The 57,671-nt window shown below is 29.0% G+C and carries 52 protein-coding genes, 1 riboswitch and 2 other annotated features (2 of these 55 cut by a window edge); of the genes, 37 read left to right on the top strand and 15 right to left on the bottom strand.

Going from position 1 to position 57,671, the window contains the following annotated elements:
* Positions 1-326: the 3' end of a SanA/YdcF family protein gene (locus tag NSA50_RS07870; RefSeq protein ID WP_257444285.1), read on the top strand. The gene continues 328 nt to the left of window position 1, outside the view; only the last 326 of its 654 coding nucleotides appear in the window; its start codon lies off the left edge, out of view; it ends in the stop codon at positions 324-326.
* A 45-nt stretch (positions 327-371) separates the two neighbouring features.
* Here the strand turns inward: NSA50_RS07870 and NSA50_RS07875 are convergent, their stop codons facing one another.
* Together NSA50_RS07875 and NSA50_RS07880 are read right to left on the bottom strand one after the other, a co-directional pair.
* Positions 372-773, bottom strand: a complete 402-nt coding sequence (locus tag NSA50_RS07875) for a hypothetical protein (protein ID WP_257444287.1) — start codon at positions 771-773, stop codon at positions 372-374.
* 19 nt (positions 774-792) lie between these two features.
* Positions 793-1,128, bottom strand: coding sequence for a hypothetical protein (locus NSA50_RS07880; RefSeq protein WP_257444296.1), 336 nt, complete (start codon positions 1,126-1,128; stop codon positions 793-795).
* 358 nt (positions 1,129-1,486) lie between these two features.
* On the opposite strand from NSA50_RS07880, the gene NSA50_RS07885 reads away from it, so the two are divergent.
* The 3 genes from NSA50_RS07885 (at position 1,487) to NSA50_RS07895 (ending at position 4,195) form a co-directional block, all read left to right on the top strand.
* Positions 1,487-2,881 (top strand): NCS2 family permease, encoded by a 1,395-nt coding sequence (locus NSA50_RS07885; protein WP_195263899.1) that lies wholly within the window; start codon positions 1,487-1,489, stop codon positions 2,879-2,881.
* Between the two features lie 236 nt (positions 2,882-3,117).
* A complete protein-coding gene (locus tag NSA50_RS07890) occupies positions 3,118-3,906 on the top strand; it encodes an SDR family NAD(P)-dependent oxidoreductase (protein ID WP_257444298.1) in 789 nt (262 codons plus the stop codon).
* A 13-nt stretch (positions 3,907-3,919) separates the two neighbouring features.
* A complete protein-coding gene (locus NSA50_RS07895; protein WP_195263897.1) occupies positions 3,920-4,195 on the top strand; it encodes a hypothetical protein in 276 nt (91 codons plus the stop codon).
* A gap of 132 nt (positions 4,196-4,327) precedes the next feature.
* Here NSA50_RS07895 and NSA50_RS07900 read toward each other — a convergent pair whose 3' ends face one another.
* Together NSA50_RS07900 and NSA50_RS07905 are read right to left on the bottom strand one after the other, a co-directional pair.
* On the bottom strand, positions 4,328-5,515 hold the full coding sequence (locus NSA50_RS07900; RefSeq protein WP_195263896.1) for an ABC transporter permease: 1,188 nt from the start codon (positions 5,513-5,515) through the stop codon (positions 4,328-4,330).
* Positions 5,508-6,239 (bottom strand): ABC transporter ATP-binding protein, encoded by a 732-nt coding sequence (locus NSA50_RS07905; RefSeq protein ID WP_257444302.1) that lies wholly within the window; start codon positions 6,237-6,239, stop codon positions 5,508-5,510. Before NSA50_RS07905 ends, NSA50_RS07900 begins: the two co-directional genes overlap by 8 nt.
* 712 nt (positions 6,240-6,951) lie before the next feature.
* Here NSA50_RS07905 and NSA50_RS07910 point away from each other — a divergent pair.
* The 3 genes from NSA50_RS07910 (at position 6,952) to NSA50_RS07920 (ending at position 11,882) form a co-directional block, all read left to right on the top strand.
* Positions 6,952-8,001 carry a carbamoyl phosphate synthase small subunit gene (locus tag NSA50_RS07910; RefSeq protein ID WP_257444304.1) on the top strand — a complete coding sequence of 350 codons (1,050 nt, stop codon included), beginning with the start codon at positions 6,952-6,954 and terminating at the stop codon, positions 7,999-8,001.
* Between the two features lie 13 nt (positions 8,002-8,014).
* Entirely contained in the window at positions 8,015-11,221 is a 3,207-nt protein-coding gene (gene carB, locus NSA50_RS07915) for a carbamoyl-phosphate synthase (glutamine-hydrolyzing) large subunit (protein ID WP_257444306.1), read from the top strand.
* Between the two features lie 370 nt (positions 11,222-11,591).
* Entirely contained in the window at positions 11,592-11,882 is a 291-nt protein-coding gene (locus NSA50_RS07920; protein ID WP_195263892.1) for a hypothetical protein, read from the top strand.
* Positions 11,883-12,043: 161 nt separating this feature from the next.
* Here NSA50_RS07920 and NSA50_RS07925 read toward each other — a convergent pair whose 3' ends face one another.
* The 3 genes from NSA50_RS07925 to NSA50_RS07935 form a co-directional block, all read right to left on the bottom strand.
* Positions 12,044-13,939 (bottom strand): type I glutamate--ammonia ligase, encoded by a 1,896-nt coding sequence (locus NSA50_RS07925; RefSeq protein ID WP_257444309.1) that lies wholly within the window; start codon positions 13,937-13,939, stop codon positions 12,044-12,046.
* A 272-nt stretch (positions 13,940-14,211) separates the two neighbouring features.
* The gene (locus tag NSA50_RS07930; RefSeq protein ID WP_257444311.1) at positions 14,212-15,264 is read right to left on the bottom strand and encodes a MutS-related protein; all 1,053 of its coding nucleotides are present in this window, start codon (positions 15,262-15,264) and stop codon (positions 14,212-14,214) included.
* A 231-nt stretch (positions 15,265-15,495) separates the two neighbouring features.
* Positions 15,496-15,963 (bottom strand): hypothetical protein, encoded by a 468-nt coding sequence (locus NSA50_RS07935; protein ID WP_257444313.1) that lies wholly within the window; start codon positions 15,961-15,963, stop codon positions 15,496-15,498.
* Positions 15,964-16,142: 179 nt separating this feature from the next.
* On the opposite strand from NSA50_RS07935, the gene murI reads away from it, so the two are divergent.
* The 8 genes from murI to NSA50_RS07975 all read left to right on the top strand — a co-directional run bounded on the left by murI (position 16,143) and on the right by NSA50_RS07975 (position 26,443).
* Complete coding sequence (gene murI / locus NSA50_RS07940) at positions 16,143-16,916, top strand: glutamate racemase (RefSeq protein WP_195263889.1); 774 nt, start codon at positions 16,143-16,145, stop codon at positions 16,914-16,916.
* A gap of 202 nt (positions 16,917-17,118) precedes the next feature.
* On the top strand, positions 17,119-17,388 hold the full coding sequence (locus tag NSA50_RS07945) for an STAS-like domain-containing protein (RefSeq protein WP_195263888.1): 270 nt from the start codon (positions 17,119-17,121) through the stop codon (positions 17,386-17,388).
* 170 nt (positions 17,389-17,558) lie between these two features.
* The gene (locus NSA50_RS07950; protein WP_195263887.1) at positions 17,559-18,083 is read left to right on the top strand and encodes a peptidylprolyl isomerase; all 525 of its coding nucleotides are present in this window, start codon (positions 17,559-17,561) and stop codon (positions 18,081-18,083) included.
* A gap of 22 nt (positions 18,084-18,105) precedes the next feature.
* Entirely contained in the window at positions 18,106-18,483 is a 378-nt protein-coding gene (locus tag NSA50_RS07955; protein ID WP_257444316.1) for a DUF3783 domain-containing protein, read from the top strand.
* Positions 18,476-19,156, top strand: a complete 681-nt coding sequence (locus tag NSA50_RS07960; protein WP_257444318.1) for a helix-turn-helix domain-containing protein — start codon at positions 18,476-18,478, stop codon at positions 19,154-19,156. Before NSA50_RS07955 ends, NSA50_RS07960 begins: the two co-directional genes overlap by 8 nt.
* A 137-nt stretch (positions 19,157-19,293) precedes the next feature.
* Positions 19,294-23,058, top strand: coding sequence for a S8 family serine peptidase (locus NSA50_RS07965; RefSeq protein ID WP_257444320.1), 3,765 nt, complete (start codon positions 19,294-19,296; stop codon positions 23,056-23,058).
* A 62-nt stretch (positions 23,059-23,120) separates the two neighbouring features.
* Complete coding sequence (locus NSA50_RS07970; RefSeq protein ID WP_195263883.1) at positions 23,121-24,542, top strand: peptidoglycan-binding domain-containing protein; 1,422 nt, start codon at positions 23,121-23,123, stop codon at positions 24,540-24,542.
* Positions 24,543-24,676: 134 nt separating this feature from the next.
* Complete coding sequence (locus NSA50_RS07975; protein WP_257444323.1) at positions 24,677-26,443, top strand: heme NO-binding domain-containing protein; 1,767 nt, start codon at positions 24,677-24,679, stop codon at positions 26,441-26,443.
* A gap of 58 nt (positions 26,444-26,501) precedes the next feature.
* Here NSA50_RS07975 and NSA50_RS07980 read toward each other — a convergent pair whose 3' ends face one another.
* Positions 26,502-27,560 (bottom strand): YkvI family membrane protein, encoded by a 1,059-nt coding sequence (locus tag NSA50_RS07980; protein WP_195263881.1) that lies wholly within the window; start codon positions 27,558-27,560, stop codon positions 26,502-26,504.
* Between the two features lie 131 nt (positions 27,561-27,691).
* On the opposite strand from NSA50_RS07980, the gene NSA50_RS07985 reads away from it, so the two are divergent.
* The 4 genes from NSA50_RS07985 to NSA50_RS08000 all read left to right on the top strand — a co-directional run bounded on the left by NSA50_RS07985 (position 27,692) and on the right by NSA50_RS08000 (position 32,068).
* Positions 27,692-28,798, top strand: coding sequence for a hypothetical protein (locus NSA50_RS07985; protein WP_257444325.1), 1,107 nt, complete (start codon positions 27,692-27,694; stop codon positions 28,796-28,798).
* Positions 28,799-28,884: 86 nt separating this feature from the next.
* Positions 28,885-29,808, top strand: coding sequence for a TIGR01212 family radical SAM protein (locus NSA50_RS07990; RefSeq protein WP_207733781.1), 924 nt, complete (start codon positions 28,885-28,887; stop codon positions 29,806-29,808).
* Between the two features lie 82 nt (positions 29,809-29,890).
* Positions 29,891-30,622, top strand: a complete 732-nt coding sequence (locus tag NSA50_RS07995; protein ID WP_195263879.1) for a 2-phosphosulfolactate phosphatase family protein — start codon at positions 29,891-29,893, stop codon at positions 30,620-30,622.
* 576 nt (positions 30,623-31,198) lie between these two features.
* On the top strand, positions 31,199-32,068 hold the full coding sequence (locus NSA50_RS08000; RefSeq protein WP_257444328.1) for a CAP domain-containing protein: 870 nt from the start codon (positions 31,199-31,201) through the stop codon (positions 32,066-32,068).
* 183 nt (positions 32,069-32,251) lie between these two features.
* On the opposite strand, the gene NSA50_RS08005 is transcribed toward NSA50_RS08000, so the two are convergent.
* Entirely contained in the window at positions 32,252-32,548 is a 297-nt protein-coding gene (locus NSA50_RS08005) for a hypothetical protein (RefSeq protein WP_195429639.1), read from the bottom strand.
* 849 nt (positions 32,549-33,397) lie between these two features.
* Positions 33,398-34,573 carry a class I SAM-dependent rRNA methyltransferase gene (locus tag NSA50_RS08010; protein ID WP_257444331.1) on the bottom strand — a complete coding sequence of 392 codons (1,176 nt, stop codon included), beginning with the start codon at positions 34,571-34,573 and terminating at the stop codon, positions 33,398-33,400.
* Positions 34,574-34,929: 356 nt separating this feature from the next.
* Here NSA50_RS08010 and NSA50_RS08015 point away from each other — a divergent pair, with 356 nt between their 5' ends.
* The 7 genes from NSA50_RS08015 (at position 34,930) to NSA50_RS08045 (ending at position 41,333) form a co-directional block, all read left to right on the top strand.
* Entirely contained in the window at positions 34,930-36,642 is a 1,713-nt protein-coding gene (locus NSA50_RS08015) for a peptide ABC transporter substrate-binding protein (RefSeq protein ID WP_195429637.1), read from the top strand.
* Positions 36,643-36,723: 81 nt separating this feature from the next.
* Positions 36,724-37,677, top strand: coding sequence for an ABC transporter permease (locus NSA50_RS08020; RefSeq protein ID WP_195429636.1), 954 nt, complete (start codon positions 36,724-36,726; stop codon positions 37,675-37,677).
* Between the two features lie 16 nt (positions 37,678-37,693).
* Positions 37,694-38,617, top strand: a complete 924-nt coding sequence (locus tag NSA50_RS08025; protein ID WP_195429635.1) for an ABC transporter permease — start codon at positions 37,694-37,696, stop codon at positions 38,615-38,617.
* 14 nt (positions 38,618-38,631) lie between these two features.
* Positions 38,632-39,678, top strand: a complete 1,047-nt coding sequence (locus NSA50_RS08030; protein WP_195429634.1) for an ABC transporter ATP-binding protein — start codon at positions 38,632-38,634, stop codon at positions 39,676-39,678.
* The gene (locus tag NSA50_RS08035) at positions 39,671-40,636 is read left to right on the top strand and encodes an ABC transporter ATP-binding protein (protein ID WP_257444334.1); all 966 of its coding nucleotides are present in this window, start codon (positions 39,671-39,673) and stop codon (positions 40,634-40,636) included. The genes NSA50_RS08030 and NSA50_RS08035 overlap by 8 nt, the downstream gene beginning before the upstream one ends.
* Before the next feature lie 22 nt (positions 40,637-40,658).
* On the top strand, positions 40,659-41,021 hold the full coding sequence (locus NSA50_RS08040) for a hypothetical protein (protein WP_257444336.1): 363 nt from the start codon (positions 40,659-40,661) through the stop codon (positions 41,019-41,021).
* A 129-nt stretch (positions 41,022-41,150) separates the two neighbouring features.
* A complete protein-coding gene (locus tag NSA50_RS08045) occupies positions 41,151-41,333 on the top strand; it encodes a hypothetical protein (RefSeq protein WP_195263869.1) in 183 nt (60 codons plus the stop codon).
* 81 nt (positions 41,334-41,414) lie between these two features.
* Here the strand turns inward: NSA50_RS08045 and NSA50_RS08050 are convergent, their stop codons facing one another.
* Entirely contained in the window at positions 41,415-41,633 is a 219-nt protein-coding gene (locus NSA50_RS08050; RefSeq protein ID WP_008681498.1) for a (2Fe-2S)-binding protein, read from the bottom strand.
* Between the two features lie 291 nt (positions 41,634-41,924).
* Positions 41,925-42,181: a binding site (T-box leader), on the top strand.
* A gap of 183 nt (positions 42,182-42,364) precedes the next feature.
* On the opposite strand from NSA50_RS08050, the gene ileS reads away from it, so the two are divergent.
* Positions 42,365-45,475, top strand: a complete 3,111-nt coding sequence (ileS, locus tag NSA50_RS08055; protein ID WP_257444339.1) for an isoleucine--tRNA ligase — start codon at positions 42,365-42,367, stop codon at positions 45,473-45,475.
* Between the two features lie 361 nt (positions 45,476-45,836).
* Complete coding sequence (locus tag NSA50_RS08060) at positions 45,837-46,835, top strand: LacI family DNA-binding transcriptional regulator (protein ID WP_195429632.1); 999 nt, start codon at positions 45,837-45,839, stop codon at positions 46,833-46,835.
* 259 nt (positions 46,836-47,094) lie between these two features.
* Here NSA50_RS08060 and NSA50_RS08065 read toward each other — a convergent pair whose 3' ends face one another.
* A complete protein-coding gene (locus tag NSA50_RS08065; RefSeq protein WP_195263866.1) occupies positions 47,095-47,280 on the bottom strand; it encodes a hypothetical protein in 186 nt (61 codons plus the stop codon).
* Positions 47,281-47,395: 115 nt separating this feature from the next.
* On the opposite strand from NSA50_RS08065, the gene NSA50_RS08070 reads away from it, so the two are divergent.
* The 6 genes from NSA50_RS08070 (at position 47,396) to NSA50_RS08095 (ending at position 52,774) form a co-directional block, all read left to right on the top strand.
* Positions 47,396-47,971, top strand: a complete 576-nt coding sequence (locus tag NSA50_RS08070; protein WP_257444342.1) for a nucleoside recognition domain-containing protein — start codon at positions 47,396-47,398, stop codon at positions 47,969-47,971.
* 17 nt (positions 47,972-47,988) lie between these two features.
* Positions 47,989-48,513: a nucleoside recognition domain-containing protein gene (locus NSA50_RS08075; RefSeq protein ID WP_195263864.1), complete on the top strand. Its 525-nt coding sequence runs from the start codon at positions 47,989-47,991 to the stop codon at positions 48,511-48,513.
* 122 nt (positions 48,514-48,635) lie between these two features.
* Complete coding sequence (locus NSA50_RS08080) at positions 48,636-48,848, top strand: hypothetical protein (RefSeq protein WP_195263863.1); 213 nt, start codon at positions 48,636-48,638, stop codon at positions 48,846-48,848.
* A gap of 126 nt (positions 48,849-48,974) precedes the next feature.
* Positions 48,975-49,415: an ACT domain-containing protein gene (locus tag NSA50_RS08085; RefSeq protein ID WP_195263862.1), complete on the top strand. Its 441-nt coding sequence runs from the start codon at positions 48,975-48,977 to the stop codon at positions 49,413-49,415.
* Between the two features lie 18 nt (positions 49,416-49,433).
* Positions 49,434-50,666 carry an aminopeptidase P family protein gene (locus tag NSA50_RS08090; RefSeq protein WP_195429629.1) on the top strand — a complete coding sequence of 411 codons (1,233 nt, stop codon included), beginning with the start codon at positions 49,434-49,436 and terminating at the stop codon, positions 50,664-50,666.
* Between the two features lie 85 nt (positions 50,667-50,751).
* Positions 50,752-50,927, top strand: a riboswitch (Lysine riboswitch).
* Positions 50,928-51,046: 119 nt separating this feature from the next.
* Complete coding sequence (locus NSA50_RS08095; protein WP_195429627.1) at positions 51,047-52,774, top strand: Na+/H+ antiporter NhaC family protein; 1,728 nt, start codon at positions 51,047-51,049, stop codon at positions 52,772-52,774.
* Between the two features lie 136 nt (positions 52,775-52,910).
* Here the strand turns inward: NSA50_RS08095 and NSA50_RS08100 are convergent, their stop codons facing one another.
* Complete coding sequence (locus tag NSA50_RS08100; RefSeq protein ID WP_257444347.1) at positions 52,911-53,366, bottom strand: DUF5680 domain-containing protein; 456 nt, start codon at positions 53,364-53,366, stop codon at positions 52,911-52,913.
* Between the two features lie 174 nt (positions 53,367-53,540).
* On the opposite strand from NSA50_RS08100, the gene NSA50_RS08105 reads away from it, so the two are divergent.
* Positions 53,541-55,307 (top strand): aminopeptidase P family protein, encoded by a 1,767-nt coding sequence (locus tag NSA50_RS08105; protein WP_257444349.1) that lies wholly within the window; start codon positions 53,541-53,543, stop codon positions 55,305-55,307.
* A gap of 352 nt (positions 55,308-55,659) precedes the next feature.
* Here NSA50_RS08105 and NSA50_RS08110 read toward each other — a convergent pair whose 3' ends face one another.
* Positions 55,660-56,151, bottom strand: a complete 492-nt coding sequence (locus NSA50_RS08110) for an FUSC family protein (protein WP_195263857.1) — start codon at positions 56,149-56,151, stop codon at positions 55,660-55,662.
* Between the two features lie 37 nt (positions 56,152-56,188).
* Positions 56,189-56,701 carry an FUSC family protein gene (locus NSA50_RS08115; RefSeq protein WP_257444352.1) on the bottom strand — a complete coding sequence of 171 codons (513 nt, stop codon included), beginning with the start codon at positions 56,699-56,701 and terminating at the stop codon, positions 56,189-56,191.
* A 257-nt stretch (positions 56,702-56,958) separates the two neighbouring features.
* Between NSA50_RS08115 and NSA50_RS08120 the strand changes: the two genes are divergently transcribed.
* Positions 56,959-57,297: an SdpI family protein gene (locus NSA50_RS08120; RefSeq protein ID WP_257444354.1), complete on the top strand. Its 339-nt coding sequence runs from the start codon at positions 56,959-56,961 to the stop codon at positions 57,295-57,297.
* A 57-nt stretch (positions 57,298-57,354) separates the two neighbouring features.
* Positions 57,355-57,593, top strand: a binding site (T-box leader).
* Positions 57,594-57,665: 72 nt separating this feature from the next.
* Positions 57,666-57,671: the 5' end (the start) of a methionine--tRNA ligase gene (metG, locus tag NSA50_RS08125; protein ID WP_195429624.1), read on the top strand. Its footprint extends 1,938 nt past the window's final position; the window shows 6 of its 1,944 coding nt (coding positions 1-6); it begins with the start codon at positions 57,666-57,668; its stop codon lies beyond the right edge, outside the window.

Genomic DNA, 57,671 nt, shown 5'->3' on the forward strand with positions numbered 1-57,671 from the left:
TTATGGATCATGCAGGCTTTAGTACTTATGATACAATGTATAGAGCAAAAGAGATTTTTAAAGTTGATAAGGCAATAATAGTAACGAACGAATATCATTTGCCAAGAGCTTTATATATAGCTAAAAAATTGGGAATAGATGCTTATGGAATAAAGTCGGATAAAAGACAATATCAATTGATGGATAGTTATAAAAAGCGTGAAGTTTTAGCACAATTAAAAGATTTTATTTATGTAAATATATTAAAACCAGAACCTAAGTTTTTAGGTGAGGCAATTCCTGTAAGTAGTTCTGATGGAAGAGTGACTGAAGACGAAAAAAGATAATTTAGAGTAAATAAAAAGTGAGGACTTAGTGCCTCACTTATATTTTTAATTAATTATATCCTCAATTAAATATTTATTATATATTTTACCAGATATTCTTTCAGTATTAAAAATTAAATTATTATTTTCTTCAGTTATAGTAATTACTATTGGTCTTATATCCGTATTAATAACATCATCATAGACAACTAAGCTATATTTGATTTCACCTAGCACATAACTAAATATTAATTCAGATTTATTTACTATTGTTGTTGAACAAATTTCCTCTTGAGTATCATTACTATTAGGCTTAATAGTGCCTAATTTGATAGAATGTCCTCCTGGACCTGTATGTTGAATAGTTACGTCCTCTAGTGTTTTTGAAGTATTGTTCCTTACGTAAACAATTATATTCCTTAGATTAAATTGGTTTCCTGTAAAAAGAAAAGGCATGATTTTCTTCATCAATTACATCTCCTTAAAATTAGTCGTTTGATTTATGCTTAAGATTAAATATTAAAGTGTTATTTTCTTCAGTTATAGTGATAGTTATTGGTCTAACATCAGAAAAAATTATTTTATCGTATACTGTTGAGCTATATTTTTCTCCGTTTAGAGTATAACTAAAAATAAGTTCTGATTTTTCTCTTGAAGTTAAGATACACATTTCTTCACTAGTTTTTTCCATTGATTTAATATTTCCTAATTTAATGGGGTGACCACCGTTGCCTGTGTGCTCAATAGTACATTTTTCTAAATCCATAGATGTATTGTTAATTACATGAATTACTATATTCATGCTCGCTATAGTAAAAACCAAAATAAAATCTCCTTCCAACAATATATTCATTTAAAATATACATATAAATATTATCTACATTGTACCACTTTGAAACTTTATTGTAAATATATGGTGATATAGTGAAATTTTATATCAATAAATATAAAGTTCCCTTAATAATTAAACCATATAATCAAGCAAATATTTAAATATGGATGCTTAACATAATATTCGTATTTATTTAATAAATAGTTTAACTAATGGCAGTTGTTTAGCTTTAATATTAATATATTATGTAAAAATGGTATTATTTAAGAAAAAGTGTAAAAAATATGTTGATTAAATACGAATGAAATGATAATATATCTATATAATATTCGAAAATAAGGGGGCTATCATGAATAAATTTTTTAAACTTAAGGAAAATGGAACAGATGTTAAAACTGAATTAATGGCAGGATTAACTACATTTCTAACAATGGCATATATTTTATTTGTAAATCCATCTATCTTAGCAGCAGCAGGAATGGATAAGAATGCTGTTTTTGTTGCTACAATTATTGCAGCAGCTATAGGAACTCTAGTTATGGGATTAGTAGCTAATGTACCCTTTGCACAAGCACCAGGAATGGGACTAAATGCATTTTTTACATTTACAGTAGTATTGGGACTTGGATTCACATGGCAACAAGCTTTAGCTATGGTATTCATTTGTGGAATTATTAATATTATTATTACTACTACTAAAATAAGAAAAATGATAATACAAGCTATTCCTCATTCACTTCAATATGCAATTTCGGGAGGCATAGGTCTCTTCATCGCATTCTTAGGTATTAAGCAAGCACATTTTCTTACTTTCACAGGAGAAGCTGCTAATCAAATTACTTCATCAGGAGACTCGTCAATATTTAACAGTGTGAATTTAGCAATGACTGACTTTAAGGACCCAGTAGCTTTATTAGCATTAATAGGATTAGTAATTACTCTTATATTAATGCTTCTTAAATTCAAGGGTGCAATTTTATTAGGAATTCTTTTAACTACAGTTGTTGGCATCTTTATGGGAGTAACTCAAGTGCCAGACTTTTCACAAATTAGTTTTGGGATCCCAAGTATAGCACCAACATTTTTTAAGCTAGATTTTGTTGGATTATTTAGTGATCCATCTAAGATATCTTTAGTGTTGATTACGATATTTGCATTTTCTTTATCAGATACTTTTGATACAATTGGTACATTTTTAGGAACAGGAAGAAAAGCAGGAATATTTGATGATAATGATGAAAAGCTATTTGAAGGTGGAAATAATTTTTCATCAAAATTAGAAAGAGCTTTATTTGCAGATGCAACAGCTACTTCAATAGGAGCTTTATTAGGAACAAGTAATACAACAACATATGTTGAAAGTGCAGCAGGAATTGGACAAGGTGGAAGAACTGGATTAACTTCAGTTACAGTGGCTATTTTATTTATATTATCATTATTTATATCACCTATAATGGGGATGGTACCATCAGCAGCTACTGCTCCAGCGTTAATAGTAGTAGGTATCTTAATGATGGAATCCTTCAAAAATATTGATTGGAGTGATTTTGAAGTAGCTATGCCAGCATTTTTTGTAGTGACATTCATGCCTTTTACAGGAAGCATTTCAAATGGTGTAGCAGCTGGATTTGTAACATATTGTTTAGCTAAAATAGTTAAAAGAGAAGCTAAGGATGTACATCCAATAATGTATGTTGTAAGTGCTTTGTTCTTAATTAATTTCATTATTAATGGTATAAAGTAAAATTTAAATTACTGTAAATGCAATATGTAGTTTTTAAAATTACTATAGTAGTAAAGATTTTAATTATATATAAGATAAATTTAGCAAAATAGAGAAAGGACAACCTTTCTCTATTTTTTATACGAAAATAGGTGTTTTCATTATATATTCTCATCTTATTTAATATTTATATATATATGACTATATGATATATTTAAATATAAATTTTAATAAATAAATTTCGTGGAGGATTTTTTATGGGTAAACCTTATGGTAGGAGCTATGTACTTATAACTGGAGCTACTACTGGGATTGGATATGAATTAGCAAAGCTGTATGCTAATGATGGAAATAACTTAATTTTAGTTGCAAGAGATGAGGAAAAGCTAGAAAAGGTAAAGGAAGAGTTAGTGTTACTATATAATATTAACGTTTATAGCATATCTTTAGATTTATCTGAGGATAACTCCTGTGAAAAACTATTAAGTTTTGTTGATAAAAAAAATATAACTGTGGATATTTTAATAAATAATGCAGGATTGGGGTCCTTTGGTTACCTAAGTGAAATAGAAAGAGAAAAAGAATTAAATTTAATAGATGTAAATGTAAGAGCTCTAACAGAATTGACTAAGATGTTTTTACCAATAATGATAAGTCATGGTGAGGGGGCTATAATGAATGTTGCTTCGACAGCAGCTTTTTGTGCAGGTCCTAAGATGGCTACCTATTATGCATCAAAAGCCTATGTGTTAAATTTTACAGAAGCTATATATGAAGAATTAAAGGGAACAGGCATAAGGATAAGTTGCTTGTGTCCAGGACCTGTAAGTACTGGATTTCAAGATAAAGCAGGAATAAGAAAAAAAGAATCTGCTAAAAAAGCCTTAATGACACCAAAAAAAGTAGCAGAAGTAGCTTATAGGGATTTTAAAAAGGGAAAACTAATAATAATTCCTGGATTTAAAAATAAGGTCATTATTGCAGTGAATAAGATTATTCCTAGAAGCTTATCTAGAAAGATAATACTAATGATGAATAAGGGATAGGTGAATTATTACTATGATAGAAAACATTAAAGACGAAGTTTTAGAAATCTATGAGACACTTATAGAAAATGGAATTATATTTTATTATGGAAGCGAAGTTATACCTACAGGAGAAGTAACTAGTTTTAATATAAATGATAACAACTATATAGAGATAGAATTAGATGATTTTGAAACATATGAGATTAGTGTAGAGGACTTTGAGGAATATCATTCAAAAGAAGGCGCCAATTATCATACTTGGCCTGATATAAGAAAATTTGATAAAAAACTAGCAGAACTTAAATAATTTATAATGGAAAATGGACAATTGATAATTAAGGACGGAATTCAGCCTAAAGCTGAATTCCTTTATTTTTTATTTTTAATAATTCACCTTAGTGAATTATATCCATAATTATGCATTGTCCACTATCACTTGTTAATTCCTAAATATAACTTCTTCTTTAGAGAACATAAATTTAGCAAATATAATTGATGCAACTATATAAACTAAATGCCATCCAACTACTAAAGCTATATGTTTAATGTCAAATATTCCAACGGTAAATTCTTTCATTAAGCAAATTGCATTAGTTATAGGAATGTTAAAGAATGCTGGATTTATTCCTTTTGCATCCATCATGTAAGGCAAGAAAGCTAAAATCATAGTAGGCATTGTAATTGCAGCTAAATAAGAATTTGCTTCTTTAGTTGATCTTGCATAAATACTTACTGAAATTTGTAATGCTGATAATGTTACTAATACCAAGCAGCCTATTATTAACATACCTAATATAGTTGATGGTGCTAAATTAAATTGTATTTCACCTTCTCCAAAATTCATGAACTTTTGCATTGAAAATACCATAGCAGCTAAGTTAGCAATCAAAGCTATAAATGAAACTGTACATAAAGCTGTTATTTTACCCCAAAGTAATGAAGATCTCTTAGCTGAAGTTGATAAAAGTGGTTCAAATGTAAATCTTTCTTTTTCACCTGCACCAAGATCTGCTGCCATACCTACAGTAGAAGATACCATAAGAATTACAATTAATGTTGGAATCATAGTTAGAAGCATTGCAGCACCACCATTAATATCTTCATTATCAGTGTTTATTCCTGATTTAACACTAACTTCAAATGGAGTAAGTATAGTTGAGTCTATTCCTTTATCGGCTAGGCGTTGTTCAACTATAGATTTTTTATAGTTTTCATATATTTCACTAATCATGCTACTTGCAATCATAGATTTATTAGATTCCTCATCTATTAATAGTTCAATAGTATCATTTTTTCCTTGAGATATGTTTTCATCGAAATTCTCAGGAATTTTTACGATAAGCTGAATATCCCCATTTTTTAGGGAGTCTGTTGGAGATTCTGTTTCTGGCATTTTAATATTATCTAGAGATGTTATAGCTTTTGCCATAGAAGAATCCTTATCGCCATCAATATATATATTAATTTCTTTTTGTACGTCTGATTGAGTTTTCTCCATTGCAGATGACATGAATTTAAACATTATAGGATAAATAAGTATAGGGAGAATTAAAGTAAATACTAATGTTTTTTTATCCCTTACAATGTCTAATAGTTCTTTCTTTAAAACTGTTAAAAAGTTATTCATTAGACTTACCTCCTATAAGTTTTAAGAATGTTTCTTCTAAATCTTCATTATTATATTTATCTTTTAATGTACTTAATGTGCAATCTTCTATTAATTTACCCTTATTTATAATTACAACTCTATCACATAATTTTTCTACTTCCTTCATAGAATGACTAGAAAATAGTATTACTTTATTTTCGCTTTTACATTGTAGTATGAAGTCTTGTACTATTCTAGCAGCACTAACATCTAAGCCAGTAGTTGGTTCATCAAATAGCATAATAGATGGATTATGAACTATTGATCTAGCGATAGATATTTTTTGTTTCATACCTCTAGAATACTTTCCAACAGGCTTGTTTATATAATCCTCCATACCAAAGCTTTTTGCTAAATTATCTATTCTTTCATCAGCTTCTTTTTTATTCATTCCATAAAGATTTGCAAAGTATCTTATATTTTCTCTGCCGCTTAATCTGTCATATAAGCCTACGTCTCCACCAAATAGAATTCCTATTTCTTTTCTGACACTTTCAGGATTTGACTTTACATCAATTTCATTAACTTTAATTTTACCTTCTGTTATTTCTAGCATAGTAGAAATCATTCTTAAAGTTGTTGTTTTTCCTGCCCCATTTTCACCGAGTAAACCAACTATTTCACCTTTATTAACTGAAAAAGATAAATTATCAACTACTTTGGTGTCTTTAAACTTTTTACTAACATTATCTAGTTTAAGCAAATTATTAACCTCCTCATTTATTTAATGGTATTTTATATTTTATTAAGAGTTATAATATACAATATTATATCAGCAATAAAATTGATTTTCAATATAATTATAGAATATTTTTACAAATAAGTCATTGAATATAAATACGTAAATAAAAAATTCAACAGTCTAGAATTTTTATTCAAAGAAGTGTATATTTATGCAGATGTGTTGTATAATATAATAAGCAATAAATAAAACAAATACTATCTAAAAATATATATCAGCAAATATGCTATTAATATGTGAAGTAAGTAAATTATAACTTAATATTTTCAATCTATATAAACTTTATTGGGGTAAGATGGAAGGTTAAAGAATCTTAGAGAATATGTGCATAATTATTAATATTAAATTCCTTGACAGATATTTATATAAAATATAGAATATTATAAAAGGATAATTAATTATCAAAAAGATAATTAAAGAGTTAAAAAGTACACTTTAAATTGGTCCTGTGAGGCCAGAAAGGGAGTATATAAATATGTTATATTTTTATTCACAAAATAATTGCATAGCTATGTCAGTAAGGACGTTTTCTAATGCTGATATTAAATATATAAGGATAGTAGGAAGAGAACCATAATTTGTTCTCTTCTTATTGTCCTTTTATTTTTAGGTAAGTAGAGCTTTTATAAAGTGTATTTTTAGCTAAATATATTTAAATTAAGGAGGGCTAAATATGAAAGCAAAGCTAATATTAGAGAATGGTATGATTTTTGAAGGCAAGGCTTTTGGATATTTAAAAGACAGTATAGGAGAAGTAGTATTTACTACAGGAATGACAGGCTATCAAGAGGTTTTAACAGACCCATCATATTATGGACAAATAGTTACAATGACCTATCCTCTTATAGGTAACTATGGAATTAACTTAGAGGATATGGAATCAAAGTCACCAAAAGTTAAAGGATTTATAGTTAGAGAAAAATGTAATTTTCCAAATAACTTTAGGTGTGAAATGGATCTTGAAAATTACTTGAAGCAAAATAAAATAATCGGATTAGAAGGCATAGACACTAGAGCTTTAACAAAGGTTTTAAGAAATTATGGAACTATGAAAGGGATGATTTCCTTAGAAGAAGTTGCTTTAGAGGATGTTAAGGAAAGAATAAGCTCTTTTTCAAATAAAGAAGCAGTTAGTATAGTTAGCACTAAAGAAAAGTATTCTGTAGAAGGCAAAGGAAAGCACGTAGCAATAATTGACTTTGGAATAAAGGAAAATATCATAAGAAATTTTAAAAATAGAGGATGCAAGTTAACTGTATTTCCAATGAATGCAACTGCAGAAGAAGTTTTAGAAGTAAATCCAGATTTAGTGTTTTTATCAAATGGACCTGGAGACCCAGAAGATTTAGGAGATGTAATAGAAAATATAAAAAAATTAGTGGGAAAGAAACCTATAGTAGGTATATGTTTAGGACATCAGCTTTTAGCATTAACTTTAGGAGGAAAAACTACTAAATTAAAATTTGGACACAGAGGATGTAACCATCCAGTTAAAGATTTAGAAGAAAATAAAGTTCATATTACATCACAAAACCATGGATATGTGGTTGAAACTTTGCCAAATGATGTTGTAGCAACACATATCAATATAAATGATGGAACTATTGAAGGAATGAAGCATACAAGCCTTCCAATATTCTCAGTTCAATTTCATCCAGAAGCAGCAGCAGGCCCAAAAGATAGCGAATATATATTTGATAAGTTTATAAAATATGCACTATAGGAGGATTTAGGATATGCCATTAAATAAAGATATTAAAAAAGTTTTAGTAATAGGATCAGGTCCAATAGTTATAGGTCAAGCAGCTGAATTTGATTATTCAGGAACTCAGGCTTGCCAAGCATTAAAAGAAGAAGGAATAGAAGTAGTTTTAGTTAATTCAAATCCAGCAACTATTATGACTGATTCAGAAGTTGCTGATAAGATATATATAGAGCCACTAACAGTGGAGTTTTTAGAAAAAGTTATAGATAAGGAAAGGCCAGATAGCTTACTTACAGGAATGGGTGGTCAAACAGGACTTAACCTTGCTGTAGATTTATATGAAGCAGGAATTTTAGATAAATATAATGTAAAAGTAATTGGTACATCTATTCAATCTATTAAAGAAGGTGAAGATAGAGAGCTTTTTAGAAATATGATGAATAGAATTAATGAGCCAGTTATACAAAGTGAAATTATAACTGAAATAGAAGCAGGGGTTGCTTATGCTACAAATATTGGATACCCAGTAATAGTTAGACCTGCATATACATTAGGGGGAACCGGTGGCGGAATTGCCGAAAATGAAACAGAACTTAGAGAAATATTAGCTTCAGGATTACAATTAAGTACAATAGGTCAAGTTCTTTTAGAAAAGTCAGTTAAAGGATGGAAAGAAATAGAGTACGAAGTAATGAGAGACTCTTATGGAAACTGTATAACTGTATGTAACATGGAAAATATAGATCCAGTTGGGATTCATACTGGTGATAGTATAGTTGTTGCACCATCTCAAACTTTATCTGATAAAGAATATCAAATGCTTAGAACTTCAGCAATAAATATTATAAATGCAGTTGGAATAGAAGGAGGATGTAATGTACAATTTGCATTAAATCCAAATTCATTTGAGTATGCAGTAATAGAAATTAATCCTAGAGTTTCAAGATCATCTGCTTTAGCATCTAAGGCAACAGGATATCCAATAGCAAAGCTTGCAGCAAAGATAGCATTAGGCTATGGATTAGATGAAATAAAAAATGCAGTAACTCAAAAGACTTATGCTTGTTTTGAGCCAACATTAGATTATGTAGTAGTTAAGATTCCAAAGTGGCCTTTTGATAAGTTTTATGCAGCAGATAGAGCTTTAGGAACTAAGATGATGGCGACTGGAGAAATAATGGCAATAGGTGCTAATTTAGAAGCTGCACTTTTAAAAGGAATAAGAAGCTTAGAAATAGGAAAATATTCTCTAGATCATCCTAAATTTAAGGAATTAAGTATTCAAGAATTGAAATCAATCGTAGTTAAGCCTGATGATGAAAGACTATTTGCTCTTGCTGAAATGATAAGAAGAGACTATAGAATAGAAAGTATCGCAAAAATAACTGGAATAGATATATTCTTCTTAGAGAAATTCAAATGGATAGTTGAAGAAGAAACTAGATTAAAATTAAGCAAGATAGAAGATTTAGATAAAGAATGGTTATTAAACTTAAAGAAAAAGGGATTCTCAGACAAAGCTATAGCAGATATGCTTAAGGTTAGTCCTGAGGATGTTTATAAGTTAAGAATGATATGGAATATCAAGCCTGCATATAAGATGGTTGATACATGTGGAGGAGAATTTGAAGCTTTATCACCATATTACTATTCAACTTATGAACAATATGATGAAGTAGAGGTATCAGATAGAAAGAAAGTAATAGTTATAGGTTCAGGTCCAATAAGAATAGGACAAGGTATAGAATTTGACTATGCTTCAGTACACTGCGTAAAATCGTTAAAGAAAATGGGTATTGAAACCATAATAATAAATAACAATCCAGAAACAGTAAGTACAGATTTTAATATATCAGATAAACTTTATTTTGAGCCATTAACTGAAGAGGATGTATTAAATATAATTGATAAGGAAAATCCAGATGGAGTTATACTGCAATTTGGTGGTCAAACAGCTATAAAACTCGCTAACTTCTTAAAAGAAAAGGGAATTAAAACTTTAGGAACTACAGCAGATCAAATAGATATGGCTGAAGATAGAGAGAAGTTTGATGAGCTATTAGAAAGATTAGGAATAGATAGACCAAAAGGTAAAGGTATTTGGAATATGGAAGAAGGCTTAGAGGAAGCTAGGGAATTAGGTTTCCCAGTATTAGTAAGGCCTTCCTATGTTCTTGGTGGTCAAGGTATGGAAATTACTCATGATGAAGAAGAATTAAAGTATTACTTAAAGAATACATTTGCTAAAGATAAGAAAAACCCTATATTAGTAGATAAATATTTAATGGGTAGAGAAATAGAAGTAGATGCCATATCAGATGGAGAAGATATATTAATTCCAGGAGTAATGGAACATCTAGAAAGAGCTGGAGTTCACTCTGGAGATTCAGTAACTATGTATCCAAGTCAAAATATTACTTCTGAAACAAAAACTAAGGTTTTAGATTATACTAAAAAATTAGCAGTAGCAATTGGAATTAAGGGAATGATAAATATTCAGTTCATAGAATTTAAGGGAGAACTTTATATTATAGAGGTTAACCCTAGAGCATCAAGAACTGTACCATATATAAGTAAGGTAAGTAAGGTTCCAATAGTAGATTTAGCTACTAAAGTTATGCTTGGACATAAATTAAAAGATTTAGGATATGGAGTTGATATATACAAGGAGCCAGAATTAGTATCCGTAAAGGTACCTGTATTCTCAACACAAAAATTACCTAAGGTTGAAGTATCATTAGGACCAGAAATGAAATCAACTGGAGAAGTTTTAGGTGTAGGAAGAAATATAAAGGAAGCTTTATATAAAGGGTTTGTTGCAGGTGGAATGTATCCTTCAAATAAAAAAGGAAAGATATTAGCGACTATAAATAAGCATGATAAAAAGGAATTCTTACCTATAGCTAAAATGCTAGCTGAAGTTGGATATAAGTTTGTTGCAACAGAAGGAACGGCTAATCTTTTAAGAGAAGCTGATATTGAAGTTGAAGTAGTAAGAAAGTTACATGAAAATGCACCTAATATATTAGATGTAGTAAAAAATAAGGAAGTAGACTTAGTAGTTAATACTCCAACTAAGGGAAATGATTCCAAGAGAGATGGATTTATTATAAGAAGGGTTGCTGTAGAAAGAAATATAGGTGTTATAACAGCTTTAGATACATTAAGAGCAATAGCTGAAGTTAAAGTTTTTGGTGTAGAAAACAAAAACTTAGAGGTTTTTGATATAACAGAATAATAATGAAGAATTAAATGGAGATCTTATGGACGTATTGTTTAATAAGATCTCTATTTGTTTTTTATTTTTAATAGGCGAAATGAAGAAGGAAACTTATGTATTTATAATTATTTATATTAAGAATGAAAAAAATAATTGTATATGGGTATACTATAATATTGGTAAACATAGTATATAAAGAATGTACGTCAACATAATAAAAGTACTTTTTATTATATAAGTATTTATATAAATTTTGACAATAAAAAATAAATTTCTACAATAAAAGAGTATTTTTATAATTATTATGTAAAAATTATATACAAGTATTGACATGAAACGTATGTTCGTATAACATGAATGTAGAACTTATGTTTGGTTGGAGGGTAATATGAATAATGATATTTTTGTAAAATTAAATTATAAAACAATAGGTGAATTTAAGAGTTTAATAATAGATAGACAACATATAGATAATGAAAAAGAAAAGTATTTAATGTGTACAGGTAAATATGATAAAAATGGTTGGACTTTTATATTTAAAGCAAATAGTATGAAGGAAGCTGAAGATTTTATAAATAATAATTCATTAAATACAAAAAAGAACGTTATAAAAAATGTTCTAGATAATAATATATCATTTATGGAAAATGAAAAAATTCATATTCCTGCATGGATATAAAAGTATAAGTTAATATAAAAAAATAAGGCAGAGGGATACTCATCAAGAGTAAACTTTTCTCTACCTTTTATTGAATTTAAAATTATGAAGTTATTTCTCAATAAAATAAAAAAAGCTAAGCTTATCAGCTTAACTTTTCTTAAAAAATTTTTTATATAAATTTATATATCTAGTAAATTCTTTGTATAGTTAGTATAAAGATTTCTTAATTCACTCATTTTATCTTCTAATTCAAGCGATAAATCAGATGCTAGAGCATAATCTTCATTAGATAAAGCTAATTTTATACGAGTGAATAAGCTTTTTGTTGTATAAGTGTCTTTCATTATATAATGTCTTAAGTTATCTATAGTCATCCAATTTGATATATCTAAATCTAATGCATTCTCAGAGTGAAGCTTTTTAAATGATCTAACTTCAGCAGCGTGATTTAGTATAACTCTATGAACAATATCTGTAGTCCATCTTTGAATTGTAGCAAGTTTAAAGCTATTTATTAGTTTATCACTAAATACATTATTTCTTTTTAATATATTTAGTTTATTTGAATACGTATCTAATTGAATTAAGTTTTCATATACAGTAGCAGGTGCTTTACCAAAGTATTCATTTCTTTCTTTCTCTGTGTAGAATTCAAATACGTCTTCTTCACTTCTATAAGCTCTAGTTTTTTCTAAATAAGATGCATCATCACCAGGTTTTTTTGATAATTCTGCTAAAAGCTCTTCTTCAGTTTTATCATTTTCAAGAGCATATATTATTCCATCAAGCATTGACATATATGAAACAGAAAGAGCAAGATATATATTTGTATGAGGATTAGGTGATCTAAGCTCAAATCTTGTTGCTAATGGATTTGTTAAATCTCTAATTAAGCCTATTAATATGGTTCTATTTCTTGATGGATTATCAGGAGATACTCCAAGTGAAGTAACTATACATATAGGTGCTTCAAAGCCAGGCTTTAATCTTTTAAAAGCTCCACTAGTTGAAGAGATAAATGGATTCATAATTTCATAGTTTTTTAATACTCCCATTATAGCTCCATATCCTATGCAGCTTAAGAAATCTTCTTTAGTTGCATGGAATAGGTTTATTCTCTTTCCATCTTTCAATTTTAAACTAACGCCTAAGTGTATGTGCATCCCAGAACCAGCAACATCATCTATTGGTTTTGCTTTAAATGTAACATCTAGGCCATGTCTTCTGAATGTTTCTTGAGTTAATATTTTTATGAAGATTTCATTGTCAGCAGCTTGAATAGCATCTGAATATTTCCAGTCAATTTCAAGTTGTTCCATTATATGATTGAATTGTCCATTAGTATCAAGCTTTGATTTTACTCCACCAACTTCTTTATGTCCCATTTCAGGTTCGAATCCATATGATTCCATAAGAAGTAAGGTTTCCTCTAATGCAGTTCTAACAGCACCTTTAGTTCTTGTCCAATATTGTTCTTGTAATACTTGAGATGTAGATAATTCTTCTATGTGAGCTTGTTCATTTGGAGTTTTAACCCAAAATTCTAATTCAGAAGCTGAAGTTATTACAATTTCATCTATATCATCATATTCAATTCTAAATGGTTCTAAAGTTTTAGGTTTATTTTTAAAGATATCTAAAAGAGTTGATTTAAATGTATTTATTGCTGAATTAAGAATATTTCTTGAACATACTGATTTATTATTATGAATTAGGAATGAAGGGATTCTAAGAGTTCCAATAGGCTTGTTAGTTAATGGATCAATATGATCGAAATTATAGTCAACAAACCAATTAGCATTAATGTCTGCTACCATATCTACTTTTGCATCATTTAATGTTGCGATCCCAGGAAGTACAACTGAAGAACCATCTGTTTGAATAGCTACTCCATTTAAAAATGAGTCAATATCATCTAAAAATAATCTTGTTGGAATTTTTTCATCAGTATCATTGCCTGATAAATCTATTCCAACGATAGATACAAATTTTATTTCAGGATGGTCTTTAAAGATTCTAAATAAGTCTTCTTTATTATGCTTTGATTTTGGTATTGTAAAAATTAAATCTTTCATAAAATCTTCCTTGCCGAAACTTAACAAGGAAAAGTCACTTCCTTTCTGCTTTAAATCGAATATTAAACTGGTCTAGACGTCATAATATTCGTAAAATTCTTTAATTTATAAAGCAATTCTATTATATACATGATATGATGTCAATAATTAATTTAACAAAATAATGTAAGAATAATATTAGAGAGATATATAGGATTTTTAAATAAAAATATGCAGGCTTGTTATATCTTCAAGTGAAGATATAAAAAAACAAACCTACATACTTATATTTTTTATTTAGAAGAAATATCTTTAATTGAATCATTTATTATCTCATTAGGATAGCCTAAATAGGATAATAGTTTTATGGCATTTCCTGTATTACAAATGCCTTCTTTTAATTTAAAATCAAAAATTAAACCTTCATTTTCATCAACATCTTCACAAAAATAATATTTTAAATATTTATCATTACAAGTTTCGGCTAATTCTAAATCATGTGTTGCAACAATTGAAAGTGCATTTCTATTCATAATATATTTTAAAATCTGTTTAGATGTAGCTATTCTCTCAATTGGGTTTGTTCCTTTAAATATTTCATCAATTATGCAAAATGCAGGTACTTCTTCTTCTAATGAATTTAAAATTCTAAGAACAGCATTACATTCTTCTAAATAATAGCTAGTACCAGATAAAACATCATCTGAAATACTAAGTGATGACATAACCCTAAAGAAAGAAGCATTATAATCATCACATAAACATGTATAAATAGATTGAGCTAATAGGATATTTAAAGCTAGAGTTCTCATGAATGTAGATTTACCAGACATATTTGAACCTGTTAAAATAACTCCCTTGTTATTTAAATTTATACTGTTAGGAATACCATTCTCTAATAATGGATGACAAGCATTTTCTATTTTAAATAAATTATTTTTATTATCAGTAAAGTTAGGTAAACTATAATTTTTTAATTTAGTTCTATAAGAAGATACAGAGATATAAGCTTCTATTTTACCAACTAATGCATAGAGTTCTATTAATTCTTGTCTATTTTTCTTGATAACATTGATTATAGAGTAGTAAGATCGTATTCTAGTTAAAAATAAAGCATTTATTGTTTCTATAAATATATCTAAAGCTCCTTGAGAATAGATAAATAATGTTTTTTTATCTATTTTAGAAAATAGATCTACTCTTTCTTTTATTTTGTCTATTTCGTCTTTTAAAGTAGGATCGTCAATTTTAGATAGTTCCTTAGAAGCTCTAATAAAGTTACCTAAATATTGAAGTGAAGTAAGTTCATATTCTATTTCAGATGCTGTTCGTAGTGAAATGAACATGTATATGGCGAAAATTCCTATAAAGGTTGGAATTTTATTAGCGCCATCAATAATAAACCAAACTAATGTTACAACTGAGCTTAAAGCTATTAGATTGTATAATAATACCTTTGATTTATTTACAACTGTTTCTGTATTAAATAAATTAAATATCTCACCTTTTCTTTGTTTTCCTAAATTAGAAAATATCTGTTGTATTGTACTTCTTAGATTTTCATCATTTTTAAATTTTTATATTATTTTATTTCTTTTTATTAATTCAGCACTATTAGTTTTTGGTGTTCTTAAAATATAATATAGCATTTGTTCGCCTAGAGTTGATGAACAATTGCTTATTTTCTTAAAGACCTCATCAATATTTAAATCATGAGCAGTTTGATCATCTATGTCATGAAAGGTATTTTCATTTAAAGATTTAGGACCATATTCATAATAAAATTTATGTATCTTATTAAAGTCAAATTTAGAATCATATGAATCTGGCCAAGAGGAGATTAAGAAAATTATTTCATTAAACTTTCTTGATTTATAAAAGAGTTTAGAAGAGATAACAATAAGTATAATAAAAAGAAAAATTCCTATTTGATATATTCTGCCTCCTAACTGTGTTCCTAATTTAAATGTAAAATAAATAGTAGCTATAGACAAAGCTACAAAAATGAATGTAAGATACTTATAAATTAATAACTTTCTTTTCAAAAACCCACCCCTATTATATTAATTGTATTATTTATTATAATATAACATAGATGGGAAAAATAGTATTTGAAAGTAATTTATAAATGTATAGAAGTTAAATAACAATATAAATCTGTAGATTTATATTAAATAAAGGTATAAAATAAAATATAGAATTAAAGAAAATGGAGTGAGATTAGGTGGACAATAAGAATAGGCCAATAGGTTTTTTTGATTCAGGAGTAGGCGGATTAAGTGTAATGAAAGAAGCAATGAAAGTAATGCCGAATGAGAACTATATATATTTTGGAGATTCTAAAAATGCACCTTATGGAGTAAAAAGCGTTGAAGAGGTTAGAGACTTAACATTTAAGGCTGTAGAATTCCTATTAAATAAAGGGGTTAAGGGCATAGCTATTGCTTGTAATACAGCAACTAGCGCAGCTGTTGCAGATCTTAGAAAAGTATATCCAGATTTACCTTTGGTAGGTATAGAACCTGCATTAAAACCAGCAGTTGAACTTAACAATGATGGAAATATATTAATCATGGCAACATCAATGACACTAAAAGAAGAGAAATTTAACAAGTTAATGAATAGATATAAGGATAGAGCATCAATAGTTCCTGTACCATGCCCTGGTCTTGTAGAATTTATTGAATCTGGTAAGTTTGATGGGGAAGATGTTGAAGCATATTTGTTTGAAAAAATGAATACATACAATGATGGTAAAATATCTTCTATAGTTTTGGGATGTACACATTATCCATTTATAAAAGACACTTTAACTAAGATTATAGGAAAGGATATTACTATAATAGATGGAGGACTAGGAACAGCTAAAGAGTTAAGGAGAAGGTTAAATGAGAAAAACTTATTAACTGAGTCAAAGGAAAAGGGAAACGTTGAAATATTTAACTCTTCAAATAAAAATGAAGTTATAGATTTGAGCTATAGATTATTGAATCAATAGAAAAGTCTTTAACTGAATCTAATAAAAAATAAAAATATAAATATTAAATATAATAATATTAGACTTATAGTTTTATTCTATAAGTCTAATATTTTGAAAATATTTGTTAAAATGTTGACAAAATTCCTGGAAATTGATATATTATATTAAAGAGAGTTTTCAGAAAATTTAAACAATTATAAAGTACTGGGGGGTATGTTTTATGGAAATTAAAATAAAAGATGTATTGGGAGAAGATATAACTATAGAGGACGCTATTTTATTAAGAGAAATGATTAGAAATAGTATAAATATTGGAGTATCCCTTGATTTTGAAGGATTTGAGAGAATCCCAACTACTTTTTTAAATGTTTTACTTGGTGATTTAATAAATAAATTTGGGAGAGAATTTATTTTTAAACAAATATATGTTAAAAATTTATCAAATTATACTGATTATTCTAGGGTAGTTTTAGGTACCTCTTTTCAATAAAGCATAGAGAAATCTATGCTTTTTTTATTAAATAATATATAATTACCATAAGAAGAAAAAAATATATAACTCCAGTTTTAAATTATAAGTGGATATATATATAACTTTGAATTTATAGATTCAAATATGACAATAATAATAGAAGATTTAATTTTGAAAGGAGATTTATTATGAAAAATCCAATAGTAACTATAAGTATGGAAAATGGAGGTGTTATAAAAGCTGAATTATATCCAGAAATAGCACCAAATACAGTAAGAAATTTTATAGACTTAATAAATAGAGGTTTCTATGATGGCATTATATTTCATAGAGTAATACCAGGTTTCATGATTCAAGGGGGATGCCCAGAAGGAACAGGTATAGGTGGACCAGGTTATAGCATTAAAGGCGAATTTTCTAGAAATGGATTTAAAAATGACTTAAAGCACTCAAGAGGAGTTCTTTCAATGGCGAGAACTATGATCCCTGATTCTGCAGGTAGTCAATTCTTTATAATGGTTGCAGATGCACCTCATTTAGATGGACAATATGCATCATTTGGGAAAGTTATTGAAGGAATGGATATTGCAGACAAGATAGTAAATTCAAAGAGGGATTATAGTGACAAACCTTATGAAGATCAAAAGATATTAAAAATGACAGTAGATACTTTTGGAGAAACTTATGATGCTCCAGAAATAATAGAGGATTAATAGAGAGTTTAGGAGGGGTTATATGCTTGACAATAATAAGTGTATTTTAGTTTATAATGTTCCTGAAAGAGAGTTAAATATTTTAAAAGAAGATGGAATTAGGCTTTTAGAAATATCATCAGAAATGGTTGAAATGACTATTAGGGATATAATAAATGGATTAAAGTTCGAGACATTTAATTCAAATCCACGAAGAGAATCTGTTATTCTTTTTAATAATTTTTCTGATGAAGAGCTAAAAGGAACTATAAGAAGTATTAGACAAAAATTCAAAGGCGGAATATTAGCAACAGTAACGCCGACTTCAATGGAGTGGAAATTTAATTATTTAGTAGAGCACTTAATTGAAGAAAAAGAGTGGTACTTAAAACAACAGAAGGGAAGATCTCAAAGTGAGTAGAGTTGGGGAAAAGATAAAAGAGGCTCGACTTAAAAGTGGAATGAGCCAAAAGGTATTAGCTAAAAAGTTAGGTGTAGCAGAAAAATTTATAAATGAAGTTGAAATGGGAAGAAGAGTAGCTCAAGAATCTTTAATTGAAAAAGCATCAAAAATATTAAATTCTGATTTTAATGATGTTAGTATGGTTGTTACTGATGAAGCTTTAATTGAAGAAAGAAAAGCTATGAAAGAAGTTAAAAATAAGACTTTTAAAGGAAATATAGAAAAGGACGAGGTTTGGACTAATGCCTTTTCATCTGTTTTAAAGAATGTTCCTGTTCTAGATTATTCATTAAAAAATAATAAGGGATTTAAAGAATTACCTATACACTCAAATAAAGTTGAAGGATATTCTCAAGATAAGGTTCTATACTTAGAGATTCAAGACGATGAGATGTCTGGATTTAGAATGTTAAAAGAAGATTTAGCTTTTGCTACTTTAGTAAAGGAAGTAAGCAATAATGGAATATTTTTAGTTGAATATAAAGGGAAAAGAGCAATAAGACAAATAAAGAACTTAGGAAATTCTAAAGTCTTATTGGTTAGCAATGCAGGAAGTCTATTAACTGAAACTATGAATCTTAACGAGATTTCTGTATTAGCGAAATTAGAGAGAGTAGAAATAAAGTTATAAATAAAAAGTTGTTTTGGATTAATAAATTCAAAACAACTTTTTTTATAATAAAACTCATCAATATATAAAACAAATTACAATTTAGGTTCCCACTTTACAAAAACAATACATATATTGATATAAACAAAATTTGTGAGGTGAGAACTATAGAAAACATAAATCTAAATAAGGTAGATGCAGGATTAGGACTTATACAAAATGTACCAAAGAATGTATTGAGTAAATTAGGAATAAGCCATGGTACTAGTTTTTCAGAGGGAAGTACAATAGAAGTCACTATAATATCTGGAGATAGTCCTGAGAATGTAACTAAAATTGTAGAGGACTTAGGAGGAAGATATGAAAATTTAGGTTTTGGATTTGGAATAGTTAATATACCTGTTGAAAATTTATGGAGATTAGCAAATAGCAATTCAATACAATATATAGAGTTACCTAAAAGCTTATATACTACAGATGCTCAAAGTAATAGGGCTGCCTGTGTAAATACAGCTAGAGAGAGTTTTAATATTCAAGGTGAAGGGATTTTAATTGGATTTATAGATTCAGGGATAGATTATACTCATCCAGCATTTAGGAATGAAGATGGAACAACAAGGATAGATTATATATATGATTTAAGTGATAATGGTAAAATATACAATAGGGAGATTATTAATACTGCGCTTCAAAATCCGGATCCATTTTCTGTAGTTCCTTCTTATGATAATACAGAACATGGAACTCATGTTGCTGGGATTGCTTGTGCTGGAGGAAATATAAATCCATCCTTTTATGGGGTAGCCCCCAAAAGTTCAATTGCAATGGTTAAATCTACTAGAGGCCAATTTGCACTTAGTACTAATATAATGAGAGGATTAAAGTTTCTTGTTGATAGAGGTAAGGAATTGAATAAACCATTAGTAGTTAATATAAGTTTAAGTACAAATGATGGAGCTCATAATGGTACAAGTCTTTTAGAGCAATATATATCAACCATATCAACATTGGAAAGAATTACAATTGCCATTGCCGCTGGAAATGAGGGAGATGCAGCTCATCATGTTGGTGGAGAGCTTACAGGAGAAAAAAGAATCTCTATAAATGTAGCTGAGGATGAACCTGCCGTAGTATTAAATTTATATAAGTCTGTTTTATCCAATATAGCTATAAGAATAACAAGCCCTACTGCAGCGACAAGTGGAGAGATAGTAATAAGGGAAGGCTATACTGAAGGAATAATAGGAAGGGATAGATACCAGGTTTTTTATACTGGGCCTAAACCATTTGATTTAATAGGAGAAATATCAATTGCATTACTAACAAATAGTCAATATATATCATCAGGGCAGTGGGAAATTAGATTATCATTACAAAATGAGTATAAGGGTATGTTTGATATGTGGTTGCCAATATCTGAAGGATTAAATATTAATACAAAGTTTTTACAACCAACTGTATTAAATACACTTGGAATTCCTGCAACAGTAAGCAATATAATTGCAGTTGGAAGCTATAATTATGTTACTAATAATATATCTTCTTTTAGTGGAAGAGGAAGGCCAGCAATATTTCAGACAATAAGACCAGATTTAGTAGCTCCAGGAGAAGGTATTTCAGCACCAACTCCAAACAGGTCATTTGATACTAAAAGTGGTACATCTATGGCTACTCCACATGTAGCTGGAATTGCAGCATTAATGATGGAATGGGGAATATTAAAAAGAAATGATCCATATCTATTTGGTGAGAGATTAAAGTATTATTTAGTAATTTCAGCTAAGAGGCCAAGAACGGATGTAATATATCCAGATCCGAGTTGGGGATATGGTCAGGTATGCTTAAATGCAGCTATAGAAGCTATAATAAATAATATTGGGTTTATAGGATCTAGAAGTAGTAAATTATATAGAAATGATGGCGTGAATAACATCAATGAAGATTCGGATAGTGATAATGAGGCAGATGAAGATTCGAATAACATAGTGACTATAGATAATAAAATCAAAAATAGTGATGAAGATGGCAAAAGTGAAAGTTTAATTAATAGAATTTTGGAGGAGAAGGAAGTGGATGTAAAAAGCAATGATTACAGGCAGCCAAGTATATACAAGGACTTTGAAAGAGAAACATTTCAAAACTATAAGGATTATAACGAGGTGGTAGGTTTTATAGTTGAATATACATCAAGAGAAGAATTATTAAAGATAAATAATCTTCCAGATGCATCAGTTACAATATTAGATAATAACTTTGCTATAGTTTATATACCTTTTAATAGAATTTTAGAAGTAGAGCCATACGTCAAAGATATAGTTTCAATAGAGGTACCAGTAATTTATACATTAGAACAATCCTCTCCAGTAGAAGCTAGTGGTGCTCCTCTGTTTCATAACAATCCATTTCTAAAATTAAATGGAAGAGGGGTTGTAGTAGGTATTGTAGACACAGGTATAGATTATTTAAATAATGAATTTATGAGGGAAGATGAAACTACAAGGATATTAAGGATATGGGATCAGAGCTTAAATGGCGAGAGTGATATTTATGGCGCTAAGTTAGGTGTTGAATATAATAGTGATCAAATTAATCAAGCTATACAAGCAAATAAGAGAGGAGAAGATCCATATGCCATAGTTAAAACAAAAGATGATATAGGACATGGAACTATGGTAGCTAGTTTAGCTGGAGCTAGAGGAATAAATCCTGAAGTTATGGGAGCAGCCCCAGATTGTGATTTTGCAATAGTTAAGTTAAAGCAGGCACCTAGCGTTATATTAGATTATGCAGGAGTTAGCACTCCAGGAACAGGAAGATATGCAACTGTTGAAGTATTATTGGCTGTAAGATATTTATCAAGATTAGCAAGTGATATAAAAAGGCCGATGGTAATATGCGTCCCTCTTGGAAGTAATACAGGAGCTCATGATGGAACTAATGCTATTGAAATAATAATGGCAAATACAAGTAGCCAATTGGCGGTTGCATGTGTTACAGGGACTGGAAATGAAGGTGATACTGATACTCATACAGAAGGTAAATTTGATAAGCCAGGTCAAATAAAGAATATAGAAATTAGAATAGGTAAAGGCCAAAAAGACTTAAATTTTCAAATATATATTCAGCAACCAGATAAAGTTTCACTAGGAGTGGTATCTCCTTCAGGTGAAGTTGTTGAAAAGCTAACAGTAAGATTAAATAAAGTAGAGAATATAAGTTTTGTTTATGAAGGTACACGAATGAGAATTTCTTATATTTATCCAGATCCTGTTACTGGAGATGAGATAATAAGCGTAGAAGCAAGGGGACTTAAGGAGGGAATATGGCAGTTTAGGCTTTATGGTGATTATATAGTTGATGGAAGGTATTGGAGCTGGTTGCCTCAAAGAAGCTTGTTAGACCCTGATACTAAGTTCTTAAGTCCAAGTCAATATACAACATTAACGGTTCCTGGAACGTCAAGAGGGGCAATAGTAGCTGGGTTTTATAATCAAAATAATAATGCAACCGTAGGTCAATCAGGCAGGGGATTTACAAGGGATGGAAGAGTAAAACCTGATGTTGCGGCAGGTGGTATAAATGCGGTAGTTACAATGCCAGGAGGTGGAACTAGAGTAGTAAGTGGTTCATCTGTTTCAACAGCTATTACAGCAGGTTGTTGTGCATTAATAATGCAATGGGGAGTTGTAGATGGAAATGATCCTAATTTGTATGCAACAGAAATTAGAACTTATTTAATAAGGGGAACAAGTATGAGGGTAGGAGATATATATCCAAATGAACAATGGGGGTATGGAGCAGTAGATATGAAGGGAGTGTTCGATTCTATAAGAGAAAATCTAACTGGTGGTGTTAGTCAAACAAGAGATAATGAAGAATATAGAGTGGGGAATCTATTTGTAAGCAAACCAACAGATATATAAAAGAACCAAATTGATGGCAAAGGCATATATTGATTAAAGGAAAAATATTAAAGGAGAAATGTATGGCTCAAAAAGGTAGATTAAAGGTACAATGTTTTGTTAATGAAACTTATATACCTATTGAAAATTCAAGGATAGTTATAAGACCATCGATTGGGAGTCCAGAAACAAATGATATAGTTTTAACTACTAACTCTATGGGAGAATCAGAAATAATAGAATTAGATGCACCTCCTTTAGAATACTCACAACAGCCAACAGGACAGGTCCCATATAGTATGTATGATATAAGAGTAGAGAGGGAAGGATTTCAAAGTATATTAATAAATAGGTGTCAGGTTTTTCCTGATGAATTGGCTTTACAGCCATGTAATATGATTGAATCTTTAAATAGAGCATACAGAACTGAAACTATAAATGTTCCACCTAATACATCAAATATTTCGCCAACTGGACCAAATGTATCACCGACAACAGGAAATATTAATGAAGTAATAAATATAGGTCCAAATGTTTTAAATGGAAATTATCCAGAGAAAATACCTGAAGAAGAAGAAAAGCCATTGCCACCTCCAACGAGCGGAGTTGTTTTGCAAAAACCAGTTGTACCCGAATTTATAGTTGTCCATGCTGGAGGCCCCAATAATACATCAGCGCCTAATTACAGAGTTCCTTATAAGGAGTATATAAAAAATGTTGCATCATGTGAGATATATTCAACTTGGTCAGAAAATACAATACGTTCAAATGTTTATGCTATAGTTTCATTTACTTTAAATAGAATATATACAGAGTGGTATAGAGGTAAGGGAAAGAATTTTGATATAACAAATTCTACAGCATATGATCATGCATTTACTTATGGAAGAAATATATTTGAAAGTATTAGTGAAGTAGTAGATGATATATTTGCAACTTATGTAAGAAGGATGGGGAGAAAGCAACCGCTATTAACCCAATATTGTGATGGTAAAAATGTATCTTGTCCAGGTTGGATGACGCAATGGGGAAGTAAGTATTTAGGCGATCAAGGTAAAACTCCATATGAAATATTAACGAGCTTTTATGGAAGTGATATTGAATTAGTTACTGCAGAGCAAGTTAAAGGAGTACCAAAATCATATCCTGGATATGATTTAATAATAGGGTCATCGGGAGTAGAAGTTAGTACTGTACAGGAATTTTTAAACAGAATATCCCAGAACTATCCTCTAATTCCTAAGGTTGCCCAAGATGGGATATATGGAGCTAATACAGCAGAGGCAGTTAGGGTTTTCCAAGGAGTTTTCAATTTACCTAAAACTGGTGTAGTTGATTATGCAACTTGGTATAAAATATCAGATGTTTATGTAGGAGTAACAAGAATAGCAGAATTAAGGGGAAGTGCAAGAAGTGTTCAAAGAATATTTGTTCCTCCAAGGTCTTTTGATAACTACTATGATCCTACAATTCCTAAGTTTGATTACATGGATGATATGGTATGATAAGGAGATGAATTGGAATATTTCCAATTCATCTATTTTTTTCATAAAAATAGTTATATAATGAACATGAATATATAAGTTTTTTTATTACCTACAACAGAGCGGATACATATTTAAAATTAAGGGGGACAGTTATGAAAGGTACAGTTGTTTCTACATGGCTAAGGACATGTAGAGATTTATATGGAAATGAAGTTATAAATAAAAGTTTAAAATCAGTAAATTGGTCAGAAAACATAGTGTTTACACCGTTAGAAGATGTAAATGATCCACAGATATTTAATTTAATACAGACTATAGCAGATAATGTAGGTACTTCAGTAAATGAGCTGTGGCAAGTCATTGGAGAAAATAATCTGCAGAAGTTTTCAGAAGATTATCCTATATTCTTTAAAAGAGTAAACTTATATAAGTTTTTAGATTCACTTAACTTTATACATTCAATAATAATGAAAAAGATAAGGGGTTCTAGGCCACCTAAGATGCATTTAGAGCCAATATCAAATAATAGTATATATCTTACATATAAATCTGATAGAGAATTATTTGATTATTTCTTAGGTTTGTTAAATGGAAGTGCTAAACATTTTGGTGAGACTATAGAGATTAGAGAAGTAGAAAGAAAAAAGGGAGAATTAAAAGTACATATTAATTTTGAAAATACAATTCAACATAGTAAGAGGTACATATTCAGTAATAGTTTATCAAGAATAGGATTAAAGAGTTTAGAATTAAAGATGGCAGTTCCAATATTTATAATTACTACTTGTATTAGTATATTACTTGCAGGATTGTCAAAGGGATTAATTATTGGAGTCATTTCTGGAATTGTATCTGCATTTGTATGTTATATGACAATAAAGCCTTTAAATGACATAATAGAAAATAATAATTTTGAGGCTATAGATAGAAGTATTTCTACAAATGATAAGCTTGAAAAAATATATAAGGGAATATCAAGGTTAAAAGATAATATTGGTAAAGATTCAACATCAGCTAGTCTTGCGGCTAATGAATTATCAACATTTACCAAAGCGATGCATAATACAACAGAAAAAATGAGAAAAACTACAGAGGAAATATCTAGTTATTCAGAACAAGTTTCAGAGTTAGCAATGCAACAAGAATTAAGTACTGAAACTCTTGTAAAGCAAACAAATGAAAATATTTTAGCTTTAAAAGATCTTGTAAAGACCGAAGATAAAAATAAAAATGAATTAGATAAATCTGTTGAAAAAATTAATCAAAGTCATATAAATGTGGACAAGTCAAGTGAAGCTATAAAAGAATCATTAAAATCATTTATGGATGTAAAGGAAAAGGGGAAAAATCTTCAAAGAAAAGCAGAAGATATTACTAATATAGTATCTTTAGTAGCAGGGATTTCGTCTCAAACTAATCTTTTAGCATTAAATGCTTCAATAGAAGCTGCAAGGGCTGGAGAGCAAGGACGAGGATTTGCTGTTGTAGCGGAAGAGGTAAGAAAGCTTGCAGAACAATCACAACAAGCTGTTAAGGATATAAATAGTAATTTATCGTTCTTTGCAGAAGAAATTAATTCATTAGTAACAAGTATAGAAAGCCAATATAATATATTGGAGCTAGAAACAGATAATTTAGAGAATGTTAGAAAGATAAGCTTAGAAGCTAATGAGTTGATTAAAGTTGTATCAAATGAAACTAATAAATCAATAATCCAATTAAATAATGAAGTTAAATCAGTAGAAGAAATGTTTAAAACTATTGATTCACTAGCTTCTATTGCAGCAGAAAATGCAGCATCATCTCAACAAGTTAACCAAGATATAGAAGAGTTTACTAGAAATATTCAGGATATGATAGATACTCTCCAAAAAATTAAGGATGTTGGAGATAACTTTGAAAATGATGTAAATATATAATTAAAAAATTACACCCCATGGACTCAATTTTTGAGGCTGGGGTGTTTTGTTTTATGAATTAATTTAATTCTTTTTTATGTTTAAAATAAAAATAAATTGTTTGTGCTATAAATACCAAGCTAAGCATACCAAAAAGAGGATATAATGATCCAATTAATTTTGAAAATCCTATTCTTGATATAGGAAGAGCAATAATTAGAACTATGAAGATTGCTTTCTTAAAGTCTATATTAAAGCTATTATCTAATGTTTTACTTATGGAGTAAACATCAGAAACCTCAGTGGAAAACATTTCTAACCAAATTACAACTAATAATAATGCTTGAATTACATTGCCAAAGCGTTGTGCTACAAATAATAAAGGTATTTCATATTGATGTATATATGGTTGGTTTATCATTAACAAAAAGTTTATAGCAAAACTTAAACAAGCTAAACCTATTGCACCAAGTGTAATTCCATAAAACATAGTTTTAGGTTTTTTTATTTGATTACTAAGAGGCACTAATACACCAAGACAACAAAGAGTATTATATCCAGCATATAGTATTGTAGATAATGTGATACCAGTCTTTTTAGGTTCAAATTTAGTTAAAAATTCTATAGAAATCATATCTTTACAAAACATAAAATATAGTATGGTTATTGTTGTTATAGTAATAACAAGAGTTGGAACAATAAATGAATTAACTTCAATTAAACCATCTGTATCTCTTAAAAGAAAGAAAACTGCTAAAGCAACCATTATTAAAGATCCAATTATCTTAGGAATATTAAAAAATTGATTTATTAATGCACCACTACCAGCTAATATTATTGACGCACTAGAAATTAAGTATAGTGTAGTAATTACACCAGTAATTTTGCCGAGTAAATTTGGACTTACAACCTTAATTACATCACCATAAGAGTTTAACTTATATTTAATACTAATTTTAGAGACTATAGAACCCATAATTATATAAAATATACCACAAGCTATAATTCCTATAAAGCTTGATACTCCATATGATGTGAAAAATTCTTTGATTTCTTGTCCAGAAGCTAACCCAGCGCCAACAATTGTTCCAATAAAAACAACTGCTATTTGAAAAATTTTAGAAAATTCACGTTTCATTTTTAATCCCCCTATTTACTATCTATTAACAAATATATATTTATAAAAGCACTTTTATTCTTCAAAAATGAATAAGGTATATTTTCTTAGGGAAAATAACTTTGAGGAATATATATAAGGAGGTAATTAAAGTGAAAAAGAGGAATTTGTTTAAATGTTGTTTAGTAGTAATTATGAGTTTTTATTTATTATCTGCATGTGCAAAAAAAGAAAATAATGAAAAAGCTAATATAGATTTATTTAATCCAAAGGAAGCAGCAAAAATTGCTGAAAGTTATTTAAACTATGTTAAGGATGACAATATAGAAGAAGCAAATAAGCTATGTACAGAGCAATTGATAAGTAAAAATAAGGAGATTTCTACTGGAACATCAAGAATAATAGCTTATGCGCCTGATAACATGATAGAATCTTCGGGTTCAGTTTATGCGATATATAATGTAATTAGAAATTCAGCATCAGAACCAAAATGTGATTTAGATAATTATGCAATAAAGGTTTTAAAAATTGGAGATGAATATAAAATTGATGAAGTTAAATCAATGAATAAAAAGCAAGTTTTTGTAAGAAATAAATCCTTAAGAATAATTGGAGAGGATGGGGGAAAAAGTGATCTAATACTAACATTAAATAATTTACCTAAGGATGTTTATGTAAGTGAAAATAAAATAATGTTATATAAGGAAAAAGCTCCATCTGAGGCATTTGGACCAGTATCATTAGGATATAAAGGACAAAAAGTAGCTATCTCCACAATAGGAAATAATAAGGCTTTTTTATCAATTGCATATATAGAAGAAAGTAAAGCGGCTCAAGGGCAAGGCGGTGGAGAAAGTGCAACAGCAGGTGCAAATCAAAATTCTAATATTAGTAGTGATTTAGAGGAGCTAGTAGATAAACCAATAGCTAAGAAAGTTGTACCTTTAGATATACTGGATAATGTTAAAATGGAAAATTTGGTGTTTTCAAAAGAAGAGGGATATTTAATCGTAGAATATTTAAATGCTAGTGGGTTAAATAGAATAAATGTATATAAAACAGCTGATGGAGAACTTGTTAAGTTAAAATTTAATGAAATGTTTCCAGAAGATAAATATAATATAAATTTAAAGAGCTTTGATAAAAGTGAAATTACTGTTGAGGTAAGTGGTAAGGAAGGTAGAAATGATATTAATATAGATGTTATTGGTGGATATAAAGCAAATATGGAAGAAGAGGAAGTTAAAAAAAATATTTAAAATACTTAACATATAAAAATAATGTAGTAGAATAAAAGTACAACTTAAATATAGTGGTACTTTTATTTTTTTATTAGGAGGAAATAATGAAAGAATGGAATGGTAAGAGATATCATAGTTTAAACTATTATCTTAGAAATAAATTTAATGAAAAAGTATATAAGATATCCTTAGATGGAGGATTTACTTGTCCAAATAGAGATGGAAAAGTTGCTAAAGGAGGTTGCACATTTTGTAGTGCTAGAGGATCAGGTGATTTTGCTGGAAGTAGAACCTTATCTATAACAAAGCAATTTGAAGATAGAAAAGATATGATGGAGAAAAAGTGGAAGGATGGAAAGCTAATTGCATATTTCCAAGCTTATACCAACACTTATGCACCAGTAGAAGAACTTAGAAGAAAATATAGAGAAGCATTAATGCAAAAAAATGTAGTAGCTTTATCGATAGCAACAAGACCAGATTGTATTGATGATGATGTTTTAGAGTTTTTGACTGAATTAAATGAAAAAACATATTTGATTGTTGAGCTTGGACTACAAACAATAAATGATGAAAGTGCTAGAAACTTTAATAGAGGATATGACTTTGAAGTATTTGATAATACATTAAAAAGATTATTAGAAAGAAACATTGAGGTAGTTGTACATACTATTTTTGGATTACCAGGTGAAACAGAAGAGGATATGTTAAAGACAGTAGATTATATAGCACACTCAGGGGCAAAGGGTATAAAGTTCCATCTGCTTCATCTAATGGAAGGGACAAAAATGGTTGAGCAATATGAAAGTGGTGAACTAAAGCTATTAACACAGGAACAATACATAGATTTAGTTTGTAAGGGAGTTTCTATGATTCCAGAAGAAATGGTAGTGCATAGATTAACAGGAGATGCACCAAGGGAATTGCTAATAGGACCAATGTGGAGCTTAAAAAAGTGGGAAGTATTAAATGCCATAGATAAAGCACTAGAGGATAATGATATATGGCAAGGAAAGAATTTTAAATAGTCTAATTATTAAAGATGAAGAATTAAAATATAAAAATTAATAATTGATCAAATTTCAATTTAAAATATGGGGAGGTATTTTTATGAATATAGATGTAATTATATCTGCAGATCATATTAAAGAAGAATATCTAGAAGATAAGACCGTAGTAGTAATAGATATGCTAAGAGCTACATCGGTTATTACAACAGCATTAGCAAATGGAGCAAGGGAAGTTATTCCTATGCTAACCGTAGAGGAAGCCTTCAATAAGAAAAAAGAACTTTCAGAAAAAGGAATAGCCACATTGTTAGGGGGAGAGCGAAGAGCTATAAAAATAGAAGGATTTGACTTTACTAATTCACCATTAGAGTATACGAGAGATAAAATAAAAGGAAAAAGTATAATATTAAGTACCACTAATGGAACAAGAGCAATAAATTTAAGTTTAAAAGCAAGTAAAATACTAATAGGTGCGATGATAAATGCTAAAGCTGTTATAGATAGATTGAATGAAAATTCTAGTGATGTTGTATTTATAAATTCAGGTACAAATGGTCAGTTTTCTATGGATGACTTTATATGCTCAGGGTATATGATTAATTTATTATGTAAAAAGGGTATTTATAATTTATCTGATATAGCTAAAACAGCTAAATATATATATGAAAATAATCAAAATATAGTAAGCTTTATAAAAGAGGCAAGACATTATAATATATTGAAAGATTTAAATTTACAGGATGATCTTGAATATTGCTGTAAAAAAGATATATTAGATATAGTTCCAATAGTAAATAAAAATACAGGCATTATATCATTAATAAATGACTGATAATAAATTTCAATTAATTGCAATTTTTCTATTGACAATGGTAAAAAAAGAATATATCATAATATTAGATTGATAATCAATATCAGTTAAAGAGAGAGAAAATATTATTAGAAGCTCCACACTTTTAATAATATGAAGTATATACAAATAAATTAAACTCCTATAATTATAGAATTTATTTCAGTAAAAGATGACTAATAGCAACGCTTAGTCGTCTTTTATTTTTGTTCAAAAATATGTAGAATATATAAAAAAACTTTTTGGTAATTTTATCATGGTAAATATATCAACTTGCTGATGAAAAAAATATTTGATTATTAATTTTTATATAAAAATTAATGTACTTAAACTTTGGAATGACGCAATCTAAGGAAGAATGAAAAATTAATAAAAATATATGTAAATGTTATGAGTTTTATATGATGTTTTTTATGGTAAAAAATGAATATCAAAAATTAAATTGGCATTAATAGAATAATATTAAATAATTAGAAACTAACTCATATTTAGACCCCCTAAACATTATGTTAGTATAATGGCACAGATGAACAAACAAATCTGAAGGGGGAATTACAAATGATTAAATCAAAATTAATGATGTTATTAGCATCAACAGGATTAACAATAGCCTTAGGAGTAGGAAGCTTTTTTATGCCTTCAAAAACTGAAGCACCTAATAATGATGCTACAAAGATTCAATCTAACAGTGAAACTTCATCTGAAAATAAGGAAACAAAAACTGATGAATCTAATAGTGTAGTAGAAACAAGTAAAAATACAGTAGCTTCAGCAGATAAGGTTTCAACTGAATCTAAGACTAATGAAAATAATGAATCTTCAAATAATAAACAAACTGCAAATAGTAAGACTGAAACAGGTGTACAAGCTGATCAACAAACAGAAAATAAAAATTCAAATGAAGATTGTTATACTGATGGACAATACACACCACAACAAAAGCCAGTGGTTACTCCATCACAAGGTTCCAACTCTAATTCAGGGCAAGAATCAAATCAAAAACCAAATGTTTCAGATAGTAGAAGCTATATAGCTGAAATTGAACAAGCCATATTCCAAAGAGTAAATCAAGAAAGAGCAGCAGCTGGGCTCCCTGCATTAAGCTATAATGGAACTATGGAGCACTATGCTAGAATTAAATCTAAGGATATGGGCGATAGAGGATATTTTGATCATAAAGATCCGCAAGGAAAGTTAATTACTGAACAAATGAAGGCAGATGGAGTATCATATAGTGCTTGGGGTGAAAACATTGCATACATACAAGGTGTAAGTGGTAATGCGACTTTAGCAACACAATTTATGGACAACTGGATGAACTCATCAGGACATAGAGCAAATATACTATCATCAAACTTCAGTAGCATAGGTATTGGTGTTTACAAAATAGGAAACACATATTATGCAACACAAGAATTTTATAGATAAAAATGAAAGATATAAGATAACGTGGATAGACTAAGTTACGATTATATATAACTTATAAAAGCTATTATTTTGCAATATGACTTGCAAAGTAATAGCTTTTAATTTTATATAGAATATTACAGGAGTGACGTAATTATTTTAGTAAAGGTATTATTAGTATAAATAAAACTTAAATATTAAATATTATAGATCACATTTCACTATATCTATATAAAGATAAAACAAATTATCCTTTGATAATTGATTAAATAGTAGTAGTAAATTTGAGGTCTTTATTTTTATGTTTATTCTATTTCTTTTAGATATAGTCAATGACTCACAAAAGGAGTATTTTTCTATAATCTTAACTGCTTCATCAATATTTTTGAAATCTAGGACTACATTATTGAATTCATATATAGAATTTGTAGTACTAGTATTAGTATTTGATATTTTTGATTCCTCAAAGTTTTTATTTACATTTTCAATATTTGATGTCACCTTAAAACCTTCTTTCAAAACTTAAAATCCATATAAAATATTCATATTATTATTGCCGTGGATATAATAGATAAATAAAATGCATATATTTATTAAAATAATACTTATATAGAAATATTTACCTAGAATAAATTATATATTATTTTTTAAAAAAGTCAAAAATACTATTTATTTTAGATGTAATATACTAATAGTATTAATTATGTAAATTGATAATTAGAACAGAAAAATATTATAAATAATATTTTAAAATATAAAGTTAAATATAAAATTATATAAATTATAAAGCATATGAATTAATGTCATAATTATTATTGGCTTTAAATTACTATTCTTAGGTTTATATATTAAATATGAATAAATAAAAATAAAAGAAGGTATAGAAATAGCTAGTACATATATGAGTGAGTAATAATGTCTACAACTAAAAATAATTGAAGATATAATAGTTATAGCAAATTTATTTTTAATAAATTTATTTACTATATTAACAATTAGTAAGATTATTCCTGATTCTAATACTGGAACTATAAATATAGAGAGTATAATAAATATAAAGCTTATACTTATATTAGGCGAATATGATTTATTTTTATATATTGATAGAATAGTGAATGGAATAGTAGAAAGATATGATATTATTGATGCTAAAATAATGAATTTAAAAGGGTTAGGTTCTTAATATAATAAATTAGTTTATTCATAAAAATGCTCCTTAATGACACTATAGATTTTAAAAGTATGTATTATGTATATTATAATGTGCTTTATTAATAAAATGATATAGTAAAAAGAGCTTTATATTATGAAGCTCTTTTTACTATTCTTATTAGTTTTTATTTAATTGTATTAGACTACTTGGAAAATAAAGAATTTTAAATAATATGATTCATCAGAATTCCATAAAATTGGATGATCAGCACTTTGGGTTCTTATTTCTACTTGTCTTAATGTTCTTCTAGCATCATGAGCAGCTTCTTGAACTGTCTTTTTTAATTGCTCTTCACTCATATAGTGTGAACAAGAGCAAGTAGCAAAGTATCCGCCTGACTTAACCATTTTTAAGCCTCTAAGATTTATTTCTTTATAGCCTCTAATTGCTGATTTGATAGTATTTCTTGACTTTGTGAATGCTGGTGGATCAAGTATAACAACGTCAAATTGTTTACCTTCTCTTGACCAATCTCCAAGAACATCAAAGGCATTATGACATTCGAATTTAACTATATCTTGTAAGTTGTTAAGTTCAGCATTTCTTCTTGCACAATCAATAGCATGTTGGGATACATCTATACCAAGAACTGATTTAGCAGCAGCTATACCAGCATTTAAGGCAAATGAACCTGTATGAGTAAAACAGTCTAATACATCCTTATCTTTACATACTCTATGCATAGCAGCTCTATTTTCTTTTTGATCTAAGAAGAATCCAGTTTTTTGACCATTTTCTAAATCAACTATGTATTTGACTCCATTTTCTATTATTTGAATATTTGTATCAAAAGGTTCTGTTAAGAAACCTTTAGTTTGTTCAAGTCCTTCAATTTCTCGTGTCTTAATATCACTTCTTTCATAGACTCCCTTAGCACCATATTCTTCAACTAGAACTTTTACTATTAGATCCCTATACTTATCCATTCCTAAAGTAGAAATTTGAATTACATAGTAATCTTCAAATTTATCAACAGTAAGTCCAGGTAAAAAGTCAGCTTCACCAAATATAAATCTACAAGAAGAGGTATCTATAACTGTTTTTCTATATTCAAATGCATTAGCAAATCTCTTTTTAAAGAAATCATAATCTATTTCTTCATTGATATCATTTGTCATTATTCTTATAGTTATTTTACTTCTATCATTTATGTAGCCTTTTCCAATAAAGAATCCTTTATGATTATATACCTCAACTATATCACCGTTTTCATAATCGCCATCATATTCATTTATCTCATCAACATATATCCAAGGTCTTCCTTGCTCAGCTCTTTTATTTTTTCCTTTATGTAAATAAAATTTACTTGCCATATTGTAGCTCCTTCCTAAATTAATCTTATAAGATTATATCATAACTATAACAAAATAAATATTAAACTTGAATAATATAGGTTAATAATAAAATTATTTGTATTTAATAATAAATATGTAAAACTGAAAAATAAATCAATAAAATATAAATAAATTATTAAAAAATAATGTGTAAATAAATTGACTTTAATAAAATAAGTGCTATAATATTAACAATAAACTAAATGTAATAAAATGTAATAATGTATATATTTAACTATTTATTCAATTAAATAGAATTTGTTTATATCTATTTTGAATAGCTAAATATATTAATGTGCATATTTATTATACTAATAATAAAAAGGGGGCAAATTATGAAAAAAAGGTTTATTTCTTTACTAGCGATAGGCTTAACTTGCATGATGGTACTTGGAGGTTGTGGAAGCAAGGGTCCTGAACAATCACAGAATGGAGAGTCTGGTAGTGTACAAATGGATAGTGAACAAGTTCTAAATACTATTTATTTTGAGGTGGTTACATTAGATGCAAATGATTGTACAGATAATCAAAGCTCATCTATTCTTAGTGCAGTAGAAGAAGGATTAGTAAGAATTGAAAATAGTGGAAAAGGCGATGAAATAGTACCAGCTGGGGCAGAAAAATGGGAAGCATCAGAGGATGGATTAACATGGACATTCCATTTAAGAAAAATGAATTGGTCGGATGGAGAACCTGTAGTGGCAAAACACTATGTTGATTCTTTCAAAAGAATATTAAATCCAGATAATGGTTTTGCTTACTCTTTCTTAGCTTATGATATAGAAGGAGCAGAAGAATACAATACAGGTAAAGGTTCACTAGATTCTGTAGGAATAAAAGCTACTGATGATTATACCTTAGAATTTAAGTTAAAACATTCAGTACCTTACTTTGTATCAAAGGTATCCTATGCAGTATTCCATCCAATTAGATTAGATATTATAGAAAAATTAGGTGACCAATATGCTAGCAATATTGCAGATAGAGTATATAATGGACCTTTTAAAGTAGAAAGCTGGGACAATGGAAATTCAATGGTATTAGTAAAAAATGATACCTACTGGGATGCAGATAATGTACATCTTCAAAAGGTTAACATGACAAATATTAAAGAATTTGCTACTCAAGCTCAATTATTTGAAGCACAAGAATTAGATATATCAGGAGCTCAAACAGATTATATAGACAAATGGACTGAAAGAGCTGATGCAGGTGAATTCCAAAAGCTAACAGGATCGGATCCAGGATCATTCTATTTATATTTCAATCAAAAGAGTGAATCAGCTAATGGAATATTAAAAAATGCTAAAATAAGAAAAGCTATTGGACTAGCTGTAGATAGAGATGTTTATACAAAAGATTTAGTTGGTAGATATCAATCAGCATATGGAGTAATTCCAACAGCTATAAATGTCGGAGATGAAAAATATAGAGATAAAGTAGAAGGACCTTTAGAAAGCGATGCAAAGACTTATGTAAATAATAAGGAAAAACTTCAAGAACTATTTAAAGAAGGATTAAAAGAATTAGGACTTCAAACAGATGATTTAAGTCAATATGAATTAACTTATTTATCTCAAGGAAGTTCAGAATTACAAAAACAAAGAGCTGAATGGATGGCACAACAAATTAATGGAAATTTAGGAATTAAGATTAATGTTGAAACTCAAGGTGACTGGGGATTGTATAATGATATATTAGAAAAGTTAGAATATGATTTTACAATGGCTGGATGGTCAGCAGATTATAATGATCCAATGACTTTCTTAGATATATGGGTATCAAATGGTGGAAATAATCATACTGGTTATGCTAATACTGAATATGATGAATTATTAGCGTCTGTATATAAAGAAACAGATCAAGCTAAAGTAACAGACATTTATAAAAAGCTAGAAAATAAATTAGTTAATGAAGATGTTGTTATGTCACCGTTCTACTATACTGATAAATATACATTCTATCAAAACTATGTTAAGGGCATTCAATTTACTTCATTTGGTGCAGTGTATGAATTCAAACATGCATATATACAAGGGAAAAACTAATTAAAGTTATCATATAAAATTAGTATGATGCACATCAACTATTGTTGATGTGCATTAATTCAATATAGAAAGGGTGGGAATATGGCAAAGTATGTTGTAAGAAGATTTTTTGAAATGGTTATTACACTTTATTTAATTGGAACAGCTACTTTTTTTCTTTTAGCTGCAATTCCAGGAACAGCTATAGATAAGAAGATTCAAAAGTTGCCAGAGCAAACAAAACAAATTGTTATAGCTAAGTATGGTTATGATAAGCCTGTAGTAGAGAGGTATTTTATAACAATAAAAAATTATATTGTAAAGGGTGAATTTGGTGAGTCTTTAGTACATGCAGGTGATACACTTTCAAGCATAGTTAAAAATAAGATGCCAGTTTCATCAAGGCTTGGAATACAGCAAATAGTAGTTGGAGTAACACTAGGTATTCTTTTAGGAATAGTTGCTGCAATGAATAGAGGTAAAATCATTGATTATGTAATTTTAGTAGGAGTAATGCTACTTGCTTCAGTTCCTTCGCTAGTATTATCACTATTATTACAAAAGTACTTAGCAAAGGGTCCGTTATTAAATTTACCTATAATAGGATGGCCAAAAGGAACAGATATTTGGTTTGGAGGGTGGAAGTACACACTTTTACCTACATTAGCGGGTGCAGGAACATATTTAGCTTATTATGCAAGATTGATGAAGACAAGCATGTTGGATAGTATAAATCAAGATTATACACTTACAGCTAGAGCAAAAGGATTATCAGAAGTGGAGATAGTTAGAAGGCATGTTCTTAGAAATTCATTTATTCCAATAATTACAGTATTACCAGTAGCGATATCAGGAGTAATTTCTGGATCTTTCTTTATAGAAAGGGTTTTCGCTATTCCAGGAGCAGGTCAATATTTTATTCAAGCTGCAAATGATAGAGATATTCCAATTTTAATGGGATTAACGTTACTGTATGCATTAATTTATCTTATAGCAATATTTATAACTGACATACTTTATACAGTTGTAGACCCGCGTATAAGATTAGTTAAGTAGATAGGAGTGTAACTTTATGAATAAATTAGAGGTAAAAGATAAAAGATTTGAACTTGTAGACTCATCTACATTAGATGGCGATTTAGTTGTAAGGCCCAATATTAGTTATTGGCAAGATGCTTGGAGAAGGCTTAAAAAGAATCCAGTTGCTATGGGTGCCTTATTTGTATTAGTTGCTATTGTGCTAATGGCAATTTTTGCTCCAATAATAAGAAATATGGATTATCAAACTGTTGTAACAGAAAAAAAGAATTTATCTCCTAGTAGTGAGTTCTGGTGGGGAACAGATGCTATGGGAAGAGATTTATTTACAAGAGTGTGGATAGGAACAAGAATATCAATAAGCGTAGCATTGATTGCTACTGTAATAGATATAGTAGTTGGATGCTTATATGGAGGCATAGCTGCATATTTAGGTGGAATAGTAGATGAAATAATGATGAGAATAGTTGAAGTATTAAATAGTATTCCATACTTAATAATTACCTTACTGATTTTAGTTGTTTTAGGAAATGGATATTTTCAGTTAATGTTAGCTTTATGCCTAACAGCTTGGACTGGCACAGCAAGAATGATACGGGGACAAATTCTTCAATTAAGAGAAAGCGAATATGTTTTAGCGGCAGAGGCTCTAGGAGCATCTCCAATGAGAATAATTTTAAAGCATTTATTACCTAACACAATTGGATTAATAATATTAGATGTTGCATCAACAATTCCAAGTGTAATAGTTTCTGAAACAATATTGTCATTTTTAGGCTTAGGATTAAATATTCCAGCATTTAGTTTAGGTTCGTTATTATCAGCAGGACAACAAGCCATGGCATTTTATCCTTATCAATTGCTATTCCCTACGATAGTTTTATGTTTATTAATATTATCATTTAACGTTTTAGGTGATGGCTTAAGAGATGCTCTAGATCCAAAATTAAGACAATAGGAGGTATATAAGGTATGGAAAAGTTAGTGAAAATAAATGAATCAATTCTAGATGTTAAAAATCTAAGAGTATCTTATCATACTTATGCAGGAGAGGTACAATCTGTTAGAGGGGTGTCTTTTGAGGTTGATAGAGGCGAGGTATTAGCTATAGTAGGAGAATCGGGATGCGGAAAAAGCGTTACAGCTAGATCAATTATGGCATTAATACAAGCTCCACAGGGAGAAATTAAAGCGGACAGTAAGATATTTTATAATGGAGAAGATATATTAACTTATGATAAAAAGAAGGTTAGAGAGTTCAGAGGTGGGGAATGTGCAATGATATTCCAAGATGCATTAACCTCTCTTAATCCAACTATGAAGGTTGGTAAGCAAATAATAGAGAATTTAGTAGCACATAGAAATATGGATAAAAAATCTGCACGAGAAGAAGCTATAAAGATACTTGAATCTGTAGGAATACCAAATGCTGAAAAGAGAGTTGATCAGTATCCACACGAATTTTCAGGTGGAATGAGACAAAGAGTTATGATTGCAATAGCAGTTGCTTGCAATCCTAAAATTTTAATAGCAGATGAGCCTACAACAGCTCTTGATGTTACAATTCAGGCACAAATACTTGAACTTATTAATGAATTAAAAGACAAGCTCAATACAGCAGTAATATTAATAACTCATGATTTTGGAGTAGTTGCGGGAATGGCAGATAAAATTGCTGTAATGTATGCTGGACAAATTATAGAACATGGGGAAAAGAGAGAGATATTCTATGAGTCTAAACATCCATATACTTGGGCACTTTTAAACTCAGTTCCTAAGCTTGGATGGAAAGGGAAGCAGTTACTAGACACAATAAAAGGAACACCCCCTGATTTAATTGCACCACCAGAAGGATGCGCATTTGCAGCTCGTTGTAAATATTGTATGAATATATGCTTAGAAGAGGAACCAAAGGAGTATTCATTTGGAGATACACATAAGGCTAAATGCTGGTTATACAGTGAAGAGATTCCTGAGGAAATTTTAAAGAAAATTGAGGAGGAAAGAAGAAATGGCTAATGAATCAAATATAATTTTAGAAGTAAAAAACTTAAAAAAGTATTTTAAAATTGGGAATAAAGATATTTTAAAAGCAGTAGATGATGTTTCATTTGCCATAAAAGAAGGAGAGACTTTAGGATTAGTTGGAGAGTCAGGATGCGGAAAGACAACTTGTGGAAGGACTGCTATAGGATTGTATAATAAAACTTCTGGGGAAGTTCTTTATAGGGGTAAATCAATAGATGAATTAAAAGGTAAAGAAAAAAAACAATTTAATAAGGAAGTTCAAATTATATTTCAAGATCCTTATGCATCGTTAAATCCAAGAATGACTGTTGCTGATATAATATCAGAAGGAATAGATATTCATGGTATAGCTAAATCAAAAGAGGATAGGGATAAAAGGGTTTATGAACTATTAGAGTATGTAGGATTAAACAAAGAGCATGCAAATAGATTTGTACATGAGTTTTCGGGTGGACAAAGACAGAGAATAGGTATAGCTAGAGCTTTAGCTGTTGAACCTAAATTCATTTTATGTGATGAACCTATTTCTGCTCTAGATGTATCAATTCAAGCACAAATTGCTAACTTATTAATTAATTTACAGAAGGAATTAGGATTAACATATTTATTTATTGCCCATGATCTATCTATGGTCAAGCATATTTCAGATAGTGTAGCAGTTATGTACTTAGGTAGTATGGTTGAATTGGCTGAGTCGGAAGAATTATTTAATAATGCTAAACATCCATATACAGAAGCGTTAATGTCAGCAATTCCAATAGCAGATCCTGATATAGAAGAAAATAGGGAAAGAATTATGTTAGAGGGAGATGTTCCTAGTCCAATTAATACTCCAAAAGGATGTAAGTTCCAAGGTAGATGTAGCAAATGTATGGATATATGTAAAAATGAATACCCGGAATTTAAAGAAGTAGAGAAAGGGCATTTTGTCGCTTGTCATTTATATTAATTAAATTTTAGGAGATAAACACATGAAAAGTTTGAATGGAATAATAAATGATTTTGCTAAATGCGTGCTTGTTGGAAGTTTTATATCTTTAGCAATTATTTTTGGTTTGGGGGTAATTTCTTTATTAATATCAAAGTTTAATTGGCAACAGTCATTAAATATTGTAAGAAGTGCATTGCTTATAATTGGACCATTAGGAATGATTTTGGGGGCCCTTTTAATACTAAAGAAAAGAGATGAGAAGGAATTATTATTTATTGACCAGTGGAAAAAAAGGTATAGAGTATTTTCATATAAAATAGTTTTAATAACAGTTAGTTTAATTATCGTTTTGTATGGAGGAATTATAGATTGGATTATAGTGAATTCTAGCATAATGAACTGAATTATTTTGTGTTAAATTTAATTATAAATCCTATTCTTTAAGGAGTTTGGGATTTTATTTATTTTGATGAATATTAAATATAAATGTAAATATAATTATAGTATAAAGCAATTATTTGGGGAGATATATATGATATTTAAGGCGATTGTTATACCAACTCCAAGAAGAATTAGAAGATACGTGGAGAATAAAATTGATGAATTAACTTGTGAAAGTATAACAAAAGATAAGGTTGAAAATAAGGATTTAGAACATATTGATATGACAAAAGATACATTTAAAAATTTTGGATTATCCATCAGAATCTTTTAAATAAAAAAACCACCTGTTTTCATAACAGGTGGTTTTAGGGGAGATATAATCTATATGCTAATATAGTTTGGGGGAACTATATTAGTTATTTTCCAGATGTTTATCAATCAAATTTTGGATTGTAGGGGTACATCTGTAGCCTCTGCATCCACCTGTACAAGCTCCTGTTGCCTTAGAAACTTCTGCTACAGTGTGGGCTCCGGCTTTGATTGCATCTTTAATTTTGGATCTTGGTATTGCCTTGCAAGTACAAACTTTAGTAATCTTATCAAGGACTTGTTCGTTTAAGTTATTTTCCATTTAGTTTTCCTCCTATATTAAGAAATCGACTAAGGAAAATAAAGGGGATAAAAAATAAATTTAATGTTTATTCTTTATGTTTATATTATATATTTAGCAATAAAGAAAGTCAATACTAATTGATAAAAATTATTAGTTAATTTTTAGTATTAATAATACACATTATAAATATATTTTGCCAAAAATATATTTAAATATTCTTAAATATAATCTTTTATATTATTTTACTTTGTAGTAGAATATAGTTATTATTAATATAATGATGTATTAATATTATTTCATTATAATTAGTTAAAGACTGTGATTAGGAAAAGTACTTAGTTGGATACTTTAAGAGAGTGACTGGTTGGTGAAAAGTCATAGAGAATATTAAGGAAAATCACCTAGGAGTTTGAGGCTGAAAGGTTTATAATTACTGATTAAGTTTTTCACGTTATCCTGCGTTAAGGGATAGAGTATGTTTGTACTCGAATTCAAATAGTTTTTCATATTTATTTATGGGGAACTTCTAACCTTAGGTGGTATAGCGAATAATCTTCGTCCTATTGGGCGGAGTTTTTTTTATTTGAATCTATATATTTATTATTTTATAGTTGATGTTAGCTAATGAATAATTACTAAACTATAGTTAATAATGTAAAATATAGATTTAAGATTAATAATTAGTAATAAGTATATCCTTAAAGCAATTAGCTTTTATTATGAAGTAATTAACAGAAGGGAGTTAAGATATGTACAAAAAGGTTGAATTACCAAAGGGTTTTGTTGGTATGGAAAAAGAAGTAGCTGACCTTTGGAAAGAAAATAATGTTATCAAAAAGAATTTTGATATGAATCAAGATGGTGAATATTTTACATTTTATGATGGACCTCCAACAGCAAATGGAAGACCACACGTAGGACACGTTTTAACAAGAGTTATGAAGGACATTATCCCAAGATATAAGGTAATGAAGGGATATAAGGTTATAAGAAAAGCTGGTTGGGATACTCATGGATTACCTGTTGAACTTGAAATTGAAAAGAAATTAGGTATTTCAGGTAAGGAGCAAATTGAAAGCTATGGAGTTGAAAAATTTGTTACTGAATGTAAAGAATCAGTTTTTACTTATGTTAACATGTGGGAAAAGATGACTAATCAAATAGGTTATTGGGTAGATATGGAGAAACCTTACGTTACATATCATAATTCATATATAGAATCTGTTTGGTGGGCATTAAGTCAAATGTGGGATAAAGGTCTTTTATATAAAGGTCATAAGGTAATGCCTTACTGTCCAAGATGTGGAACAGGACTATCTTCTCATGAAGTTTCACAAGGATATAAAGATGTTAAGGATTTAACTGCTATAGTTAAGTTTAAGGTTGAAGGAGAAGAAAATAAATATATACTAGCGTGGACAACAACTCCATGGACATTGCCATCAAACTTAGCATTATGCGTAAACAAAGCATATGACTATATTGAAGCTAAAGTTGGAGATGAAATATTAATAATTGCTAAAGATTTAGCTTCAAAAGTTTTAGGTGAAGACTACGAAGTAGTTAAGGAGTTTAAAGGAACTGAATTATTAGGAACTAAATATGAAAGATTACTTCCTTTTGGTGAAGTTGAAGGAAAAGCTTTTGAAGTTATACATGGAGACTATGTAACATTATCTGACGGTACAGGTATAGTTCATATAGCACCAGCTTATGGTGAAGATGATAGTATAGTTGCAAAGAAGAATGGAATTGGATTTATAAACTTAGTAGATGCAAGTGGTAACTTCGTAGAAGAAGTAACTCCTTGGGCTGGAAAGTTTGTTAAGAAGTGTGACGAAAGCATAGTTAAGTATTTAGATGAAAACAACAAGTTATTTAAATCTGAAAAACATCTTCACTCATATCCACACTGTTGGAGATGTGATACACCACTTCTTTATTATCCAAGAGAAAGCTGGTTTGTTGCAATGACTAAGCTTAGAGATAAGCTTTTAGAAAATAATAATAAAATTAATTGGTATCCAGATAACATTAGAACAGGTAGATTTGGTAAGTTCTTAGAAAATGTTATTGACTGGGGTATATCAAGAGATAGATATTGGGGTACTCCACTTCCTATTTGGGAATGTGAATGTGGCCACAAAGAATGTATAGGAAGTATAGCAGAGTTAAAGGAAAAAGGAATTAATGTTCCAGATGATATAGAGCTTCATAAGCCATATATAGATAACATCCATTTAAATTGTCCTAAGTGTAGCAAGGAAATGACAAGAACAGCTGAAGTTATTGACTGTTGGTTTGATTCAGGATCAATGCCTTTTGCACAATTACACTATCCTTTTGAAAATAAAGAGATATTTGAAAAGAACTTCCCAGCTCAATTTATCTCAGAAGCTGTTGACCAAACTAGAGGTTGGTTCTATACATTATTAGCTATTTCAACAGCAATATTTGATACTAATCCTTTTGAAAACTGTATAGTTTTAGGACACGTATTAGATAAAAAGGGATTAAAGATGTCAAAATCAAAAGGAAATGTTGTGGATCCATTTGAGGTTTTAGATGCACAAGGTGCTGATGCAACAAGATGGCACTTCTATACTGCAAGTGCACCATGGCTTCCAACAAGATTCTCTATTGATGATGTAGCAGAAGCTCAAAGAAAGTTCTTAAGCACTTTCTGGAATGTATATTCATTCTATGTGTTATATGCAGAATTAGACAATTTCAATCCATTAGATTATAAAGATTTCAAATCAGAAAATGTAATGGATAAGTGGATAATGTCAAAACTTAATACTCTAATTAAAGATGTAGATAACAATTTAAGTTCATATCAAATAACTCAAGCTGCATTAATCATTGAAGAGTTTACAGATGAGTTATCAAATTGGTATGTAAGAAGAAATAGAGCAAGATATTGGTCAGAAGATTTGACAGAAGATAAGATTGGTGCTTATGTAACTTTATATAGAGTTTTAACTACTTTAGTTAAAGTAGCTGCTCCTTTTGTACCGTTTATAACAGAAGAAATTTATCAAAATCTAGTTGTTGGATTAGATAAATCTTCTACAGAGAGTGTACACTTATGTTCATGGCCAGTTGTAGATGAAAGTGCTATTGATGAAGAACTAGAGAAAGAAATGGATTTAGCTTACACAATAGTTAAACTTGGAAGAAGTGCTAGAAATGGTGCTAATATAAAGAATAGACAGCCACTTTCAAAAATGTTATTATCAACAGATGCAATACCAGGATACTATGGAGATATCATAAAGGATGAGCTTAATATAAAATTAGTAGAGTTTGGTGCTGATTTATCACAATATGTTAATTTTGAAATTAAGCCTAACTTACCTGTATTAGGTAGAGCGTATGGTAAATTAATTCCGGGAATAAGAAGAGAAATAGCTTCAAGAAATCAAATGGAATTAGCACAAAAGCTTCAAAGTGGAGGAACTGAAACTATATCAGTAGATGGAACAGAAATAGTTTTAAATAGTGAGAGTGTTTTAGTAACAATGCAAGGATTAGAAGGATATGCTTTTGCAGGTGAAGGTGAAATAGGTGTTGTTTTAGATACAACTATTACAGAGGAATTAAAAGAAGAAGGTCACCTAAGGGAAATAATATCAAAGATACAAAACATGAGAAAAGAAAGAGGCTTTGAGGTAGCAGATAAGATTAAGTTATTTGTTGCAGATAATGATATGCTTATAGGTGTTGTTAATAAGTACTCTGATGTAATAAAGAGAGAAACACTAACTCAAGAAATTGTTATTAATGAAAAAGTAGAGTATACTGAAATTGTTATAAATGGTGAAAAGCTAAATATGACAGTTGAAGTAATTAACTAAATTAAAAAATAAGTTAATAAAGTTAGAGGTTTTATTAAACTTCTAACTTTTTAACTCTAATATAGTTTTTCAATTGCTAGATAATTAATATGTAGTTAGTTAAATGGTGGAAGAGGGCTATTTAGTAGTGATAAATTTAAAAAAAATTCTATTTAATTTTTAGGTAAATTTAACGATTCAAGAATTATATGAAAATCATGATGTTATGGAATATTTTGGTTAAAAGTGACATCTTTATTGCGAATATATAGTGAATTATTATAAAGAGAGACCTTGAATATTGTATTAACTATTTGCAAATAGTATAATATATAGTTAGAATAGGATAAAAGATTATAAAGAAAAATGGAGTGATGTTGGTATGGCTACTTCTATAAAAGATGTTGCTAGAGAAGCGGGCGTTTCAATTGCTACTGTTTCCAGAGTTTTAAATGATATAGATGTTGTAAATGAAGATACAAAAAAGAAGGTTTTAGACGCTATAAAAAAACTTGGATATAGACCTAATATAGTAGCAAGAAGCTTAAAGACGCAAAAGACAAAAACAGTCGGTATTTTAGTTCCTGATATTTCAAGTGGTTTTTATCCTGAAATAGTTAGAGGAGCGGAGGATGTTGCTAATATATACGATTATAACGTGATATTGTGTAACTCTGATTTTGATGACGAAAAGGAAAAGGAATATTTAAGAGTACTTAAAGAAAAAATGGTTGATGGAGTTATATATATGAGTTCATCATTACAAGAAGAAACTTTAAATATTATAAATGAATTAGATTTAACTACAGTATTAGTTGAATCCAAAGATAAAGAAGAAAGTTTACCAAGTGTAATAATAGATAATATAAAGGCTTCAGAGGAAGCTACTAATTATCTATTAAATAAAGGATTAAATAACATAGCATATGTAGGTGCTAAAAAAGATAGTATGAATGCTTGGGGAGACAGATACATAGGATATGAAAACGCCTTAAAAGAAAAAGGCCTTAATGTAGATGAAGATTTAGTTTATACTAAAGGATTAAAAGTTAAGACTGGATATGAGGCAGTTGAGTACTTTGAAAATAGTAAGAAGAGTTATGAAGCTGTAGTATGTGCTTCAGATGAAATTGCTATGGGAGTAATAAATGCATTAAGAGAGCGTGGTAAAAAAGTTCCAGAAGATGTAAGCGTTATAGGATTTAATGATAATGCAGTTTCTTCAGTTTTCTATCCTAAGATAACAACAATAAAGCAACCAAGTTATGATATGGGATCAGTGGCTATGAGAATGCTTATAAAGATGTTAAATAAAAAGGAATTAGAAGAATCACAATATGTTCTTGACTATCAGCTTGTAGAGAGAGAAAGTTGTAAGTAAAGTTTTAAGTAGGGATACTGAATAATATATTCAGTATCCCTACTTTTTTACATTTTATGTATTGCCACAAAATAGAAAGCATGATATAATTATGTTAATATATTATTAAACGTTTTCAGTTTCAACTATGTGTATGAGAAAGTATGATAGTGTATGGTCTGATTAGAAGTGGGTTATCTAATCAATAAGAAAATGTGAGTTATGGGTTACAAAAAAACAACTTCAGAAAATGAAGTTGTTTTTTTGTTTTATTATAAATTTAAAGAATTCCTTCAGTTTTTAATATGTTTTCTAATTCTTGAACTTTTTCTGTTAATGTAACAAATTTTTCTTTTAATACATTTCTAGGAAGATCAGTGTCATCTAGAACACTTACTATATCTTCTACTGTTTTTAAGGCGTCATCAATATCTTTTTGGGCTATTTTTAAGTTAGATTCCTTCATAATTCGTCTCCTTTATGTATATAAACATAATTAATAGTACATATATTTATCCTATCACTAATAAATATTAGATGCAAGGCATATATTGTATAAGTAATTCATAAGAGGTGAGATTTTGATAAATTATATTTGGTTTGGAATGATATTTTTAGGAGTGCTAATTGGGTTGCTCACAGGAAATGGAGAGGTAATATCTAAGGCTATAATATCTTCAGCTGATTCAACAGTTTCTCTTATTATAGGATTGGTTGGTCTTATGTGTTTTTGGTGCGGAGTAATGAAAGTAGCAGAAAAAAGTGGTTTTACTAGCAAATTAGCAAAAGTTTTAAGGCCAATTTTAAAATTAATATTTAAAGAAGCAGCAAAAGATGAAAAAGCTTTAGGTGCAATAGTAATGAATATAACTGCTAATATGATGGGGCTTGGAAATGCAGCAACTCCATTTGGAATTAAGGCTATGCAAGAAATGGATAGATTAAATAAGGAAAAAGGAATAGCTTCAAATGATATGTCTCTTTTTCTAGTTTTGAATGCAGCTTGCATACAGCTAGTTCCATCTACAGTAATTTCAATAAGGGCAGCTTGTGGATCAAGTAATCCAGGAGCAATAATAATGCCAGCTGTGTTGGCAAGCACTATTGCAGCAGTTATGGGAGTTGTTTTTTGTAAAATACTACAACGGTATTTTTAAAGGGGGGGATTTTTAAGGTGTTTCAATATTTAACGAAAAGCATAATTCCAATAATAGTTATAATAATTATTACTTATGGGATGTTTAAGGGGAGAAAAGTTTATGAATGGTTTATAGAGGGAGCCAAGGATGGATTAAAAGTTTGTTTAAATATATTTCCATACTTATTAGCTATGATTATAGCTGTAAACATATTTAGAGAGGCAAAGTTATTAGATATATTAAATAATATGATTGCTCCAATAGGTGGGGTAATTGGACTACCTAAAGAAGTTATCCCATTAGTATTAGTCAAGCCTTTGTCAGGTAGTGGTGCTGTTGGAATCTTAACAGACATCCTAAAGACTTATGGACCAGATACTACTATAGGGTTAATATCTTCAGTAATTATGGGGACAACTGAAACTATATTTTATACAATAACAGTTTATTTTGGTGCTGTGCAAATTAAAAAAATTAGACATACATTGTGGGCGGCAGTATTAGCCGATATAACTGCAATAATAACTGCAGTTTTTCTAGTAAGTAGACTTTTATTATAAATAGAAAAAGGTGTACAGAATAATTAATAACTTTTAAATAATACGTAATAATTTTGTAACTAGTTAATAAGCAAAATATTCTATAATAAATTATATAAATAAAGGAGGGAAGTGTTTAAGAGATGGAGTGGAATGACAGATTATTTTTGTCAGATGAAGAAATAAAAATTTTAGCTATATTTTTAGCGTATGGAGTAGGATTAGGAGTATTAGTTGGTCTATTTGTTGGAAACATACAACTTTGCTTTGCTTTAGGGGGAGTTATATCTATTTTGATTTCACTTATAAAAATTTTTATAGGAAGAGTTAAGAAATCAAATAAGATTCATATATAAATACATTCATATATAAATACAATGAAAAAAATAAACATTACGAATAATATGTATTTTCTTTTAAATAAGCTATATAATTATTAATTATATAGCTTATTTAATTTTCATATAGGGGCAGGTGATGTTATGGCTTCAGAAAAGTTTTATATTATTAGTAGTAAAGTGTTGCCGGAAGTTTTTAAAAAGGTTTTAGACGTTAAAGAAAGTCTTTTTACGGGAAAGGCAAAAGATATAAGTGAAGCTGTAAAACAAACAGGAATAAGCAGAAGTACATTTTATAAATATAAGGATTATGTTTTTCCTATGTCAGAGGGGATAAATAGTAAAAAGATAACCTTAGTTGTACTACTATCTCACGAAACTGGAACTTTATCTAAGGTTTTAGATTGTATTGCTTTTAATAAGGGAAATATATTAACGATAAATCAAGATATACCTATAAATATGGCTGCAAATGTAACTATAACATTAGATATATCTAATATGAAAAAAGATTTAAAACACTTAGTTAATACTTTAAGAGCATTACCTAATGTTGTTAGTGTTAAGGTATTAGCTATGGAGTAAAAAAGAGGGAGTGAATTTATGAATAAGGAATTCTATAAGAATAATAGAGCTAAGGTGTTAGAATGTATTGAAGATAATTCTTTACTAATTTTATTTGCAGGAAATGCACCAAAGAAAACTGCTGATGAAAATTATCATTTTACGCCAAATAGAAATTTTTATTACTTAACTGGAGTTGATGAAGAAAATCATATTTTAGTTTTATCTAAGATTAATGGTAAGGTCAATGAATATTTATTTATAAAAGAAGTTGATCCTATTGCAGAAAAGTGGGAAGGAAAAACTATTAGAAAAGAAGAGGTTCCTGAAATTTGTGGAATAGAGGATATTAAATACCTTGGGGAGTTTGATAATTTTATAGAAAAATTAGTTCTTAATAAAAAAGAATTAAATATATATCTTGATCTAGAAAAAGGTAATGCGTCATATAAATATGCGAATGAAGTTAACAATAAATATTATAATATAAATATTAAGAATGCTTTTAAAATTATAGGGGATTTAAGACTTATTAAGACTGAGGAAGAAGTTAATACAATAAGAAAAGCAATAGAAATTACAATAGAAGGCGTAAAAGAGTTAATGAAAAATTCCAAGCCTGGTATTAAGGAATATGAACTAGAAGCATATTTTGATTTTATATGCAAGAAAAATGGAGTAAAAGATTTTGCTTTTAAAACTATTGCAGCAGCAGGTAAAAATGCTACAGTACTACATTATGTAACGAATGATTCAAAATTAAATGATGGAGACTTAATATTATTTGATTTAGGTGCTCAATATAAATACTATAATGGTGATATATCAAGAACCTTCCCTATTAATGGTAAATTTACTGAAAGGCAGAAAGAGGTTTATAATGCTGTTCTTAGAGTGAATGAAAAAGTTATTAAGGAAATGAAGCCAGGAGTTAAATTTCTTGATTTAAATAAAAAGGCAAAGGATTGGATTTCAGAAGAATGTATTTCTCTTGGATTAATGACAGAAAAAGATGATGTTTCAAAATTCTATTACCATAGTATAGGACATAGTTTAGGAATGGATACACATGATATAGAATTAGAAAATAGAGATGTTACATTTGAGCCTGGAATGATATATACTGTTGAGCCTGGAATATATATCGAGAATGAAGGAATTGGAATTAGAATAGAAGATGATGTTTTAATTACCGAAGAAGGAAATGAAGTATTAACAAAAGAAATGATTAAAACAGTAGAGGAAATAGAAGAATTTATGGCGGATAAATAAGATTATTAGAAATTAATATTTACGTTATAGTTGATTTGACAAGTTAATATCTGTATAATATAGGTATAAATTAAATGTGAATAACGACAAGGGTAGAGGAGCGATACTTAAGAGTACTATTAACGAGGTAAGCACAGTGATTTAATAGGAAAGGAATTATCGCCGAAGCGTATGATTGATGCTTTAAAATCATATGGCTGGGGTTGCATAAAATATATGTAACACTGTCACAAACTTGCTTTGTGGTGAGCTATCGCTTGAGGAATTTTACTTTTTCTATTATAGTTTAAAGTATATTTAGAGCCTTGAGTGAAAACTCAAGGCTCTTTTTAATTTCTGCCCTTTAATTATTTACAAAATTACATTAAGGGGGATTAAATATGAATAATAAAAAAAGTTTAAAAGTAGCATTATTGACTATTATGATGATATTACTATCAACATCAATAGTCTTTGCAGAAGAGGTAGATATAGCTACATCTAATGCAAATCATTATGGGTTATTAACTTTAATACCACCTGTTATTGCAATAGTATTAGCTTTTTTAACGAAGAATGTAATTATATCTTTATTTATTGGAACATTATCAGGAACTTTCTTAGTACAACTAGTGGACAATTCACTTTTTAATGCTATTATAAATTCGTTTTTGGATTTTGTATCTAGAGTTTTAAACTCATTAGCTGATCCTTGGAATGCTGGTATAATTCTTCAGGTATTAGTTATAGGAGGAGTTATACATTTAGTTGCTAAGATGGGGGGCGCTAAGGCTGTTGCAGAAGTACTAGCAAGAAAAGCTAAAACTGCCAAAAGCACTCAAGTAGTTACTCTTTTATTAGGATTAGCTGTGTTTTTTGATGACTATGCTAATTCATTAATAGTTGGACCTATCATGAAACCAGTATCAGATAAAATGAAGATATCAAGAGAAAGATTAGCATTTATTATAGATGCAACAGCAGCACCAATAGCTGGATTAGCCATTGTATCGACATGGATAGGATTAGAGGTTGGTTTAATAAATGATGCCTTTATTAATGGTATAGGTCAAGAAGTTGATGCTTTTGGGATTTTCTTACAAACTATACCTTATAGATTTTATAATATACTGATACTATTTTTTGTATTTATTACTTCAATATTATTAAAAGAGTTTGGACCTATGTATAAGGCAGAAATAGAAGCAAGGAGAAGGGGATTAAATTCTAAAGATGAAGAAGTTGCAGTAGAGTCCAATATGGATCATGCTGAACTTGAACCAAAAGAAGGGATAAAGCTAAGTATATGGAATGCCATAATTCCAATCGGTGTACTAGTTGTGACGGCATTACTTTGTTTCTATTTTAGTGGTTACTCTGCAATAATGGGGGGAGATGACGTTTCACTTCAACAAATAATTACTAATTCACCATTATCATTTAAAGCTATACAAGAAGCTTTTAGTGCATCAGATGCATCTGTTGCGTTATTCCAATCAGCATTAGTAGCAAGTATAGTATCTATAATAATGGGAGTAGCTAAAAAAATATTTACAATTTCAGAAGCTATAGATACATGGATAGACGGTATGAAACCTTTATTAATAACAGGAGTAATATTATTATTAGCGTGGTCACTTAGTTCTGTAATAAAAGATTTAGGAACAGCAAAATATCTTGTTTCATTACTTTCAGGATCATTACCTAATTTCTTATTACCAAGCCTTATATTTATACTAGGTGCAATTATTTCATTTGCAACAGGAACTGCTTATGGAACTATGGGAATATTGATGCCGCTTGCAATACCATTGTCATATTCGATGAATCCTGATATGAGTTATGTAATTGTTAGTACAAGTGCAGTATTAACAGGAGCTATTTTTGGTGATCATTGTTCACCGATATCAGATACTACTATTCTTTCATCAATGGGAGCTGGATGCAATCATATAGCACACGTAAATACTCAAATGTGGTATGCTTTATTTATAGCATCCATAACAATTATATTTGGATATATACCAGCAGGTTTTGGATTACAGTGGTATGTAGTTCTCCCGATATCAATAATAGCAGTGTTCTTAGGAGTACAAATATTAGGTAAGAAGGTTGAAGAAGTAAAGTAAAAAATGATAAATTAACTTGGAATAATAATTAACTAGTATTATAGTCTAGTTATATTAAAGATTTGAAATACCATATATAGTAAATGAAGCTCTACAAGATGTTTATTTGTAGAGCTTCATTCTAAGTTGGAAATATTTATTTAAGGTTTCCACCATGGAAATAAAGTCTGAATACTTCATTTCCTTTATGAGATATTGATTCAACTCCATTAAATAAGGATAAATCTCCATCCCACTTACATTCATAAATAAAATCTTCATCTTCAAAATATTTTGGGCCTCTGAATGGAGAATCTTCGGATACATTTTTTAAAGCTTTTTTTAAAAACTTGTTAAATCCAGATGGTGTTTCATTAACAAGAACTTGTCCTTTATAATTCATCCCCCAGCAAACCTTTTCACTAAGCCAAACTAATTCCTCGCCTATGAATTCCTTATCTCCAACATGACTATCAAGGTAATAATAATTATATTTTTTATAAGCGTAGTCTTTTGAGTTTGGTCTAGATGATTTTTCTTTCTTAGCTCCAGAAGCATAAGTGTTTTTCTTAGCTTCTACAATAAAATCTTTAAATTTAGATAAGTCTCCCATATAAGTCTCCCCCTTTTTATACAACAAATAAATTATATAAAAAAACTATAACTAAATCAACAATTTTTGTAAAAATATACTATATTTAGGGTGAAATGAATGTATAGATTATCATGAAATATATAGATATAATATTATTTATAAAAAATATATAAGATTATGAAAGGAGAAAATATGAATAATTTAGAAAAGCTTAGAGAATTTATGAAAAAAGAGAAAATAGATTATTATATTATTCCAAGTAGCGATTCACATCAAAGCGAATATGTTGCTGAGTATTTTAAGGGAAGAGAATTTATATCAGGATTTACAGGTTCAGCAGGAGTACTCTTGGTTGGGTTAAAAGAAGCATTTTTATGGACTGATGGTAGATATTTTATTCAGGCAGAAAGAGAGCTTGATGGAAGCGGAATTTTGCTTATGAAAATGAGAACTCCTGGATATCCAACTCTTGAAGAATGGATAAAGGAAAATATTAAATCTGAAAAAACTTTGGGGTTTGATGGAAGATTATTTTCAGTTAATCAATACAAAGTATTTTTAGACATTGCTAAAGAAAATAATTTTAGTATTAGCATGGAGTACGATTTATTAAAAGATATTTGGATAACAAGGCCTGAATTACCAAAAGGTAAAATATTTATACATGATGAAGTTTATTCTGGTAAATATGCTTCAGAAAAATTACAGCAAGTTAGAAAATATATGAAAGAAAAAGGTGCTAAAAATTATATAATATCTTCTTTAGATGATATAGCATGGCTTTGTAATATTAGAGGAAATGATGTTAAATTTAATCCCGTAGCACTTTCTTATGTTCTTATAAATGAAAGTCATGCAAACTTATATATAAATAATGATAAGGTAGATAATTATACAAGAGAGAAGCTGAAAAATGAAGGCTTTGAAATATATGAATATGATGAAATAGAAGAGCATGTGAAATTAATAAAGGGTACGACTATGTTGGATCTAAATAAAGTAAATGCTAAGATATATTCATGCTTAAGTGGTGATATAAAAGTGATAAATGAAATGAATATTACTACAAAATTAAAGGCTATAAAAAATGAAGTTGAAATAGCAAATACTGAAAAATCTCAAGTTAGAGATGGTATTGCTATGGTTAAATTTATAAAATGGTTAAATGATACTCTAGGAAAAGAAAAGGTAACAGAAATATCAGCAAGTAAAAAGTTAACTGAATTTAGATCTAAAGGAGAGAACTACAAGGGTGACAGCTTTGGAACTATAGCAGGTTATAAAGATCATGCAGCTATGATGCATTATTCAGCGACGGAAGTAACTGACTATGAGTTAAAAGAAGAAGGGCTGTTTCTTGTAGATTCTGGTGGGCAATATCTTGATGGAACAACAGATATAACTAGAACTTTTATTTTAGGAAATGTAACTGAAGAAGAAAAGAGAGATTTTACCCTTGTACTAAAAGGACATATAGCTTTATCAACAGCAAAATTCTTAAAAGGTACTACAGGAATGAATTTAGATATATTAGCTAGAAGGCCATTATGGAATTATGGAATAGATTATAAGTGTGGAACAGGTCATGGTGTTGGATACTTCTTGAATGTCCATGAGGGACCACAGGGAATAAGACCAGAAGGAAATTTAACAGTATTAGAACCAGGAATGATAATAACTAATGAGCCTGGTGTGTACAAGGAAGGTAAGCATGGAATAAGAATAGAAAATACTCTTTTAGTGGTAGAAGATATAAATTCTAAAGAGTTTGGAGAGTTCTATGGATTTAAGACGATATCATACTGTCCAATAGACTTAAATGGAGTAATTGTAGAAATGCTTACAAACGAAGAAAAGGATTGGTTAAATAACTATCATAAAACTGTATTTGAAAAGTTAAATCCATATCTGAATGATGAAGAAAAGGAATTCCTAAAAATTCAAACAAGAGAGATATAGTTATTAATGAAAAAGGTACAGTCTTATAAATCTATTTAATTTAAGATTTAATTTATTAAATTTCAAGTAAGCTTTAGTATCTTGAAAAAGTGAATTTTTTATTTTATGAAAGGGCGGTCGCGTTTCGCGACTCCCTCTATACTTGCATATTAACTTTTTATAAAGTGGATTACGAAACGAGAGCCTTTTTTAAACCGTTAATTTTACTTAATTAAAGATGTTTTTAAATTTAAATAGAAATTTTGGTGTATATTATATATGCGCAAAATGGAGGCTCGAATTAGAACTTCCATTTTTACTGGTTAATATCAAAATTTATTTTGCTACAACCAAGTTTTCTTATCATAAGAAGTTACTCCTTAGGTGGTAAGATAAACTTATTAACAAGTAAAGCTATTAGAATACCAAAAAGAGTTTCTATTATTCTATTAACTGCATAATAGAATGGGTCTGTGAAAGCGTGAATAGTAGTTACTCCAAGAAATGCAATGCATGATACATTAATTGCTCCAGGCTTTTTTAGTAAGTTACAAGAATAGATAACTACTATGATACCGATAGATATAGATATATAAATTAATATCTTACTTAAAGTCATGAATTCAATATTAAATTTGAAGTATCTACAAATAATTAAAAATAATAATCCTATAATTGCTCCAACTATTGTTCCAAGGCCTCTGTTTATTGCCATTTTAACTGAGTTTGCAACTGTATCTTGTACACAGATAACAGCAGTTAAACAAGCGAAGAAAGGCTCATTAGGAAATAGTAATAAGCACAGAAATACTGAAACTGCAGTTTTTATGGTTCTAAGTCCAACTTTAGGAATCATGAAATTCATATTATTTTCTCCTTAATCTTTTGTAAATATATTTATTTTATTTATTATTTACATTTTCTAATTTTTCATTTGTCTTTTGTTTTTTACTTTTTGGTGGATGAATATATTTGTTAATAATTAGAGCAATTATTATTCCAAATGCTGTTTCTACAGTTCTTCTAATGGAATACATTAATGGATCATCATATCTATGAGAAATAAGTATCCCAATCAATACAATAGAAGCAATAGAACACGCAGCAGGCTTTTTTATAATATTACAAATATAAATTATTAGTGATACACCTAAAGCAGTTATTACTGTTGCAAATGATGTTAAATTTAATTTGTTAATTGTGAAAAGTAATAAAACTCCTAATATACCACCAAGTAAAGTACCTATCAATCTATTAAGGCCAATTTTAACTGAATTTTCTACTGTATCTTGCATACAGATTACAGCTGCTATTGCGGCAAAAAGAGAATTTGGCCAAAATATAAGGCAAATTAAAACTGAAAGTCCTGTTTTAATATTTCTAGAACCTAGATGAGGTAATTCAAATTTTTCCATAGTATCAACTCCAATCCCAATCCCTTATACATATTATATCATATAGATTATACAAAATTAGCATGGAAATATAACTTGGGTTGATGGGATTATGTAAAAAAGTGTAAGTGTCTTTAGAGTAACAATTATATTTATAAGTATGTAGTTACTAAATATAAATAAATAGTAACCACATACTTATAAATATATATTGCAGATGCAGTTATTGATATTATAAAATATAAATATTACAAATATGTTTAATAAGGATTGATTATATGAGTTTTTGGCTTTATTTATTAATAGTAGAAATAATTCCATTAGGGATGTTTATTTTAGGGGGACTATTTGAAGCGAGTTCTACTAAATATCCAGATACGAAAATTGGATATAAAAATAAGTATTCATTAAAGGATAAATATTCATGGGAGTATTCAAATAAATTAGCAGCTAAAATATATGGAGCTGTAGGTACAGGGGTATTTATTTTTAATGCAATATTATTATTTATAATTGGTGAAAACACCTTTACATTTATATTGCTATTTAGTTTATTTATGGTCTTATTATCAAGGACAATGATAGATAATCTAATAAAAAAGAAATTTGATAAATAATGATGTATTAAAAAGAATTGACAGTATTTTTAATATAGAATATCATAATAATAAATAAAAAATGCGATGAAAAGAAGAGTAGTAAAGAAAGAATGTCTTAAAGAGAGCTAGGTAAGGTGAAAGCTAGCGACAAGAATCTTTATGAAGATGGACTTGGAGCATATTTCTTGAGCTATAAATGTTAGAGAAATACGGGAGCAACCGTTATATTGCAGGGTGATTAAATTCACCTATTGAGATATTTATTGTGAAATAAGTATGAATTAGAGTGGTAACACGTATAATACGTCTCTATATAGGTCTTAATATACCTATATAGAGATTTTTTTATTATAAAGAAGATAACAATGTTAGGGAGGAAAAATGGTATGTGT

The sequence above is a fragment of the Clostridium mucosae genome, assembly GCF_024622765.1.
Lineage (GTDB): Bacteria > Bacillota > Clostridia > Clostridiales > Clostridiaceae > Clostridium.

Coding starts and splice junctions, on each gene's coding strand:
- NSA50_RS08060 (WP_195429632.1), top strand. CDS start 45,837: ATGGCTACTTCTATAAAAGATGTTGCTAGAGAAGCGGGCGTTTCAATT.
- NSA50_RS07980 (WP_195263881.1), bottom strand. CDS start 27,560: ATGAAACGTGAATTTTCTAAAATTTTTCAAATAGCAGTTGTTTTTATT.
- carB (WP_257444306.1), top strand. CDS start 8,015: ATGCCATTAAATAAAGATATTAAAAAAGTTTTAGTAATAGGATCAGGT.
- NSA50_RS08020 (WP_195429636.1), top strand. CDS start 36,724: ATGGCAAAGTATGTTGTAAGAAGATTTTTTGAAATGGTTATTACACTT.
- NSA50_RS07995 (WP_195263879.1), top strand. CDS start 29,891: ATGAATATAGATGTAATTATATCTGCAGATCATATTAAAGAAGAATAT.
- NSA50_RS08000 (WP_257444328.1), top strand. CDS start 31,199: ATGATTAAATCAAAATTAATGATGTTATTAGCATCAACAGGATTAACA.
- NSA50_RS07930 (WP_257444311.1), bottom strand. CDS start 15,264: ATGTTCATTTCACTACGAACAGCATCTGAAATAGAATATGAACTTACT.
- NSA50_RS07910 (WP_257444304.1), top strand. CDS start 6,952: ATGAAAGCAAAGCTAATATTAGAGAATGGTATGATTTTTGAAGGCAAG.
- NSA50_RS07885 (WP_195263899.1), top strand. CDS start 1,487: ATGAATAAATTTTTTAAACTTAAGGAAAATGGAACAGATGTTAAAACT.
- NSA50_RS07970 (WP_195263883.1), top strand. CDS start 23,121: ATGGCTCAAAAAGGTAGATTAAAGGTACAATGTTTTGTTAATGAAACT.
- NSA50_RS08080 (WP_195263863.1), top strand. CDS start 48,636: ATGGAGTGGAATGACAGATTATTTTTGTCAGATGAAGAAATAAAAATT.
- NSA50_RS07920 (WP_195263892.1), top strand. CDS start 11,592: ATGAATAATGATATTTTTGTAAAATTAAATTATAAAACAATAGGTGAA.
- NSA50_RS07890 (WP_257444298.1), top strand. CDS start 3,118: ATGGGTAAACCTTATGGTAGGAGCTATGTACTTATAACTGGAGCTACT.
- NSA50_RS07900 (WP_195263896.1), bottom strand. CDS start 5,515: ATGAATAACTTTTTAACAGTTTTAAAGAAAGAACTATTAGACATTGTA.
- NSA50_RS07875 (WP_257444287.1), bottom strand. CDS start 773: ATGAAGAAAATCATGCCTTTTCTTTTTACAGGAAACCAATTTAATCTA.
- ileS (WP_257444339.1), top strand. CDS start 42,365: ATGTACAAAAAGGTTGAATTACCAAAGGGTTTTGTTGGTATGGAAAAA.
- NSA50_RS07955 (WP_257444316.1), top strand. CDS start 18,106: ATGCTTGACAATAATAAGTGTATTTTAGTTTATAATGTTCCTGAAAGA.
- NSA50_RS07945 (WP_195263888.1), top strand. CDS start 17,119: ATGGAAATTAAAATAAAAGATGTATTGGGAGAAGATATAACTATAGAG.
- NSA50_RS08105 (WP_257444349.1), top strand. CDS start 53,541: ATGAATAATTTAGAAAAGCTTAGAGAATTTATGAAAAAAGAGAAAATA.
- NSA50_RS08040 (WP_257444336.1), top strand. CDS start 40,659: ATGAAAAGTTTGAATGGAATAATAAATGATTTTGCTAAATGCGTGCTT.
- NSA50_RS08010 (WP_257444331.1), bottom strand. CDS start 34,573: ATGGCAAGTAAATTTTATTTACATAAAGGAAAAAATAAAAGAGCTGAG.
- NSA50_RS08100 (WP_257444347.1), bottom strand. CDS start 53,366: ATGGGAGACTTATCTAAATTTAAAGATTTTATTGTAGAAGCTAAGAAA.
- NSA50_RS08085 (WP_195263862.1), top strand. CDS start 48,975: ATGGCTTCAGAAAAGTTTTATATTATTAGTAGTAAAGTGTTGCCGGAA.
- NSA50_RS08110 (WP_195263857.1), bottom strand. CDS start 56,151: ATGAATTTCATGATTCCTAAAGTTGGACTTAGAACCATAAAAACTGCA.
- NSA50_RS07950 (WP_195263887.1), top strand. CDS start 17,559: ATGAAAAATCCAATAGTAACTATAAGTATGGAAAATGGAGGTGTTATA.
- NSA50_RS08065 (WP_195263866.1), bottom strand. CDS start 47,280: ATGAAGGAATCTAACTTAAAAATAGCCCAAAAAGATATTGATGACGCC.
- NSA50_RS07990 (WP_207733781.1), top strand. CDS start 28,885: ATGAAAGAATGGAATGGTAAGAGATATCATAGTTTAAACTATTATCTT.
- NSA50_RS07975 (WP_257444323.1), top strand. CDS start 24,677: ATGAAAGGTACAGTTGTTTCTACATGGCTAAGGACATGTAGAGATTTA.
- NSA50_RS08030 (WP_195429634.1), top strand. CDS start 38,632: ATGGAAAAGTTAGTGAAAATAAATGAATCAATTCTAGATGTTAAAAAT.
- NSA50_RS08090 (WP_195429629.1), top strand. CDS start 49,434: ATGAATAAGGAATTCTATAAGAATAATAGAGCTAAGGTGTTAGAATGT.
- NSA50_RS07925 (WP_257444309.1), bottom strand. CDS start 13,939: ATGAAAGATTTAATTTTTACAATACCAAAATCAAAGCATAATAAAGAA.
- NSA50_RS08115 (WP_257444352.1), bottom strand. CDS start 56,701: ATGGAAAAATTTGAATTACCTCATCTAGGTTCTAGAAATATTAAAACA.
- NSA50_RS08025 (WP_195429635.1), top strand. CDS start 37,694: ATGAATAAATTAGAGGTAAAAGATAAAAGATTTGAACTTGTAGACTCA.
- NSA50_RS08015 (WP_195429637.1), top strand. CDS start 34,930: ATGAAAAAAAGGTTTATTTCTTTACTAGCGATAGGCTTAACTTGCATG.
- NSA50_RS07895 (WP_195263897.1), top strand. CDS start 3,920: ATGATAGAAAACATTAAAGACGAAGTTTTAGAAATCTATGAGACACTT.
- NSA50_RS08120 (WP_257444354.1), top strand. CDS start 56,959: ATGAGTTTTTGGCTTTATTTATTAATAGTAGAAATAATTCCATTAGGG.
- NSA50_RS08095 (WP_195429627.1), top strand. CDS start 51,047: ATGAATAATAAAAAAAGTTTAAAAGTAGCATTATTGACTATTATGATG.
- NSA50_RS08045 (WP_195263869.1), top strand. CDS start 41,151: ATGATATTTAAGGCGATTGTTATACCAACTCCAAGAAGAATTAGAAGA.
- NSA50_RS08035 (WP_257444334.1), top strand. CDS start 39,671: ATGGCTAATGAATCAAATATAATTTTAGAAGTAAAAAACTTAAAAAAG.
- NSA50_RS08050 (WP_008681498.1), bottom strand. CDS start 41,633: ATGGAAAATAACTTAAACGAACAAGTCCTTGATAAGATTACTAAAGTT.